Below are 57,671 nucleotides of genomic sequence, written 5' to 3'. Positions count from 1 at the left end.
TTTTTCGGATCGACGGCAATGGCTTTGATTAACATAATTGTGCTCCTTCGCATGAATAGTCCCAGTGTAGCCCCTGAGCAGTAGAGTGATAAGATGGACAATAACTAACTAAGTGTTCGTTTGAGGTGAACAATCATGTTCAAGCAGTTGCAGGATATGGCGTTGTTTGCGCTGGTGGCAGAATGCGGCAGTTTTACGTCGGCAGCCAAACGGGCCGGACTGCCTAAATCCAGCGTAAGCCAGCGTGTCAGCCAGTTGGAACAAAAGCTCGGTCTGCGCTTGCTCAACCGTACCACCCGGCAATTAAATTTGACCTTTGCCGGTGAGCGCTATCTTGAACATTGCCAGGAGATGCTCTCTGCTGCCGAACGGGCCGATCTGGCCTTGCAGCGCTTACGCGATAACCCCAGTGGCCGTCTACGCATCTCCACACCAGCCGGGCTGGGGGCGACGTTGCTTCCGCGTCTGGCGGCAGATTTTCAGCGCCAATATCCGGATGTCTCGTTGGAAGTGTCAGTGTCGGATGCCATGGTGGATATGGTGCAGGAGGGCTTTGATGCGGCATTGCGTACCGGCAGGCCGCAGGATTCCTCGTTGATTGGCCGCCGTCTGGGGCATGCTCCCCGTTATTTGTTGGCTGCACCGGAGTATCTGGCCCAACACCCGCCATTGCTGCATCCGCAGCAGTTGCAGCAGCATCTTTGCATCGCTCACCGCGCCTGGCCCGCCTGGATATTGCGCCGGGGTGAGGAGTACTACCGTTGGCAATTGCCGCTGCGGCATACCACCGATAATCTGTTATATGCGCGCGAATGTGCCATTTTGGGGGCGGGCATTACTCTGTTGCCCGCGTTTCTCAGCCGCGAAGTAGTCGCGCAAAAGCAGTTGGTGGAAGTGTTGCCGCAGTGGCAGGCCGAAGGCAATGAACTGTATCTGGTTTACCCGAGCCGTAAGCTTAATTCCCCGGCGCTAGCCTGTTTTATCGATGTCGTGATCCAGCATCCGGTCTTTGTGGATTATGCGCAGGCGCTGGATTGGGGATAACAAAAAGCCCGCAAAATGCGGGCTTGAGAGCATAGATAGCCAACCGGATGTTACTTGGTGACTTTCTTGTACTTGATACGGCGAGGTTCCAGTGCATCGGCACCCAGAGTACGTTTTTTGTACTCTTCGTATTCGGTAAAGTTGCCTTCGAAGAACTCTACCTTGCCTTCATCCTGATAGTCCAGAATGTGGGTGGCAATACGGTCGAGGAACCAACGGTCGTGCGAGATCACCATCGCACAGCCCGGGAACTCCAGCAGGGCGTTTTCTAGCGCGCGCAGGGTTTCGATATCCAGGTCGTTGGTGGGTTCGTCGAGCAGCAGTACGTTGCCGCCAACCTGCAACAGCTTGGCCAGATGCAGACGGCCACGCTCACCACCGGACAGTTCGCCCACGCGTTTGCCCTGATCGACGCCCTTGAAGTTAAAGCGTCCAACGTAGGCACGGCTTGGCATTTCGGTGTTGCCCACGCGCATAATGTCCTGGCCGCCAGAAACTTCTTCCCATACGGTTTTGGAGTTATCCATGCTGTCGCGGAACTGATCGACCGAGGCCAGCTTGACGGTATCGCCCAGCACGATGCTGCCGGAATCAGGTTGTTCCTGGCCGGACATCATACGGAACAGCGTGGATTTACCCGCGCCGTTCGGGCCGATGATGCCAACGATGGCACCCTTAGGTACCGCGAAGGTGAGATCTTCGATCAGCAGGCGGTCGCCGTAGGATTTACGCAGATTGTTAACTTCAACCACTTTATCGCCCAGGCGGGTGCCAGGTGGGATAAACAGTTCGTTGGTTTCGTTACGTTTCTGGTATTCGGTGCTGTTAAGCTCTTCAAAGCGTGCCAGACGGGCTTTGCCCTTAGACTGACGGCCTTTGGCACCTTGACGCACCCACTCCAGCTCTTTCTCGATCGACTTGCGGCGAGCGGCTTCGGTTGAGGCTTCTTGCGCCAGACGAGCGTCTTTCTGCTCCAGCCAGGAAGAGTAGTTACCTTCCCACGGAATACCTTCGCCACGGTCCAGCTCCAGGATCCAGCCAGCCACGTTATCGAGGAAGTAACGGTCGTGGGTGATCGCCACTACGGTGCCTTCGAAGTCGTGCAGGAAGCGTTCCAGCCAGGCCACGGATTCGGCATCCAGGTGGTTGGTCGGTTCGTCCAGCAGCAGCATGTCTGGCTTTTCCAGCAGCAGGCGGCACAGCGCTACGCGGCGGCGTTCACCACCGGAAAGATTGGCGATTTTTGCGTCCCACTCCGGCAGGCGCAATGCATCAGCGGCGCGCTCCAGCTGGGTGTTGAGGTTGTGACCATCGTGAGCCTGAATGATCTCTTCCAGGCGGCCCTGCTCAGCGGCCAGCTTGTCGAAGTCGGCCCCTTCTTCAGCGTACAGTGCGTACACTTCATCAAGGCGCTTGAGGGCACCGACCACTTCTGCCATCGCTTCTTCAACCGACTCGCGGACGCTGTGCTCCATATTGAGCTGCGGTTCCTGCGGTAGATAGCCGATCTTGATGCCCGGCTGCGGGCGAGCTTCCCCTTCGATATCGGTATCGATGCCGGCCATAATGCGCAGCAGGGTAGACTTACCGGAACCGTTCAGGCCCAGTACGCCAATTTTGGCCCCAGGGAAGAAACTCAGGGAAATGTTTTTCAGAATATGACGCTTCGGCGGAACCACTTTGCCGACGCGGTGCATGGTATAGACGTATTGAGCCACGTTGCTCCGAGCCTCTCTATCAGTTTTTATAGGATGTCTGGCGGCCTGAGTGTAGCCCGTTTCAGCACCGGTTCCCAGATCCCCTATGACGATCGCCAAGTATAACCGCTAATGCTCACCATTAGGTGAACTTTGCTGTTTCTTAAGGGGTGACGACGATCGCCACGCGACGGTTTTCAGCGCGCCCGCTGGAGGTGGCGTTACTGGCTACCGGTTGGCGTTTACCCATCCCGCGGGTTTCTATATTGGCACGCGGAATGCCGATACCGGCCAGCACGTCGGCCACTGCGTTGGCGCGGCGCAGGGAAAGTTGATCGTTGTAGCTGTCTTCACCGTAGTTATCGGTGTGGCCGTCCAGGCGGAATTGCACGATGTCTACGCTCTTCAGCGCCTTGCCCATCTTTTCGACGATCTCGGTACTTTGCGGGCTCAATTTACCGACGTTGTTACCGAACAGCACCTTGTCGGAAAAGCCAAACTCCCAACCGTTATCGGTCAGTTTGAACCCTTGCGCCTGGAGTAAGGCGATCTGTTCCGCCGTCAGCCCCTGTGGTTTGCTCTGGCAGCCTGCCAGCGTGAGCAAGGTGATAAACACTAATGCCAGGAGGGAAAAAGACCGTTTAAAATTTTGCTGTAACATTGATTTTTCTCTTTTTGGTTGTTTGAGACCCGGTGCTGGCGCTATTTGCGCATCGCTAACCGCCAGCCTCCATGGGACAGGTGTTTTGCCCGGTACATTGCGTCATCCGCTTCGTTGAGCAGTTCCTGAGTGGTAGAGGCATGTTCAGGGTAAAATGCGATGCCGATACTCAGTGCGGCGATCACTCTTTCCTTGTTGGGCAACACAATGGGTTGTTGCATACACTCGATGATGATGTCGGCAATCGGCAGCACATCGTTGGTGTCTTTGAGCGGTGCCAGCAGGATGGCGAATTCATCGCCCCCCATCCGGGCAACCAGATCGTGCTTGCGCAACCTGCTACGCAGGCGCTCTGCGATGGTGATCAAGACGGTATCACCGGCAGCATGGCCATGGTTATCGTTCACCTCCTTGAAACGATTGCCGTCGATAAACAGTACCGCCAGCTTTTCATCGGGTTCGAGCTCTGACAGCGCGCGGCCCAACTGAGCTTCAAAGAAGGCCCGGTTTGGCAACCCGGTCAGGCTGTCGTGGGTGGCTTGGTGGGTTAATGCGTCATTTTCTTGTTGCAGGTGCCGTTGCCAGGCTTCGATTTCATCCAGCAGGCCGTTAAAATCACAGCTCAGTTCGTGCAGTTCGGCAATCGGTGCTGAAGGCACCCGCAGTTCGAAAGTCCGATCGCGGCGTACCGTATGGGCAACATTGGTGATATCGTCCAAGGAGGTCACGATCCCTCTGAGCATTCTGCGGGAAAGTATCAGGGCGCACAATGTACTGAGCATCAGGCAGGCAATCATGCCTACCATGCCGCGCAGCAAGAATTTCAGCAGACTGCTGCCGTTGCCGGTCAGCCAGACCAGGCCTATCTGTTTGCCTTCACGGGCGATGGGCAAAACCACCGCTTCCGGCAAGATCCAGCGGGCCACCATCTGTTCCAACCCATGCAATGGGCTATCCGCTGGGTGGCTCCAACTGGCCAAAGCGACACCCTGCATATTCAGGATTTTAGCCTCTGACACTTCTTCGTTGGAAGCGATCAGCATCAACGCTTCGCGAGCGGCGGGGCGGTCTTCAAACACCACGGCGGCTTCAGCGGTATAACTGATCGAGCGGGCAATCAGATGCAGGTTATGGTTGGCATAGGCTCGCAGGGCAAACAGTGCCAGCAATGTCAGGAAGATCCCTGCGGCACCGACGGCGATCAACGCCAGACTCAGGTTCATCCGTTGCAGCACTTGGCCCAGCGTAGGGCGAGACGTGGTCGAACCTTTATGACCTAACAGTTTCATTGCGGCGGCCCCTTTTTACGCGCCAACTGCAGCACGTTAGGGTGAACACGCACGCCACTGCGCGCCAGTGAGTCCAGATTCACTTTAAAACCCGCCTGATCGTTGCTGATTTGCAAACAAAAGGCACTGCCAACAGCACATTCCATATCCTTTTCGCTGATGCTGAGGATCGAGTGACCCGAAATCCGGTGGAAGAAATCTTGTTTCTGGGCGTCATTAACGTCGCCCAAATACACTACATCGCAGCTAGTTGCCAACTGCGGGTTATCTATCTCGATCCGCAGGGTTTTGATTGGCTGCGGTGCTGTCAGCAACACTGGGTCGAACAGACCTTCGGCATACTGGACAGGCGCAGTCACGCACAAGTGGATCGGATCAGGTTTGGCGGGCCAGCGAGCATAGCTGATAATCCCCACCACCACGGTGGTGACGGTATGAATACGTTTTTGGTAGGGATCTTGTGTATCAGCCCCGGCCAAGTTGGGAAACATCAACATAGCCAGCAGCAGGATCGGTAATATGCGACGCGATCGGACCGGGTTGCTACATAAACCCTGTGCCCTGGCAGCCAACCTTCTGGCCTTTATCGACATCTTCATTTGCCATTCCTGCCTACGGCCGGCTTGGAGGCGCGGCAGTCTGATACTAAATAATTGAGCCTAGTCGAAAAGGGTAAAACTTTGCCACGTACAATCAATCGCACTACCCAAAAAGCATAACCTGACCGTCTTGGGGGCGGATTGTATTATAAGAGCAGTTTGTTGTGCGCTTTATGCTCGGTTTTATGAGATTTTTCCTAGGTATTTTTAACGTTATAAAACGCCCGGCAGGGTTTGCCAGGCGTTTTAGTGAAAGTTGCGTTTCCTTTACGCGCTTATAATAGCGTTTTTCGGCTCGCTTTGATGCGGTTAATCACCCATTTTTCTACTTCTACGATAAGAAATAGCCCAATGGCTATCATCAGCGTCACTCCCCAATAGAACAGCGGTAGTGGCGCGGTGCCAAACAGCGAGTTCATAAACGGCAGATAAATGATGGCCATCTGCAGCAGTAACAGCACGCCACTCACCAACCACAGGCCCTTATTGAGGAACAACTGGCGGTTGAGCGGGAAGCGATCTGCGGTGCGGCAGTTGAACATGTAAACCCACTGCGCGGTGACCAGGGTTTGCAGTAACACGGTGCGGATCAGCTCGCTGCTGTAGCCGCGTGGCGCCATCCAGGCTTCCAGTGCGAAGGCGCTGATGGCGATCAGCACCCCGACGAAGCCGATGCGCCAGATAGCGTGCAGATCCAACACGTTGCTGCCCGGCATCCTTGGTTTACGTTGCATCAGTCCTTTTTCGGCGGGCTCATAGGCCAGGCCAAAGGATAGGGTAGTGGAAGTGGCCATGTTCATCCACAGGATCTGGATGGGCGTCAGCGGCAGCATGGCACCAGCCAGAATGGCGATGATGATCAGCAGGCCCTGTGCCAGGTTGGTCGGCAGCACGAACAGGATGGTTTTCTTCAGGTTGTCGTAAACACGGCGGCCTTCTTTTACCGCGCTGGCGATGGTGGCGAAGTTATCGTCGGTCAGCACCATATCGGCGGCTTCTTTAGTGACCTCGGTGCCTTTGATCCCCATGGCGATACCCACGTCGGCCTGTTTCAGTGCTGGTGCATCGTTGACGCCGTCGCCGGTCATCCCTACCACGCCGCCTTTATCCTGCAACGCTTTAACCAGACGTAGCTTATGTTCCGGGCTGGTACGGGCAAAGATATCGTAGCGCACGGCGGCTTCTGCCAGCGCCTGGTCATCCATATGTTCCAGCTCGGAGCCGGTGATAGAATCCTGGCTGTTGCCAATTCCCAGCATGGCACCGATGGCCATGGCCGTTTTTTGGTGGTCACCGGTAATCATCTTCACGCGGATCCCCGCTTGCTGGCATTCGGCGATGGCAGCAACCGCTTCAGGACGCGGTGGATCCATCACGCCAGCGATGCCGATAAATACCATCTGCTGACGGATATCGCCGTGATCCAACTCCACTTCACCGTCTGGCGTGGTTTTACTGGCGGCGGCCACCATACGTAAACCTTGCTCGGCAAAGCGCGACATCTCCGCTTCCCAGTAGCCGCGGCGGAAGGGCTCAATGCCAGAATCGGTCAGTTCGAATTCGCACAGTGAGAACAACACGTCTGGCGCACCGGTAAGGAACACCTGATTTTTGCCTGCGACCTGGCTACGTACCGCCATATATTTGTAACTGGAGTCGAACGGGATTTTAGCCAGTTGGCGAGCTTCACCGATCTCCAATCCGGCCTTCATCGCCAGCACTTTCAGTGCGCCTTCCGTCGGGCTGCCTGTGATCGCCCAGCGGCCGCTGTCATCCTGCTTGACCTGACTGTCGTTACACAGGGTGATCGCGGTAATGAACTGCGCTAACGGTGGGATATCTTGAACTTGCGCTGGTTTGTTACTGTCGGCAAAGAAAATGCCGCCGACCGGTTCATAGCTTTCCCCTTCCACACGGTAGGCATGGTCAGCCATGATGACGTTTTTTGCCGTCATTTCGTTCATGGTCAGCGTGCCGGTCTTATCCGAGCAGATCACCGTCATCGAGCCCAAGGTTTCTACCGTAGGCAGTTTGCGGATAATCGCGCGGTTACGTGCCATCGACTGCACGCCCAGGGACAGGATAATGGAAATGATGGCAGGCAGACCTTCGGGTACCGAGGCCACCGCCAGGCTGATCAGCGCCACCAGCAGCTCACCGAGCGGCATATCACGCATTGTGAAGGCAAACACGAACAGCAACACCATCATCACCAGGATCAGGATGAAGATGTTTTTGCCCAGGCGATCCATCTGTTGCAGTAACGGGGTGCGCTGGGTCTTAACGGTCGAGATCATCTCGCTGATGTGGCCGAGTTCGGTATAGCCGCCAGTTGCGATAACCACGCCCTTGGCATTCCCGGCGCTGATAGTGGTACCGGAGAACAACAGGTTGGTGCGATCGCCAATCATTACTTCATCAGGAATAGCGTCGGTTTGCTTCGAGACCACGGTAGATTCGCCGGTCAAGATGGCCTCTTCAACCTGAAGGTTGTGAGATTCCAGTAACCGCAGGTCGGCGGGAATTTTATCGCCAGGGCGCAATAACACGATATCCCCCGGGACCAAATCTTCCGCATTCACGGTGTGGTTAATTCCGTCACGTACCACAATAGCCTGGCTGGAAAGCATATTCTTAATGCCTTTCAGCGATTTCTCTGCGCTGTTTTCCTGCACAAATCCGATAAGGGCATTGATCACGGCAACGCAAAGAATAACCACCGTATCGATCCAATGCCCCATAATGCCTTTGAGGAAGGCGGCGGCCAGCAGAATATAAATCAGCACATCGTTAAAGTGGGCAATAAAGCGCATAAAGGCGCTTTTGCCTGCCTGCTCCGGCAGGGCGTTGGGGCCAAACTTCTTCAGCCGTTCGGCGGCTTCCTGCTCGCTCAGGCCTTGTTGCTGGCCGTTTAAATGCTGAAGCGTTTGTTCAATATCGTATTGATACCAGGCTTTTTCCGGCTTGGGCGGCTCTTGGTAATCAGTGGGGGAATGTTTTGGCATGGAGTGCCTCTCCTTAAAGTCGTTCGAATCTAAGTCCCCATCTGTGTCGGCAGCCCTTTTGCCGGGTTGATATTCCATTGTTTTCTGTCACACAGACGTGAATGGTAAAAATTTTCAGTTAGTGGATGGCCAATTATCTGCCGCGTGATAGTAAATAATCGAAAACTTGAGTTTTTGATCTGAGATAATAAAAACAAAGTAATAGGAATTGTTTTGATCCGTATGGAAATGTTTCTCTATTAATGTCTCTGTAATGTCATTTTTTGTATAGGAAAACTCGTGTCTGCATAGAAAACTATAGAACACCGGAGTTATTGTGTGATGAAAAAATTGCCCATAATCCCGTGATTTTTCAAAACGTCGTCTTGTTGTTCTGCTTGGCGCAATCACCAGGCAGGGTGGTTTTCATCCCGGCTGATAAACTTGTTATAAAGTAATGAATGGATACGCGTTTTTGCTGTCTATGATTAATACCTGATGCCAGCCCATGGTGGCGGCACGGTTTTGTTCCCGGCGTGGCTTCCCACGGTGGGGCGTGAGACATTCGCAGAGCAGGATCCACTGGCCCGTTGGCTGCTGACGTGGCGCGGCAGCGGGGTGGATCGGTTCTGGCAAGCTAACCCAGCGAGGAAAGAGTAAGTATGGTCAAGGTGGACAAATGGCGGTTGTGGGCTGTAGGCCTGTGCCTGACGGCATTTTCTGGTGCAACATTGGCAGACTCCCTGGACGGCGAACGCCAGCGTTATCTGCAAATCAAGCAGGCCTGGGACAGTAAACAGATGGACGTGGTGGCGCAGTTGATGCCAACGCTGCAGGATTACCCCCTGTATCCTTATCTGGAATATCGCCAGTTGACGCAGGATCTCAGTACCGCCAGTGTGGCTCAGGTCCAGCAGTTTTTGCGGTTGCATCCTACGTTGCCACCCGCAAAATCGCTCTCTGCCCGTTTTGTGAACGAGCTGGCGAGCCGTCAAGATTGGACTACCCTGCTGGCCTTCAGCCCGCAAGAGCCTAAACCTGTTGCGGCGCGCTGTAATTTCTATTACGCCAAGTGGGCCACCGGCGATCAGCAGGCAGCCTGGGCTGGTGCCGATGATATCTGGATGAGTGGTAAAACCTTGCCAGGTTCATGCGATAAGCTGTTCAGCGTCTGGCAGGCTGCCGGTAAGCAAACGCCGTTGAACACGCTGGCACGGATGAAGCTGGCGCTAAAAGAGGGCAACAGCGGCCTGGTGAACTACCTGTACCGCCAACTGCCAAGCGATTATCAAACCATGGGGGATGCGCTGGTACGGTTGCAAAACGACCCCGCCACGCTGGAAGCCTTTGCCCGTAGCGTCGGCCCAACAGATTTTACCCGTTCGGCTACCGCCATCGTATTCGCCCGTCTTGCCCGTCAGGACGTAGAAAATGCTCGAGCCATGATCCCAACGCTGGCCCGCCTGCAGAAAATGAGCGAAAGCGAGAAGTTGGCAATGGAGGAAGAGGTGGCCTGGCGGTTGATGGGCAATGATGCCACCTTTGAGCAGACCCAATGGCGCGATCAGGTGATCCTGCGCAGCCAACAGCCAGCCTTGCTGGAGCGCCGCGTGCGTATGGCGCTGGGCGTGGGCGATCGTCAGGGGCTGAAAACCTGGCTGGCACGCCTGCCTGAAGAATCGCGGAACAAGGATGAATGGCGCTACTGGCGTGCCAGTGTCATGATCGATGAAGGTAAACGCAGCGAAGGGGAAGCGATACTGCGTAGCCTGATGAACGAACGCGGCTTCTACCCGATGGTGGCGGCGCAAAAACTGCAGGTGCCTTATCCGGTGATGGTCGCCGTGGCGGCAAAACCGCGTACCGATTTGGTGAGTGGCCCGGAGATTGCCCGGGTGCGTGAACTGATGTACTGGAATATGGATAACCTGGCGCGCAGCGAGTGGAGCTCATTTGTTGCCAGCCGCAGCCGTCCGGAGCAGGAAGCGCTGGCCCGCTATGCCTTTGAGCAGAAATGGGCCGACCTGAGCGTACAGGCGACCATTGTTGGCAAGCTGTGGGATCATCTTGAAGAACGTTTCCCGATGGCCTGGCCACAGGAATTCCGCCGTGCTACCGAAGATAAAGGCATTACGCCGAGCTATGCCATGGCGATAGCCCGCCAGGAGAGCGCCTGGAACCCGAAAGCGCAGTCGCCGGTCGGGGCAGCAGGTTTGATGCAGGTCATGCCGCGCACCGCGAAACATACGGTGGATCTGTTCGGTATCCCTGGCTACAGCAGCCCGAGCCAGCTGTTTGATCCGCAAACCAATATCACCATTGGCACCAGCTATCTGGAGTCGGTGTACCAGCAATTTGGTCGTAACCGTATTCTTGCGTCTGCGGCTTATAACGCTGGCCCATCACGGGTGAATACCTGGTTAGGCAACAGCGATGGCCGGGTGGATGCCGTGGCGTTTGTGGAAAGCATCCCGTTCTCGGAAACCCGTTCTTACGTGAAGAACGTGCTGGCCTATGACGCGTTTTATCGTCACTTCATGCATCGGCCAGCGAAGGTGCTGACGGATGCCGAGTGGCAAAGACGCTATTGATATCCCCGTCGTCTTTCAAGCTGTAGCGTTGTTACCGGTATTTTGACGCTTACTCGCGGTATGCTATGCTGCTGTACTAGTTAAATAGTATGGTGGCTGGCATGACGCAATTATCGCTAAACGATCCCGCTCTTTCAGAACAAGGCAATGAAGATTGGCTGCGCTTTGTCGCACTGCTGCAGAGTTCGTTCGATCAGGATTTGCACCAACAGTTGATGCAACTGCTACTGACGCCGGATGAGCGAACTGCGCTGGGGACACGGGTGCGTATTATTCAGGAACTGATGCGTGGCGAAATGAGCCAGCGCGAGCTGAAGAATGAGCTCGGGGCAGGTATCGCAACCATCACCAGAGGATCAAACAGCCTGAAGATGGCGACGCCAGAGCTGAAACAGTGGCTGGAACAGCAATTACTGGGGTGAAGCAATCACCCCGGTGGCTTATTGCTGCGGCGTATTATTACTGCTGTGGCTGCGGTAAATCGGATTGTGGAACGGCACCAGTGCCAGCAGCAACGCCTGGTGGTAAACGCTGGTGCGGCTCAACCGACCATCGGTAAAGATGCCGATCGCTCCCCCCTGACGTTTGACTTCGCTATTGCCGGTGATCAAGGTCATTTCATCGCCTAACTCGCGACCGGCTCGAATACCCTGTAAAATTGATTCTGGCAGCATCAGGCTGGCAGAACGCGATTCGCCACGGGTCGTCGGGTTCTCTACCGTCATCCAGGCGAACGTCATATTTTCTTCGATCCCGGCTTCTACTCCGACCCAAAAGTCGGCTTCTGGCCGCACCTGCCGCGCTTCCATCACGCGCTGGCGTGCGCCGGTACGGGTTTCGGTATTGCCAATGGGTTGCAGTGAAACGCCGCTGGCGACGTCAACCGATTCTATGCGGCATTGGTCTGCGCCAAAGGTATCTTCAAAAGCCAGTTGAATAGCCCTGATCTTTGCCGGGTTGGTAGTTGCAGCGATAACATGATACATAACGGCTTTAGCTTCCTTAAAGTGGGGCTGTGTCTTGCCATGATTTTTGATGGCGGCAAGTTATGCTTAGTGCAAGGCACGAGCCACAGATAAACTCAAGTTTCACGCAGTATAACGGAAAAGCATAATGTTACAGGTATACCTCGTTCGCCACGGCGAAACGGAATGGAACGCAGCACGCCGCATTCAGGGCCAATCCGACAGCCCCTTAACCGCCACTGGCGTTCACCAGGCTCATCTGGTTGGCAAACGCGTTAGCCGCGAGGGCGTGACGCACGTGATTTCCAGCGATCTGGGCCGCACCCGTCAGACCGCGCAAATCATTGCGGACGCTTGCGGTTGCGACGTTATGGTAGATGCCCGGCTGCGTGAGCTGCATATGGGCGTTCTGGAAGAACGTTTGATCGACAGCCTGACACCGCAGGAAGAGCTGTGGCGTAAACAGATGGTCGATGGTACTGCTGACGGCCGTATCCCTCAAGGTGAATCTATGACGGAGTTGGCCACGCGGATGCATGCGGCGCTGACCGAGTGCCTGAAACTGCCGCAGGGCAGCAAGCCGTTGATTGTCAGTCACGGCATCGCGCTGGGGTGCCTGATCGGGACGGTATTAGGGTTACCGGCCTATGCCGAGCGCCGTCTGCGTTTGCGCAACTGCTCGTTATCACGCGTCGACTATCAGCAAAGTCCCTGGTTGGCACCGGGCTGGATTGTGGAAAGCGCGGGCGATATCTCGCATCTGGACATGCCCGCGTTGGATGAGCTACAGCGCTAACGGCGGATCGGGATCAGATAGTCGCAACGGATCTCGCTGGGTGGCTGAGGCGGACGCCGGTCACCTTGCGGATAGAAGCGCTCAATATCGTGCCCTTTGCGGCGGGTCAGTTCCAATGCTGGCAGGCAAGTGCCGTACAGTATCAGGATAAAGTCCTGCAGGCCGGAGGCTGGCCCCTGATAGCTGAACATGGCATATTCTCCGCCTTGCAGCGTGATCGGCTGGCCTTCCTGCACCTTGGTCGGCACATGTTGCGCCTCCAGGGCAGTGGTATACAGCACTTCCTGCTCGTCGTCTTTTTCCTGGCTTGGCCGCGAGTGGTGCAGGCCGTAAAGCACCGGTGGCAGGGTGTCTATCTGCCCCAGGTACTGTTGCCAGAATTGGGTACGCAGCTCGGAGCGGAAGCTGGATATTTGCTCCAACGTACAGGAGTAGCTCTGCGTCAGGCCGATCAGGTCCAGCTCGGGTAGCGTGACAAACTCTGGATGTGGCAGCGTAAAGGCGCCCAGACGTATTGGCGGGCACATGCCGAAGGCGTTCCAGTCTTCTGAACGGCGATACAGCGCCGGGGTTTGCGCAAACTGTTTTTTGAATGCGCGAGTGAAGGTCTGCTGTGAGTCGAAACGATACTGCAAAGCAATATCCAGAATAGGCCGACTGGTGAGGCGTAATGCGACGGCGGCTTTGGACAACCTTCTTGCCCGAATATAGGCGCCGATGGCGTTCCCAGTGATATCCTTAAACATCCGTTGCAGATGCCATTTAGAGTAACCCGCTTTTGCCGCCACGTTATCCAGTGACAAAGGTTGGTCCAAATGGCTTTCCAGCCAGCTAAGCAGATCACGAATGATACCGGCTTGATCCATAGATCTTCCTCGTAGAGCTTCAGGTTCGGAACCCGAACTGTTTGATTTGTCATGCTGATACCTGATGCCCACTGACTTATTGATCAATCAGTTGCATTACATACGGCGCTTTTGCGATATGCGTTGCGGGAAGCGGGGGAAAACTGGTGTTAACAGGCATTAAGCGATGACGATGCCGCATAATAGCAACTTTTTTCCTCCACGACTCCCAAAGATTTTTTTCGCTCTCTGTGCTAAAAAGAGCTGACTGGGCCGAGGAAAACCCATTTCTGTGACCTGAAGCATCGGCGTTCTTATTAGCAGCCCTGTGATTTAACACGCTGTTCTATTGGAGTTAAGTGAATGAAAAAAGGATGGATATTTTTGTTCGGTCTGGTTTGCGCAACGGTTAATAGCGCGCAGGCGGAACAGGTAGGATCGGTCGATACGGTATTCAAACTGTTTGGTCCAGATCATAAAATTGTGGTGGAAGCGTTCGACGATCCCGATGTTAAAAATGTAACTTGTTATATCAGCCGGGCTAAAACCGGTGGCATAAAGGGTGGGTTAGGGCTGGCAGAGGATACCTCGGATGCTGCCATTTCTTGCCAGCAGGTTGGTCCGATTGAGCTGAGCGACAAGATTAAGAAGGGCAAGGCTGAAGGAACCGTGGTGTTCCAGAAGCGCACCTCTTTGGTGTTCAAAAAGCTGCAGGTCGTGCGTTTTTATGATGCCAATCGCAATGCGCTGATCTACTTGAGCTATTCCGATCGGGTAGTAGATGGTTCACCGAAAAATGCCCTGAGCGCGGTGCCCATCATCCCTTGGGGTGAAGCCAAATAATCCAGACGGGTGCAGCATGCAGCGCCCCTATGTTGTGAGCTCATTCAGATGGCATTGCGTCTGGTCTCAATAAAAAAGGGTTCAGCAAGCTGAACCCTTTTTAACCTGTGACGTTAAGACAGGCTTATTCTTCCAGATCGCCGCAGAAGCGGTAACCTTCACCATGAATGGTGGCAATGATTTCCGGCGTGTCCGGCGTGGATTCGAAGTGTTTACGAATACGGCGGATGGTCACGTCCACGGTACGGTCATGCGGCTTTAACTCACGGCCAGTCATTTTCTTCAGCAACTCACCACGGGACTGGATCTTGCCCGGGTTTTCACAGAAGTGCAGCATGGCGCGGAATTCGCTACGTGGCAGTTTGTACTGCTCGCCAGCAGGACCGATCAAAGAGCGGCTGTTGATGTCCAGCTCCCAACCGTTGAACTTGTAGCTCTCAACCAGCTTGCGCTCTTCGCCGACGCTACCCAGATTCATGGTGCGTGACAGCAGGTTGCGCGCACGGATGGTCAGTTCGCGTGGGTTGAACGGTTTGGTGATATAGTCATCGGCGCCGATTTCCAGGCCAAGGATTTTATCGACTTCATTATCACGACCGGTCAGGAACATCAGCGCGACGCTGGCTTGTTCGCGTAGTTCACGCGCCAGCAGCAGGCCGTTCTTGCCTGGCAGGTTGATATCCATGATAACCAGGTTGATATCATTTTCGGACAGGATGTTGTGCATTTCTGCACCGTCATTGGCTTCATGAACAATGTAGCCTTCCGCCTCGAAAATGCTCTTCAGGGTGTTACGAGTGACTAACTCGTCTTCGACAATCAGAATGTGCGGGGTCTGCATATTTGCTACCTAAAATTGCCAACAAAATAGAAAATAGGAAGTACAGCAGTCTCGGTTTCTTCCATGGAGGGCAGAGATACCGCTCACGTTCCCTCAATTACCAAACGACTACAGTACGTAAACTCGTTCTTGATGCGCTTTCCATCAATGTCAACAAGATCGCTAGCTGGGTGGGGGGGCTATTTTTTACCACCCCGAATGATGCCAAAACGGCGCATATCCTAACCCTATTAACAGCAATATAACAGTGTGTGCCGAATTCATCACCTAACAAAACTACGCTTTGTTGACATATATCAAATTCAATTGTAGCACGTTAACAGTTTTGTGAAAAACACTTACAGAACTGCCAAGTTAAGTCACAGATCGTCAAATTCTGTGAACGATTCAGCTTTGTTGGGGCTGATGCGTTACAATTGAAAGCTAACTGTTTGGGGTGAAAATATAGTGCTTTGTTTTTAATGAAAATTAAAAGTTAACCTACAGTTATGATTGTTTCGTCCGATTTATAGGTTGAAAGACCTGTTTAATAATATTATAGCAAGCGACCATTTACGATGTTAATCGTTTGTAAATATAATCAGACAAATCCCAACAGTCAAAGAACTATTCTCATTATTTTTCGGGAGTCTTGATGCAGCTTCATATCGTGTTAGTCGCGCCCGCTCGGGCGGAAAATGTTGGCGCAGCGGCGCGGGCGATGAAAACCATGGGCTTCACCTCGTTGCGCATCGTCGACAGCGAGGCCCATCTGCAGCCCGCCGCCCGCTGGGTCGCCCACGGTGCTGGCGATATTCTGGATGCGGTGCAGACGTTTGCTACTTTGGAGCAGGCATTGGCAGACGTGGACTTTACCGTTGCGACCACCGCTCGCAGCCGTGCACGCTTCCATTACTACTGTACCCCTCAGCAACTGACGGAGCAGTTGGCGGAACGTCAGCAATGGGTACATCAGGCTGCACTGGTGTTCGGCCGCGAAGACTCTGGCCTGACCAATGAAGAGCTGGAGTTGGCCGATCTGCTGACCGGCGTCCCGATGGTGGCTGATTATCCTTCGCTGAACCTCGGCCAGGCGGTGATGGTGTATTGCTATCAACTGGCGCAGTTAATGTCAGTCAGCGCGCAGCAGGAACCCCTGGCCGATGCCGGGCAGCTCAACGCGTTGCGGCAACGGGCAGATCGCCTGTTACAGACGCTGGACGTGGCGGGTGACCAAAAATTGCGCGATTGGTTACACCAGCGGCTCGGGGTCTTGCAGCAGCGTGATACCGTCATGCTGCACCGGCTGCTGCATGATATTGAAAAAAAACTGACGAAGTGATGTAGGCGTTTTCTGTTGCTTGGCTGGTGTTATTCACTATTTAATCGGCTTTTTTGTGATTTTTTGTTCTGCAATTCTGTTTTTTTATCGGCTTCATCGCGCAGATCCCACTGTGGCCAGTAAATAGGCAAAACAAAGAAATAATTTGACTTGGCCAGACGATTGCTTTAACCAATAGAGGGGACAGAGATTCTAATGAGACAGACAGACAAAATGCGAAACATCAGCCTGAATACGACAATTATTACCACCACCGATACCACAGGTAACGGGGCGGGCTGACGCGTACAGGAAACAGAAGAAAAAAGCCCGCACCTAACCAGTGCGGGCTTTTTTTTCGGCATAAATTCAGGAGATAACAGAAATGCGAGTGCTTAAATTTGGTGGAACCTCGGTAGCGAATGCGGAACGTTTTCTGCGCGTTGCCGATATCGTGGAGAATAATGCACGCCAGGGACAGGTAGCCACGGTATTGTCCGCACCGGCCAAGATCACCAATCACCTGGTGGCGATGATTGAAAAAACGGTAGCCGGCCAGGATATTCTGCCAACCATGAGCGACGCCGAGCGCATCTTTGCCGACCTGCTCAGCGGTTTGGCCAAGGCGCTGCCAGGCTTTGAGTACGATCGCCTGAAGGCGCTGGTCGAGCAGGAGTTCGCGCAGCTCAAACAGGTACTGCATGGCGTGGCGTTGTTGGGGCAGTGCCCGGATAGCGTCAATGCGGCTATCATCTGTCGGGGTGAAAAGCTTTCTATTGCCATCATGGAAGGCGTCTTCAAAGCCAAAGGTTATCCGGTTACTGTGATTAACCCGGTAGAGAAGCTGCTGGCTCAGGGCCACTATCTGGAATCGACCGTCGATATTGCCGAGTCCACCCTGCGTATCGCTGCTGCGGCCATTCCTTCAGACCATATCATCCTGATGGCGGGCTTTACTGCCGGTAACGACAAAGGCGAACTGGTCGTGCTGGGGCGTAACGGCTCCGATTATTCCGCCGCCGTGCTGGCCGCTTGCCTGCGAGCAGACTGTTGCGAGATCTGGACCGATGTGGACGGGGTTTATACCTGCGATCCGCGTACCGTGCCGGATGCCCGATTATTGAAGTCGATGTCCTACCGGGAGGCGATGGAGCTCTCTTACTTCGGCGCCAAAGTTCTCCACCCGCGTACCATCACCCCGATTGCCCAGTTCCAAATCCCTTGCCTGATTAAAAACACCGCCAACCCGCAAGCTCCCGGCACCTTGATCGGTGGAGAAAGCGTGGCCGATGATACGCCGGTAAAGGGCATCACCAATCTGAACAATATGGCGATGATCAACGTGTCCGGCCCAGGTATGAAAGGCATGGTCGGCATGGCGGCCCGTGTGTTTGCCGTGATGTCACGCGCCGGGATCTCAGTGGTGTTGATCACCCAGTCCTCTTCCGAGTACAGCATCAGCTTCTGTGTGCCGCAGAGTGAGCTGCAACGCGCTCGTCGTGCCCTGGAAGACGAATTCTACCTGGAGTTGAAAGACGGCGTGCTCGAGCCGCTGGATGTGATGGAACGCCTGGCAATCATCTCGGTCGTTGGCGATGGTATGCGCACCCTGCGTGGCATCTCTGCGCGCTTCTTCTCTGCTCTGGCGCGCGCCAACATCAATATCGTGGCGATCGCTCAAGGTTCTTCCGAGCGTTCAATTTCCGTGGTGGTCGATAATGATTCCGCCACCACCGGCGTGCGCGTCAGCCATCAGATGCTGTTCAACACCGATCAGGTGATCGAAGTGTTTGTGATTGGCGTCGGCGGCGTCGGCGGGGCGCTGATCGAGCAGGTTTATCGTCAGCAGCCTTGGCTGAAGCAAAAACACATCGATCTGCGCATCTGTGGCATTGCCAACTCAAGGGCTATGTTGACCAACGTGCACGGCATCTCGCTAGAAAGCTGGCGAGATGAGCTGGCCGAAGCCAAAGAGCCTTTCAATCTGGGCCGCCTGATCCGCCTGGTGAAAGAGTGCCACCTGCTCAATCCGGTGATTGTCGACTGTACCTCCAGCCAGGCGGTGGCCGATCAGTATGCCGATTTCCTGGCCGATGGTTTCCACGTGGTAACGCCAAACAAGAAGGCCAATACCTCGTCGATGAATTATTACCAGCAACTGCGCACCGCAGCAGCCGGTTCTCGCCGCAAATTCCTGTATGACACCAACGTGGGTGCGGGCTTGCCGGTGATCGAAAACCTGCAGAACCTGCTCAATGCGGGCGATGAGTTGGTGCGCTTCACCGGTATCCTGTCGGGGTCACTGTCCTTTATCTTCGGTAAGCTGGATGAGGGGATGTCGCTGTCGGAGGCCACCTTGCAGGCCAAGGCCCTCGGTTACACCGAGCCAGATCCGCGTGACGATCTGTCGGGGATGGATGTCGCTCGCAAGCTGTTGATCCTGGCGCGTGAAGCGGGCTATGCGCTTGAACTGAGTGATATTGAAGTCGAATCGGTGTTACCACCGTCGTTTGATGCCAGCGGCGATGTGGAGGACTTTATTGCCCGCCTGCCGGAGTTGGATGCCGAATTTAACCGCCGTGTGGCCGCTGCTGCCGCGGAAGGTAAGGTGCTGCGCTATGTGGGTGCTATCGAAGAAGGCCGCTGCCTGGTACGTATTGATGCGGTAGATGGCAACGATCCGTTGTATAAAGTGAAGAACGGTGAGAACGCTCTGGCCTTCTACAGCCGCTACTATCAGCCATTGCCGCTGGTGCTGCGCGGTTATGGTGCCGGTAATGATGTGACGGCGGCCGGGGTATTTGCCGATCTGTTGCGCACACTGTCATGGAAGTTGGGAGTCTAATATGGTTAAGGTGTATGCACCGGCCTCAATTGGTAACGTCAGCGTCGGGTTCGATGTGCTGGGAGCTGCGGTTTCCCCTATCGACGGCACGCTGCTGGGGGATTGCGTCAGTGTAGAAGCGGCCAGCCGCTTCAGCCTGGAAAATGGCGGGCGCTTTGTCAGCAAGCTGCCGAGCGATCCTAAAGAGAACATTGTTTACCAGTGTTGGGAGCGTTTCTGCCAGGCGATTGGTCGTGAAGTGCCGGTAGCGATGCGACTGGAGAAGAACATGCCGATCGGTTCCGGGCTGGGCTCCAGCGCTTGCTCGGTGGTGGCCGGTCTGATGGCGATGAACGAATTTTGCGATCGCCCGCTCAACGAGACGCAACTGCTGGCCCTGATGGGCGAACTGGAAGGGCGTATTTCCGGCAGCGTGCATTACGATAACGTTGCGCCGTGCTATCTGGGCGGCTTGCAGTTGATGCTGGAAGAAGAAGGGATCATCAGCCAGGAAGTGCCTGGCTTTAAAGACTGGCTGTGGGTGATGGCCTATCCAGGCATCAAAGTGTCCACCGCCGAGGCGCGCGCCATTCTGCCCGCGCAATACCGCCGCCAAGACTGTATCAGCCATGGCCGTTATCTGGCGGGCTTTATTCACGCTTGCCACACTCAGCAACCGCGTCTGGCGGCCAAGTTGATGCAGGATGTGATTGCCGAGCCTTATCGCACCCGCCTGTTGCCAGGCTTTGCCGAAGCGCGTAAAGCCTCACAGGATATCGGTGCCTTGGCCTGTGGTATTTCCGGCTCCGGCCCAACGCTGTTTGCGGTCTGTGATGACGGCGCAACGGCGCAACGCATGGCCGATTGGCTGACCAACCATTACCTGCAAAACGACGAAGGTTTTGTTCATATTTGCCGCCTGGATACCGCTGGCGCTCGACTATTGGGATAACGCATGAAACTGTACAATCTGAAAGATCATAACGAACAGGTCAGCTTCGCGCAGGCTATCAAACAGGGCCTGGGTAAGCAGCAAGGGCTGTTTTTCCCGCTGGAACTGCCAGAATTCGAACTGACCGAGATTGATAAACTGCTGGAGATGGACTTTGTCACTCGCAGCAGCAAGATCCTGTCCGCTTTTATTGGCGACGAGATTGGCGAAGAAGCGCTGTACAAGCGGGTGAAGGCCGCGTTTGAGTTCCCGGCCCCGGTGGCGCAGGTGGAGAGCGATGTCGCTTGCCTGGAGCTGTTCCACGGCCCGACGCTGGCGTTCAAAGACTTCGGCGGCCGCTTTATGGCGCAGATGCTGGCGGAAGTCGCGGGCGATCAGCCAGTAACCATCTTGACTGCAACCTCAGGTGATACCGGCGCGGCCGTTGCTCATGCCTTCTACGGTCTGAAAAATGTGCGCGTGGTGATCCTTTATCCACAGGGCAAGATCAGTTCGCTGCAGGAAAAGCTGTTCTGCACGTTGGGTGGCAACATCCACACCATCGCTATCGATGGCGACTTTGACGCCTGCCAGGCGTTGGTGAAGCAGGCGTTTGACGATCAGGAACTGAAAGAGGCCGTACACCTGAACTCGGCCAACTCGATCAATATCAGCCGCCTGCTGGCACAAATCTGCTACTACTTTGAAGCGGTGGCGCAACTGCCGCAGGAAGCCCGCAATCAGTTGGTGATTTCCGTGCCAAGCGGCAACTTTGGCGACCTGACCGCCGGGCTGCTGGCGAAATCCCTGGGGCTGCCGGTGAAACGCTTTATTGCCGCCACCAACGCTAACGACACCGTGCCACGCTTCCTGACTAGCGGCCAATGGCAGCCAAACGCCACCGTGGCGACGTTATCCAACGCGATGGACGTCAGCCAGCCTAACAACTGGCCGCGTGTGGAAGAGTTGTTCCGCCGTAAAATCTGGCAGTTGAAGGAGCTGGCTCATGGCGCTGTGAGCGATGAAACCACCAAGGAAACCATGAAAGAGTTGGCTGCCTTGGGCTACCTTTCAGAGCCTCATGCGGCGATTGCCTACCGCGTTCTGCGCGATCAACTGCAAGCAGGGGAGTTTGGCCTGTTCCTGGGCACGGCACATCCGGCCAAGTTCAAGGAAAGCGTCGAAGAGATCCTCGGCCAGGAGTTACCGTTGCCACAGGCCTTGGCCGTGCGCGCACAGTTGCCGCTGTTGTCGCATAATATGGCGGCGGATTTTGCCGCGCTGCGTCAATTCATGATGACGTTGCCAGTCTGACAAAACCCGTTCCCTCTCCTTGTCGGGAGAGGGAACGGATTTCTCACTGCTCCGGGCGTTTGAACACCAGCTCATTACCCGCCGAAGCCGCCTCATCGAAGGCATACCCTTCCAGATTGAAATCAACCAGCTGTTCTCTGCGACTCAAACGATTCTTGATGATAAAGCGGCTCATCAGCCCACGCGCTTTCTTGGCGTAGAAGCTGATGACTTTGTACTTGCCGTTTTTCTCGTCCAGGAATACCGGCTTGATCAGCGCACCGCGCAGTTTGGCCGGTTTTACCGATTTGAAGTATTCATCCGAAGCCAGGTTCACCACCACATCATCGCCTTGCTGCTCCAGGGCCTGATTCAGTTTTTCGGTGATCCGATCGCCCCAGAAGCTGTACAAGTCTTTGCCCTGTGGGTTCTCCAGCTTGATCCCCATCTCCAGCCGGTAAGGCATCATCAGGTCCAGTGGGCGCAGCACCCCGTACAGGCCAGAGAGCATCCGCAGATGCTGCTGTGCGAAGTCGAAATCCTCTTCGCTGAAGTCTTGCGCCTGTAAGCCGGTATAAACGTCGCCTTTAAACGCCAGCAGCGCCTGGCGAGCATTGTCCGGGGTGAAGTCAGGCTGCCATTCGCCAAAGCGTGCGGCATTCAGGCCCGCGAGCTTATCGCTGATGCTCATCAGGCCGGAAATTTGCGCCGGGGTCAGCTTACGGCAGAGTTTGATCAGCTTTTGCGACTGATCCAACAATTCGGGCTGGGTAAAGCGTTCGGTGGCTAACGGGCTTGCATAATCCAGGGTTTTGGCAGGTGAAATAATAATGAGCATGGTCACATCCTGTTTATCAACATGTGGCTACTGTAGCAAAAAGCGCGCAAGACCAGGAGGTATGGCTGTGATAGGGCGCACTTTACGCACGCCCTGGAGGATTAACTCTGCCTGCTCGGCTTCCAGATCCCCGGTTCGAGTTGAGATCCCAGCTCCGGGTAGTGGTTGATGTCAAAGGTGGGCAGCTTGCCGAGTGAACGCTGGTGGTTGTAATCCTTGGCCAGTTTGAAGGCCACGTCGGACAGTAACAAGATAGCGGTCAGATTGGTGATCGCCATCAGCGCCATCGAGATGTCGGCCATTTTCCACACCGTGGATAATTCTGCCATTGAGCCAAACATCACCATACCCAAGGCAAAGCAGCGAAAAATCGTCAGTTTGGTCGGATGGTGGTGCTTGAGGAAGATCAGGTTGTTCTCGGCATAGGCATAATTGGCAATGATAGAGGTAAAGGCAAACAGGAAAACGGCAATCGCGACAAAGGGCGCTCCCCAGGAACCGACGGCGCTGGCCATGGCCCGCTGGGTCAGATCGATGCCGCTGATGTCGGATGGGGGGCTATCCAGTGCACCAGAGGCCAAGATTATCGCCGCCGTTGCGCTACAGATGACGATGGTATCGACAAATGCGCCAAGCATCTGCACATAGCCCTGCGAGGCAGGGTGTGGCGGATAAGGGGTAGCGGAAGCTGCCACGTTGGGGGCCGACCCCATCCCGCCTTCGTTAGAAAATAGCCCGCGTTGTATACCCTGAGTCATGGCCTGCGAGATCCCGTAACCCAGGGTACCGGCAGCGACTTCCTGCAGGCCAAAAGCGCTTTTGAAGATCAACGCCAGGATGGCAGGCATCTGCTCAATATTCAGGCCAATGATCCACAGCGCCAGTAGCAGGTAAGCCAAGGCCATAAACGGTACGATTTTTTCTGCGACGCGCGCGATGGCGCGGATGCCGCCAAAAATCACCATGGCGCTCAGCACCACCAACACTATGCCGACGTACATGGGTTCGATGTTAAAGGCCACCGAGCTGGCCAGGGCGATGGAGTTGGCCTGTACCGCATTGAACACCAGGCCGAAAGCGATCAGCAGGAAAATGGAGAACATTACGCCCATCCAGCGCATACCCAACCCTTTTTCCATATAGTAGGCAGGGCCGCCACGGTAGTGGCCGTTATCGTCTTTGGTTTTGTAGAGCTGCGCCAGGGTGCTCTCAATGAAAGAGGTCGCCATGCCGATAAACGCGATCACCCACATCCAGAAGATGGCACCGGGGCCGCCAGCCGTAAGCGCTATCGCCACGCCGGTAAGGTTGTTGGTGCCGACTCGAGCGGCTAGTGAAGTACATAGCGCCTGGAAAGATGAAATGCCCGCACCGTCGCTTTTGGTGCTGTTCTTCAGTACGGAAAACATATGGCTGAAATGACGAATTTGAATAAAGCGGGTACGTAAGGTGAAGTAGATGCCGGCACCCAACAGCAAATAGATCAGTACTGAACTCCACAGGATGTTATTGATAAAGTTAATCAGATCCGTCACGTGTTTCTCCTTGTTAAGATTACTGCTCCTCAGGGTCTTCGACCTTGGTTCGGAAAACTTGAGTCAGTTCTCGACAAGAACTTGGCTAAAATCATCCCATTGACGGGAATTACAGCCTTCTTTTGGGGTTTTCGGTGAATAAAACAGCTGGCGGGAATTTAACATAATTTCCAGGGGGGATAGCGCGTTAATGCCGTGGCATTGATTCGGTAATTGCGAATTATCGGTGCGTAACCGGTTGCTCGCACAAGGATAAAACAACCGCCGCCAGCGCGTGATTTTCCTGCCTTGCGCCGGGCTACGTGCATGTTATTATCAGGACAAGGCATGGTTGAACGATGCCAAAAGTTCATGCACAAACGATGAGATAATGCCAACATGACCGATAAATTAACGTCCCTACGCCAGCTGACTACGGTAGTTGCGGATACGGGTGATATCGCTGCAATGAAGCTATATCAACCGCAAGATGCCACCACCAACCCTTCGCTGATCCTCAATGCAGCGCAAATTCCTGAATACCGCAAACTGATCGATGAAGCCATTGCCTGGGCACGCGAGCAGAGCAGCGATCGCGATCAACAGGTTGCCGATGCCGCAGACAAGCTGGCCGTCAACATTGGTCTGGAGATCCTGAAACTGGTCCCGGGCCGTATTTCCACCGAAGTGGACGCTCGTCTGTCTTATGATACCGAAGCCAGCGTTGCCAAAGCCAAGCGCTTGATCAAACTGTATAACGAAGCGGGCATCAGCAACGATCGCATCCTGATCAAACTGGCCTCCACCTGGCAGGGCATCCGTGCTGCCGAGCGCCTGGAAAAAGAAGGCATCAACTGTAACCTGACGCTGCTGTTCTCCTTCGCTCAGGCGCGTGCCTGCGCCGAAGCTGGCGTGTACCTGATCTCGCCGTTCGTTGGCCGTATTCTTGACTGGTACAAAGCCAATGGCGACAAGAAAGAGTTCGCCCCGCACGAAGATCCGGGCGTGGTTTCAGTGTCTGAAATTTATCAGTATTACAAGCAGCACGGCTATGAAACCGTGGTGATGGGCGCCAGCTTCCGTAACGTCGGTGAAATCATCGAACTGGCGGGCTGCGATCGTCTGACCATCGCACCTGCACTGCTGAAAGAGCTGGCAGAGAGCGAAGGCGCACTGGAGCGTAAACTGTCTTATACCGGCGAAGTGAAAGCGCGTCCGGCACCGCTGACCGAGCCTGAGTTCTACTGGCAGCACAACCAGGATCCAATGGCGGTTGAGAAACTGACCGACGGTATCCGCAAGTTTGCCGTAGACCAGGGCAAGCTGGAAAAAATGATCGCCGATCTGCTGTAACAGCGGCAATCAATCAGCGCAGAAGGTGGCCTCGGCCACCTTTTTTTATACCTGAATATCCACCTCATTGAGCAAACACCCTATACTCCCGTGATGAATCTCCCTTGGGTAACCGGGGCATAAAACAGAGGTAAAACATGGATACATTACGCATTGGTTTGGTTTCTATTTCGGACCGCGCTTCAGGGGGCGTTTATCAGGATAAAGGGATCCCGGCGCTGGAAGAGTGGCTGGGCAGCGCTTTGGCGACGCCGTTCACCCTGGAAACCCGGCTGATCCCCGACGAGCAGACGCTGATTGAGCATACCCTGTGTGAGCTGGTTGATGAAATGGGCTGCCATCTGGTGTTGACTACCGGCGGCACCGGCCCGTCCCGGCGTGACGTGACTCCCGATGCTACGCTGGCGATTGCCGATCGGGTCATGCCGGGTTTTGGCGAGCAAATGCGCCAAATCAGCCTACACTATGTGCCAACGGCAATTCTTTCACGTCAGGTTGGGGCGATCCGTAAACAGGCGTTGATCATCAACCTGCCGGGGCAACCCAAATCGATTAAAGAAACGCTGGAAGGGGTGAAGGACGAGGCTGGCAAGGTGGTGGTGCACGGTATTTTTGCCAGCGTGCCTTATTGCATCCAACTGCTCGAAGGCCCCTATGTAGAGACCCACGAGGCCGTGGTAGCAGCATTTCGTCCCAAGAATGCGCGGCGCGAGATAAATCTCTAAATTTCAGCAATCTGCGGGATAACCTTCAGCGCATCTGGTGTGAAAGTATTTTGCCGTTATAGTAAGAAACTTTTTACAGTTAGCCATTATGCTTTCTGTGTCTTTCCTGTTTCCTCTAACGGTATCTTATGCATCACGAAAATAATCGCCGGCTCAACCGGCAAGATTATAAAACTCTGACGTTGGCTGCTCTGGGCGGTGCGTTGGAGTTTTATGACTTCATCATTTTTGTTTTCTTTGCTGCGGTAATGGGCGATCTGTTCTTCCCGGCGGATATGCCGGAGTGGCTGCGCCAGGTGCAGACCTTCGGTATCTTTGCTGCGGGCTACCTGGCCCGTCCATTGGGCGGCATTATCATGGCGCACTTTGGCGATCTTGTGGGCCGTAAAAAGATGTTCAGCCTGAGCATCCTGCTGATGGCGTTACCGACGCTGGCGATGGGGATGCTGCCCACCTACGCCAGTATCGGCATCGCCGCACCTTTGCTGCTGCTGTTGATGCGGGTTATGCAAGGCGCGGCGATCGGTGGTGAAGTCCCTGGTGCCTGGGTATTTGTGGCGGAGCATGTGCCGCGCAAACGCGTTGGTTTTGCCTGTGGCACGCTCACTGCTGGCCTGACGGCCGGTATCCTGCTTGGCTCGCTGGTGGCCACCATTATCAATACCACGCTCAGCCAACAGGCCATTCATGACGGTGGCTGGCGTATTCCGTTCTTCCTGGGCGGTATCTTTGGCCTGTTCGCCATGTATCTGCGCCGCTGGTTGCAGGAAACCCCAATCTTTATCGAGATGCAGGCGCGTAAGGCGCTGGCAGAAGAGCTGCCGCTGAAATCGGTGGTGATGAATCACCGCAAAGAGATCGCGGTCTCGATGCTGCTGACCTGGCTGTTGTCGGCAGGCATTGTGGTGGTGATCCTGATGACGCCAACCTACCTGCAAAAACAGTTTGCCATAGCCCCGGCGCTGTCGCTGCAGGCCAACAGCATCGCCATCATCATGCTGTTTGCTGGCTGTATCGTCTCTGGTTCGGCGGCGGACCGCTTTGGCGCCAGCAAAACCTTTATCGTCGGCAGCTTGCTGTTGGCGGGGTGCAGTTGGCTGTTCTATCAGTCGGTGGCAACACATCCAGAAATGCTGTTTGCCACCTACGCGCTGGTTGGCTTCAGCGTGGGGATTGTCGGCGCGGTGCCTTACGTGTTGGTGCGGGCTTTCCCGGCGGAAGTGCGATTTAGCGGGATTTCGTTCTCTTACAACGTGGCATACGCGATTTTTGGTGGTTTAACCCCGGTATTTGTCACGCTGATCATGAAGTTAACCCCGTTAGCGCCCGCTTACTATATGCTGGCGTTATCGACGCTCGGCCTATTACTGGGGATCTACCTGCGTCGCGACCTGAACAGTGAAAAACCGCTCTTGAACTAAGCGATTTTCGCCCAATAAAAAACCCTGCGATTAAACACCGCAGGGTTTTTTTATATCACGTTAGTACGGATTTATGCGGTAACAGCAGCGGGTGTTGCCTGCTGAGCTTCCACCGGACCGATTGGCAGTACGGTGCGGCCCAACTGTTCGTTGATCACCTCAGCCATTGCCAGATAGATCGCGCTGGCACCACAGATAATGCCTTCGTAACCGGCGAACGTCAGGATCGCGTGGTTTCCGGTGATGTTGCCGACGGCCAGCAGTGCGAACAGTACGGTCAGGCTGGCAAACACAAACTGCAACCCACGGTTGGTGCGCAGCGTGCCGAAGAACATGAACAGGGTGAATATGCCCCACAGTGCAAGGTAGATACCGAGGACGTTCGCGTCAGTCGGTTCTGCCAGGCCCATGCGTGGCAGCAGCAGGATGCCTACCAGGCTCAGCCAGAAGCAGCCGTAAGAGGTGAAGGCGGTCAAGCCGAAGGTGTTGCCTTTCTTGAACTCAAGAATACCGGCAAAAATCTGAGCCATGCCACCGAAGAAAATCCCCATACTGATGATGACGGAAGTCAGTGGGAAAAAGCCCGCGTTGTGCAGGTTCAGCAAGACGGTAGTCATCCCGAAGCCCATCAGACCCAGGGGGCCGGGATTTGCCAACTTGTTGGAGTGCATATGTCCTCTGCGATAACAGAATTGTAACGAAAATGGATAGGTAATTTAATAATTGGTCTGAATGGCCGAAAAACCCATAACTTCCATCAGAGCGCGCGGCATCATAATGATCCCCACGCCAGGAAACAATGATCTGGCTGCGGATAAAAACGAAATTTTTTTTGCCCTGCCCCTTGATGCTGGTGTGGATGGCCCCATCTTATTGGCAACCGCAGTTGCTGACCGCGGGTAACACTGAGATGCCGGGCAGTTGAAAAGCAAAAAAACGCCCGCATATAGTTAGCAACCTGACCGATTATGAATTTATTAGTGGAGATGTTTAGATGGGCAAAATTATTGGTATCGACCTGGGTACAACCAACTCTTGTGTAGCAATTATGGATGGTGGCAAGGCGCGCGTGCTGGAGAATGCCGAAGGCGATCGCACCACTCCTTCAATCATCGCATATACCCAGGATGGTGAAATTCTGGTTGGCCAGCCTGCTAAGCGTCAGGCTGTTACTAACCCACAGAACACCCTGTTTGCGATCAAGCGCCTGATTGGCCGTCGCTTCCAGGATGAAGAAGCACAGCGTGACAAGGCTATCATGCCTTACAGCATCGTTGCTGCCGATAACGGTGACGCCTGGCTGGAAGTGAAGGGCCAGAGAATGGCACCACCGCAGATCTCTGCGGAAGTCCTGAAGAAAATGAAGAAAACGGCGGAAGATTACCTGGGTGAGCCGGTAACTGAAGCGGTTATCACCGTTCCTGCCTACTTCAACGATGCTCAGCGTCAGGCGACCAAAGATGCTGGCCGTATCGCAGGTCTGGAAGTGAAACGTATCATCAACGAACCTACTGCTGCGGCCCTGGCTTATGGCCTGGACAAAGAAGTGGGCAACCGTACCATCGCGGTTTATGACCTGGGTGGTGGTACTTTCGATATCTCAATCATTGAGATCGACGACGTTGACGGTGAAAAAACCTTCGAAGTTCTGGCGACCAACGGTGATACCCACCTGGGTGGTGAAGACTTCGACAGCCGCCTGATCAACTATCTGGTGGAAGAGTTCAAGAAAGAGCAGGGCATGGATCTGCGCAACGATCCGTTGGCGATGCAGCGTCTGAAAGAAGCCGCTGAAAAAGCCAAGATCGAGCTGTCCTCCGCTCAGCAGACCGACGTCAACCTGCCGTACATCACTGCAGATGGCAGCGGTCCAAAACACATGAACATCAAAGTGACCCGTGCAAAACTCGAGTCGCTGGTAGAAGATCTGGTTGCCCGCTCTATCGAGCCGCTGAAAGTGGCACTGAAAGATGCAGGTCTGTCGGTTTCTGACATTCAGGACGTGATCCTGGTTGGTGGCCAGACCCGTATGCCTATGGTTCAGAAGAAAGTTGCTGATTTCTTCGGTAAAGAACCACGTAAAGACGTTAACCCGGACGAAGCGGTTGCCGTTGGTGCTGCGGTTCAGGGCGGTGTGTTGGCTGGTGATGTGAAAGACGTATTGCTGCTGGACGTTACCCCACTGTCACTGGGTATCGAAACCATGGGCAGCGTGATGACGCCGCTGATCACCAAAAACACCACTATCCCGACCAAGCACAGCCAGGTGTTCTCTACTGCCGAAGACAACCAGGCAGCGGTGACCATCCATGTGCTGCAGGGTGAGCGTAAACGTGCCAATGACAACAAGTCACTGGGCCAGTTCAACCTGGACGGCATCCAGCCGGCACCACGCGGTATGGCGCAGATCGAAGTCACCTTCGATATCGACGCCGACGGTATTCTGCACGTGTCTGCGAAAGACAAGAACACCGGCCGTGAGCAGAAGATCACCATCAAGGCGTCTTCTGGTCTAAACGAAGAAGAAATCCAGAAAATGGTACGCGATGCCGAAGTGAACGCTGAAGCTGACCGTAAGTTCGAAGAACTGGTGCAAACTCGTAACCAGGCGGATCACCTGATCCACGGTACCCGTAAGCAGTTGGAAGAAGCGGGTGAGCAATTGCCAGCTGAAGACAAAACCGCTATCGAGAGCGCGCTGAAAGATCTGGAAGCTGCGGTGAAAGGCGAAGATAAAGCCGAAATCGAAGCGAAAACCCAGGCTCTGGTGCAGGTTTCCGGCAAGCTGATGGAAATGGCCCAGGCGCAAGCGCAGCAGGCACAGGGTGCTGATGCCGGTGCAGACAACGCGGCGCAGAAAGATGACGACGTGGTTGACGCCGAGTTTGAAGAAGTTAAAGACAAAAAATAATCGCCCTTAAGCGGGCACGGTGCGGCCACAGGCTGTAACCGGAAACCAGCACGGGCGTCGAGGCAACTCTACGCCCGTGCACGCATGTTAAGGGTAAGAGAAATAATGGCGAAGAGAGATTATTACGAGGTGCTCGGCGTTGCCAAGACGGCAGACGAGCGCGAAATCAAAAAGGCGTATAAGCGCCTGGCGATGAAGTATCACCCTGATCGTAATCAGGAAAAAGACGCCGAAAGCCAGTTTAAAGAGGTCAAGGAAGCCTACGAGGTCCTGACCGACGATCAAAAACGTGCTGCCTACGATCAATACGGCCATGCGGCCTTTGAGCAAGGTGGTATGGGCGGTGGTGGTGGCTTTGGTGGCGGCGGTGCCGACTTCAGCGATATCTTTGGCGACGTGTTTGGCGATATCTTTGGCGGCGGACGCCGTCAACGTGCCAGCCGTGGATCCGATTTGCGTTACAACATGGATCTGACGCTCGAAGAAGCCGTGCGTGGCGTGACCAAAGAGATCCGTATTCCAACGCTGGAAGAGTGTGATGTCTGCCATGGCAACGGTGCCAAGCCGGGCAGTTCGCCGGCAACCTGTCCGACCTGTCATGGTCAGGGTCAGGTGCAGATGCGCCAAGGGTTCTTCACCGTGCAGCAGGCTTGTCCGCACTGCCACGGGCGTGGTCAGATCATCAAGGATCCGTGCAACAAATGTCACGGCCATGGTCGCGTAGAGAAATCCAAAACCCTGTCGGTGAAAATCCCGGCGGGCGTAGATACTGGCGACCGCATCCGCCTGGCGGGTGAAGGTGAAGCTGGCGAACACGGCGCGCCAGCAGGCGATCTGTACGTTCAGGTTCAGGTGAGTGCTCACCCGATCTTCGAACGTGAAGGCAATAATCTCTACTGCGAAGTGCCGATCAACTTTGCTATGGCTGCCTTGGGTGGCGAGATTGAAGTGCCAACGTTGGATGGCCGCGTCAAGCTGAAAGTCCCGGCGGAAACTCAGACCGGCAAACTGTTCCGCATGCGTGGCAAAGGGGTGAAATCGGTACGGGGTGGCAGCCAGGGTGACCTGCTGTGCCGCGTGGTGGTAGAAACGCCGGTGAGTCTGAACGAGAAGCAGAAGCAACTGCTCAAAGAGCTGGAAGAGAGCCTGGGTGGCCCTTCTGGGGATAAAAACAGCCCGCGTTCGAAAAGCTTCTTCGACGGCGTGAAAAAGTTTTTTGACGACCTGACTCGTTAATCAACGTTTTCCACGCATCAACTCTCAAACCCCGGTTTAAGCAAACCGGGGTTTTTTTATCTTTGCTGCATGAAAGTCCCTATTAAAAATGTGATATACAGCTCAAATGAATCGGTTTTTACGAGTTGTTTTGCATTTATAAACTGATTTTTTCGAGGTGATTACTCGACTATACTCGTTTCATTGTCTGGAAACCGGGGTGCTTTTGCCTCTTTATCTATGCCCTATGGATTTCGAGTTGCATCTTGAAAGACAACGGGCATTCTGGAGCGACTTACTGTGACTACTATTATTCGTCAATTTCTGCGTCAAGAAGCCGCTGGTGGCATAATTCTGATCGCTGCCGCCGTGGTGGCTTTGATCATGGCTAATACCCCCGTACAGGGGCTGTATCAGGCCTTCCTTAACTTACCCGTGGCGGTCAGCATCGCCTCGCTGGACATTGCCAAACCGCTGCTGCTGTGGATTAACGACGGTTTAATGGCCATCTTCTTCCTGGTGGTGGGGCTTGAAGTCAAACGTGAACTGCTGCAAGGTTCCCTGGCTGGGCGTGAGAAGGCCATCTTCCCGGCGATTGCCGCGTTAGGCGGCATGCTGGCTCCGGCGCTGATCTATCTGCTGTTCAACGGTGCCGATGAAGTAACCCGCCAGGGTTGGGCGATCCCGGCGGCAACGGATATTGCCTTTGCCTTGGGCGTGATGGCCTTACTGGGCAACCGGGTGCCGACCAGCCTGAAAGTATTCCTGCTGGCCTTGGCGATTATCGATGACCTTGGGGTCATCATCATTATCGCGTTGTTCTACACCCATCAGGTCTCGATGGTGGCGCTGGGCGTTGCGGCTGCGGCGATCGTGGTATTGGCGCTAATGAACTGGCGGGGAGTGGGTAAAACCTCGCTGTATATGATGGTCGGATTGGTGCTGTGGGTTGCGATCCTCAAGTCGGGTGTTCACGCTACGCTGGCAGGGGTGATTGTCGGCTTTATGATCCCGCTGAACGCCAAGAGTGAGCCTTCGCCCTCCGAAACCCTGGAGCATGAGCTGCACCCATGGGTCGCCTTCCTGATCCTGCCGCTGTTTGCCTTTGCCAATGCGGGTGTCTCGTTGCAAGGGGTGTCCTTGAGCGGGTTGACTTCACTGTTGCCGCTGGGGATTGCTGCCGGGCTGTTTATCGGCAAGCCGCTGGGGATTTTCGTCTTCTGCTGGCTGGCGGTGAAACTGGGGATTGCCCGTTTGCCGCAGGATATCGGCTTTAAACAAGTGTTTGCCGTGGCCGTGCTCTGTGGTATTGGTTTCACCATGTCGATTTTTATTGCCTCATTGGCCTTCGCCGATGCGGATGTGGCTCTCAGTACCTATGCCAAATTAGGCATACTATTGGGATCGACCAGCGCTGCGGTAGTGGGTTACGGCCTGCTGCGTTTGAGTTTGCCCCGCAGCCGATGACCTTTGTGTTTACCCCTCGTTGCTGAAGGGTTATTACAATAGTAGCGGCAGCGTGGCTTCGTCAGCCGCGCTGCACTTGGGATTAAAGATAACTTTGCGTTGTCCGAAATTAACGATAGGGAGTTTGTCGCTCATCACGGCAGACCGTTTGCCGATGAGAAACCTAAGGAGAGAACGTTTTGAGAATGTCTCACATCAACTTTAACCATCTGTATTACTTCTGGCAGGTCTGCAAGGAGGGGTCCGTCGTGGGAGCGGCGGAAGCCCTGTTCCTCACGCCCCAGACCATCACCGGCCAAATCAAGGCACTGGAAGAACGGCTCAACGGTAAGCTGTTCAAACGCCAGGGGCGTGGGCTAGTCCCCTCCGAGCTAGGCCAACTGGTGTTCCGCTATGCCGACAAGATGTTTATGCTCAGCCAGGAAATGCTGGATATCGTCAACTACCGCAAGGAGTCCAACCTGCTGTTTGACGTGGGCGTCGCGGATGCGCTATCCAAACGTCTGGTCAGCCAGGTATTGGAAACGGCGGTGGTGGTGGACAACGAGCAAATCCACTTGCGCTGTTTTGAATCAACCCATGAGATGCTGCTTGAGCAACTGAGCCAGCATAAGCTGGATATGATCCTGTCGGATTGCCCGGTCGACTCCAGCCAGCAGGAAGGCTTGTTTTCGCTTAAGCTGGGGGAGTGTGGGGTCAGCTTCTTCTGTCGTCAGCCGATACCCGATTTACCGTTTCCGGCCTGTCTGGAACAGCGCCGCTTGTTGATCCCGGGAAGGCGTTCAATGCTGGGGCGCAAGCTGCTTAACTGGTTCAACACGCAAGGTATCAAGGTTGAGATACTGGGGGAGTTTGACGATGCAGCCCTGATGAAGGCTTTCGGCCTGTACCATAATGCGATCTTCGTGGCGCCAACGCTGTATGCGCTGGATACCTATAGCGATGATGACGTGGTGGAGATCGGCCGTGTCGATAGCGTGCAGGAAGAGTATTACATCATTTTTGCCGAGCGAATGATCCAGCATCCGGCGGTACAGCGGGTATGCAACAAGGACTTCTCGGCGCTGTTCGCGCTGTAGGCTTGAACGCCAGGCGTAAAAAAACCGGCCGAAGCCGGTTTTTTTAACAAGCACACAACGTAATGCTTATTGCATTGCGTTGATACGCGCCGTCAGGTTTGACTTATGACGCGCTGCTTTGTTTTTGTGGATCAGGCCTTTAGCTGCCTGGCGATCCACAAGTGGTTGCATTACGAGGAATGCTTTTTGTGCTGCGTCTTTGTCGCCAGCTGCGATAGCTGCGTCAACCTTCTTAATGAAGGTACGCACCATTGAGCGACGGCTAGCGTTATGCTTGCGACGTTTCTCAGACTGTATGGCGCGTTTCTTAGCTGATTTGATATTAGCCAAGGTCCAACTCCCAAATATATATATTGAGGACAATTCAAAGGCCGAGGAATATGCCCTTTTAGCCTTCGTTTGTCAATGGATTTGTGCAAATAAGCGCCGTTTGTACGGGCGGCACTTGCTACGTTGTGATGGCGCAGGATTTTACCAGCTTCAGCCATGGGAATACAGTGTTTCACGAGAAAAATCGCCATGTGATTTGCATCACAGTCTGCAAGCTGTTGGTCCTGGTGGGTTATCCCCCGTCTTTCAAGCGTCGGCCAGAAGCCAAGCTCGCTATCAGCGCGCTAATATAGCACGCATTGGGCCAGATAAACGGTGGTTAAGGCGATTATCCTCCGGTATGGTATGACTATTACATCAAAGGAACCAATCGCGGGTTAACCTTGACCGCTGTACAAGGTATAATCCGCCGATTTCCACTGTGTTGGGCCAGCTATGCAGCTAATTCGCGGCATCCATAATATCCGGGCACGCCACCGTGGCTGTGTGCTCACCATCGGCAACTTTGACGGCGTCCATCGCGGTCACAAGGCGCTGTTGAGGCAGTTGAAGCAGGAAGGGCGGCGCCTGGGGTTACCGGTCATCGTCATGATCTTTGAGCCACAGCCGCTGGAACTGTTTGCCGCGGATAAGGCTCCGGCCCGCCTCACGCGTTTGCGTGACAAAGCCAAATACCTGGCGCAGGCCGGGGTTGATTACCTGTTGTGCGTCAAGTTTGATCCCCGTTTTGCCGCCCATACCGCTCAGGCATTCGTTGCCGAGCTGCTGGTCGAAAAGCTGGGGGTAAAATTCCTGATGGTGGGGGATGATTTCCGCTTTGGTGCTGGTCGCCAGGGGGACTTCCCGCTGTTAGAGCTTGCCGGGCAAGAATTCGGCTTTGAGGTGGTCAGCACGCCAAGCTTCCGTGAAGGCGACCTGCGTATCAGCAGCACCGCCATCCGCAATGCGTTGCGTGATGATGATTTGCCGCTGGCAGAAACCCTGCTGGGGCATCCTTACAGTATTTCCGGGCGCGTTGTGCATGGCGATGAACTGGGGCGAACCATTGGTTTCCCAACCGCCAACCTGCCGCTCAAACGCCTGGTTGCCCCGGTGAAAGGGGTGTATGCCGTCGATGTTTATGGCCTGGGCCCCGAGCCTTTGCCGGGCGTGGCCAATATTGGCACTCGCCCAACGGTGGCAGGCGTACGTCAGCAGTTGGAAGTGCATCTGCTGGACGTAACCATGGATCTTTACGGGCGCCACCTTGATGTGGTGCTGCGCGCAAAATTGCGCAATGAACAGCGTTTTGCTTCGCTCGATGCGCTAAAGCAGCAAATCGCCAATGATGTGGTGACGGCCCGGACGTTCTTCGGGCTACAGACACCGGCTTAATCTACGAACCGAAACGAGATCGAGAATCTAATGAGTGACTACAAGAATACCCTGAACTTGCCGGAAACAGGGTTCCCGATGCGTGGCGATCTCGCCAAGCGTGAACCTGGCATGCTCGCACGTTGGTATGAACAGGATCTGTACGGGATCATTCGTGCCGCCAAAAAGGGCAAGAAATCCTTCATTCTGCATGACGGCCCTCCGTATGCGAATGGCAGCATTCACATTGGTCACTCGGTAAACAAGATCCTCAAAGACATTATTATCAAGTCAAAAGGGATGGCTGGCTTTGATTCGCCTTATGTTCCAGGCTGGGACTGCCACGGTCTGCCTATCGAACTGAAGGTTGAGCAACTGTATGGCAAACCGGGTGAGAAACTGACACCGGCAGAGTTCCGCCAGAAATGCCGTGAATATGCTGCCGAGCAGGTAGAAGGCCAGAAGAAAGACTTTATCCGTCTGGGGGTGCTGGGTGACTGGGATCATCCGTACCTGACCATGAATTTTAAAACCGAAGCCAACATCATCCGTGCGTTGGGCAAGATCATCAGCAATGGTCATCTGCTCAAAGGCGCCAAGCCGGTGCACTGGTGTACGGACTGCGGTTCTTCCCTGGCGGAAGCAGAAGTTGAATATTACGACAAAACCTCGCCATCCATCGACGTCGCGTTCCATGCGGTTGATGCGGCGGCGGCGGCCAGCAAGTTTGGTGTAACCAACGTGAATGGCCCGGTGTCACTGGTGATCTGGACGACCACACCGTGGACGCTGCCTGCCAACCGTGCGATCTCGCTGAATGCAGAGTTCAGCTACCATCTGGTACAGGTTGAAGGTCAATGCCTGATCCTGGCAGCGGACCTGGTAGAAAGCGTGATGAAGCGTGCAGGCATCACCCATTGGGAAGTGCTGGGCAGCTGCAAGGGTAGCGATCTGGAACTGATGCGCTTTACCCATCCGTTTATGGGCTTTGACGTGCCGGCGATCCTGGGCGATCACGTTACGCTGGATGCCGGTACCGGTGCCGTACATACCGCTCCTGGTCACGGCCCGGATGACTTCATCATCGGCCAGAAATACGGCCTGGAAGTTGCCAACCCGGTTGGCCCGAACGGCTGCTACCTGACCGGCACCTATCCAACGCTGGATGGTAAATTCGTGTTCAAGGCCAACGATCTGATCGTTGAGTTGCTGCGTGAGAAAGGTGCTCTGCTGCACGTGGAAAAACTGCAACACAGCTACCCGTGCTGCTGGCGCCACAAAACGCCGATCATTTTCCGTGCCACGCCACAATGGTTTATCAGCATGGATCAAAAGGGTCTGCGCAAGCAGTCACTGGAAGAGATCAAAGGCGTGCAGTGGATCCCGGATTGGGGCCAGGCGCGTATCGAAACCATGGTGGCTAACCGTCCAGACTGGTGTATCTCACGTCAGCGTACCTGGGGCGTTCCAATGTCCCTGTTCGTGCATAAAGACACCGAGCAGCTTCACCCACGCAGCGTAGAGCTGATGGAAGAAGTGGCCAAGCGTGTTGAGCAAGACGGGATCCAGGCCTGGTGGGATCTGGACGCTGCCGATATCCTCGGTGCCGAAGCGGCCGATTATGTGAAAGTGCCCGATACGCTGGACGTTTGGTTTGACTCGGGTTCAACCCATTCTTCCGTGGTTGACGTGCGCCCAGAATTCAACGGCCACTCTGCCGACATGTATCTGGAAGGTTCCGACCAACATCGTGGCTGGTTCATGTCATCGCTGATGATTTCGACCGCCATGAAGGGTAAGGCACCTTACAAAGAAGTGCTGACCCACGGCTTTACCGTCGATGGTCAGGGCCGCAAAATGTCCAAGTCAATCGGCAACACCGTCAGCCCGCAGGACGTGATGAACAAGCTGGGTGGCGACATTCTGCGCCTGTGGGTCGCTTCTACCGACTACACCGGCGAGATTGCGGTTTCCGACGAAATCCTCAAGCGTGCTGCCGATTCTTATCGCCGCATCCGTAATACCGCGCGTTTCCTGCTGGCCAACCTCAACGGGTTTGATCCAAGCACTGACTGCGTGGCACCGGAAGATATGGTGGTACTGGATCGCTGGGCTGTGGGCCGTGCAATGGCCGCACAGCAGGATATCGAGCAGGCCTATGCCAACTACGATTTCCACGAAGTGGTGCAGCGCCTGATGCAGTTCTGCTCGGTAGAAATGGGTTCCTTCTATCTGGATATCATTAAAGACCGTCAGTACACCGCGAAAAGCGACAGCGTTGCCCGCCGCAGCTGCCAGACTGCTCTGTTCCACATTGCAGAAGCGCTGGTACGTTGGATGGCACCGATCATGTCGTTTACCGCCGATGAAATCTGGGCCTTCCTGCCAGGCAAACGCGCGCAGTACGTGTTTACCGAAGAGTGGTATGACGGTCTGTTTGGTCTAGCGGCAGGCGAAGGCATGAACGATGCGTTCTGGGCCGATCTGCTGAAAGTGCGTGGTGAAGTGAACAAGGTGCTGGAACAGGCGCGTGCGGACAAGCACATTGGCGGTTCGTTGGAGGCGGCGGTTACGCTGTACGCCGATAGCGATCTGGCAGCACGCCTGAACAGCCTGCAGGACGAACTGCGCTTTGTGTTGCTGACCTCTTCGGCCAGCGTAGCACCGTTTGCCGATGCTCCTGCCGATGCGCAGCAAAGTGAACTGTTGAAAGGGCTGAAAATTGCGTTCAGCAAAGCGGATGGTGAGAAGTGCCCGCGCTGCTGGCATTACACCACCGATGTCGGCCAGGTAGCGGAGCACGCAGAACTTTGCGGCCGCTGTGTGACTAACGTAGCCGGTGACGGCGAAAAACGTAACTTTGCCTGAGATCAAGCGCCTGATGAGTAGACCGATAAGTTCGACCGGCTTGCGCTGGCTATGGCTGGTAGTGGTGGTGCTGGCGCTGGATTTTTTCAGCAAACAGTGGATCCTGAGTAACTTCGTGCTGGGCCAGACCCAGCCGTTGTTCCCGTCAATCAACCTGTACTATGCGCGTAACTACGGCGCGGCGTTCAGTTTCCTGGCGGATCACGGTGGCTGGCAGCGCTGGTTCTTTGCCGGTATTGCGGTCGCCATCGTGGCGGTGCTGCTGGTGATGATGTATCGCAGCAGTGCCCAGCAGAAGCTGAACAATATCGCCTATGCCTTTATTATCGGCGGTGCGCTCGGCAACCTGTTTGATCGTCTGTGGCATGGCTTTGTGGTCGATTTCATCGACTTTTATATCGGCAACTGGCATTACCCGACCTTCAATCTGGCGGACAGCTTTATCTGCGTCGGTGCCGCCATGATCGTGCTGGAAGGGTTCTTGCCAGCGAAGAAAAGCGTCAACAGCGAAGGTAAGTGATATGACTGCTCAGGTTAACGGCAACAGCGCAGTGCTGGTGCATTTCACGCTGAAACTGGCAGATGGAACGACCGCGGAATCCACCCAGGGCAACGGCAAACCAGCGCTGTTCCGCCTGGGCGATGGCAGCCTGTCTGCTCCGCTGGAACAGCACCTGATCGGTCTGCGGGCAGGGGACAAATGTGCGTTTACCCTGCAACCGGAAGCCGCGTTCGGTGCGGAGAACCCGGATCTGATCCAGTTCTTCTCGCGCCGCGACTTCAACGAAACCGGCGTGCCGGATGTCGGCACCATCATGCTGTTTACCGCCATCGACGGCAGCGAAATGCCTGGTGTGGTGCGCGAAGTGGCGGAAGATTCGATCACCGTTGATTTCAACCATCCGTTGGCGGGGCATCCGGTGACCTTCGATATCGAAGTGCTGGAGATTGACCCGCAGCAGGAGGAAGCGCATGCAAATATTGCTGGCTAACCCGCGTGGCTTCTGCGCCGGAGTTGATCGTGCGATCAGCATCGTAGAACGTGCGCTGGAGATTTATGGCGCGCCGATTTACGTGCGTCACGAAGTGGTGCATAACCGCTACGTGGTCGAAAGCCTGCGCGAGCGCGGGGCGGTCTTTATCGAAGAGATTGCGGAAGTGCCGGACGGCTCGATCCTGATCTTCTCCGCCCACGGTGTGTCACAGGCAGTTCGGGCCGAGGCCAAAGCCCGCGATCTGACCATGCTGTTTGATGCTACCTGTCCGTTGGTGACCAAGGTGCATATGGAAGTGGCTCGGGCCAGCCGTAAGGGCACCGAAGCAATCCTGATTGGCCATGCCGGGCATCCGGAAGTGGAAGGCACCATGGGCCAGTACAGCAACCCTGAGGGGGGCATGTACCTGGTTGAGTCGCCGGAAGATGTCTGGCAATTGCAGGTGAAGAACGAACATAACCTGTGCTTTATGACCCAGACCACGTTATCGGTGGACGATACTTCTGACGTGATCGATGCGTTGCGTAAGCGCTTCCCGGATATTATCGGGCCGCGCAAGGACGATATCTGCTATGCCACCACCAACCGTCAGGAAGCGGTGCGCAGCTTGGCAGGTGATGCCGACGTGGTGCTGGTAGTGGGGTCGAAGAACTCGTCCAACTCCAACCGCCTGGCGGAACTTGCCCAGCGTGTGGGTAAACCAGCCTATCTGATCGACTCGGCGGCGGACATTCAGGAATCCTGGTTGAAAGACGCCAGCAACATTGGCGTCACCGCCGGAGCCTCTGCGCCGGACGTGCTGGTTCAGGACGTCATCAGTCGCTTGAAAGCCTTGGGCGGCAAGGATGTGCATGAGCTTAGCGGCCGTGAAGAGAACATCGTGTTTGAAGTGCCGAAAGAACTGCGCATGGATATCAAGCAGATCGACTGATCGTTGCCAATATCATTAAGTAACGGGAAGCCTTGGCTTCCCGTTTTGCGTTTTAACTAACTGTAATTAATGGCTCCCACTAGTCTCAGGCTTCAGGTGTCGCAGTATTGAGCTCGCCCATTAGCGTGCAGAATGAGCAAAAATCGACTTTATCGCCATTCATCGCAATGCATAAATAGTGCATGATTATGTAGCAACAGAAGGTTGACGCTAATCGGGTAATTGTTAATCAATTGACAGCGTTACTGATAACATACCGGGCATATCATAATTTTCTAATCCGTAAGCAAATCCTCTGGTAGTGATAGGGTAGGGAAGTTACCCTGAATCCATAGCCGAGGAGTGGCTTTTGACCATAAAAGAGAGCGAAGTATGACTGATTCACAAATCCGCATCGCGATTGCGGGTTCCGGTGGCCGTATGGGGCGCCAATTGATACAGGCCGTGCAGCAGGCACAGGGCGTGGTATTGGGTGCAGCACTGGAGCGCCCGGGTTCTAGCCTGGTTGGCACAGATGCCGGCGAACTGGCTGGCGTTGGCACCGTAGGCGTCACCGTCAGCGATAACCTGGAAAAGGTTGTCAGCGATTTCGATATCCTGATCGACTTCACCCGCCCGGAAGGCACCCTGGCCCATCTGGCGTTTTGCGTGGCCCACGGCAAAGCCATGGTGATCGGTACCACCGGTTTTGATGATGCGGGTAAAGCGGCCATTCAGGACGCGGCACAGCAGATTGGTATCGTGTTTGCCGCCAACTTCAGCGTGGGTGTCAACGTGGTGCTCAAGCTGTTGGAAAAAGCGGCCAAGGTAATGGGTGATTATACCGATATCGAAATTGTGGAAGCTCACCACCGCCACAAGGTAGATGCCCCTTCAGGAACGGCGTTAGCCATGGGCGAGGCGATTGCCGGTGCCTTGGGAAGGGATCTGAAAGAGTGCGCGGTTTACGAGCGCGTGGGTTATACCGGCGAGCGCGATCCAAAGAGCATCGGCTTTGCCACCATTCGTGCCGGGGATATTGTGGGTGAACATACCGCCATGTTTGCCGATATTGGCGAGCGGGTAGAGATCACCCATAAAGCCTCAAGCCGGATGACGTTTGCCAATGGCGCGGTGCGCGCCGCATCCTGGATATCAAACCAGCATAATGGGCTGTTTGATATGCGAGATGTGCTCGGTTTAGACCAGTTATAATTTTAATTAACACCATCGTGATGTGGTTGTGTTGATCATAATGATATGATAATCGGACAATAATTTTATTGTCCTTTTTTTTAACATTAAAAATAAAGCTTACGATTGATTTTAATTTTGTAGCCATTGTTTTTATATATTATCCGGTCTAATTCCTGTTTTTACTGCCATCTTTATTGCTCCCCGCATCGATTTTAGCTGTTTTAAGCTATTTTTTCTGTCACTGTGTCTCGCAACCGTTTACTCAGCCTAGTTTGCTGGTGTTTTTGTGCCTGTGGCCCCCTTTAAACCCTGAGGTCAGCAAAAATAATGGAAAAAATGGCGCTTTATCTAGACAAGCGGGACGCTCATCATTAAAATGCGCCCAATTTGCCAAAAATTGGCCTTGAGGGCGGTTTTTGCATTGATTTAGGGCGTGAAATCTGAATTAATATGCAAATATTGTGATTGATTATTCCTCGGAGGGTGTTTTGATTAAGTCAGCGCTATTGGTTCTGGAAGACGGAACCCAATTCCACGGTCGGGCCATCGGGGCAGAAGGTACGGCAGTGGGGGAAGTGGTCTTCAATACCTCGATGACCGGTTATCAAGAAATCCTCACTGATCCTTCCTACTCCCGCCAGATCGTTACTCTTACTTATCCTCATATCGGCAATGTCGGCACCAATGATTCCGACGCAGAATCCTCCGCTGTTCATGCTCAAGGCCTTGTCATCCGCGACCTGCCACTGATTGCCAGCAACTACCGCAACGAAATGGGCCTCGCCGATTACCTCAAGCGTCACAATATCGTGGCGATTGCCGATATCGATACCCGCAAGCTGACCCGCCTGCTGCGTGAGAAAGGCGCACAGAACGGCTGCATCATCGCGGGCGACCTCACTGATGCCGAACTGGCGCTGCAGAAAGCCAAAGCTTTCCCTGGCCTGAAAGGCATGGACCTGGCAAAAGAGGTCACCACCAAAGAGGCTTACGCCTGGCAACAGGGGAGCTGGACGCTGGAAGGCGATTTGCCGGAGGCCAAACCTGCGGGCGAACTGCCTTACCATGTGGTGGCCTACGATTACGGTGCCAAGCGCAACATCCTGCGCATGTTGGTGGATCGCGGCTGCCGCCTCACAGTGGTGCCAGCGCAAACCCCTGCGGAAGTGGTGCTGAAAATGGCTCCGGACGGCATCTTCCTGTCCAACGGCCCTGGTGACCCAGAGCCTTGCGATTACGCCATCACCGCCATCAAACGCTTCCTGGAAACCGATATCCCGGTATTTGGTATCTGCCTGGGCCACCAACTGTTGGCGCTGGCCAGCGGTGCCAAAACCATGAAGATGAAGCTTGGCCACCACGGTGGTAACCACCCGGTGAAGGATCTGGATAACAACACCGTGATGATCACCGCGCAGAACCATGGCTTTGCCGTTGATGAAAATAATCTGCCGAGCACGTTGCGCGTCACGCATAAATCCCTGTTCGACCACACGGTGCAGGGTATCCATCGTACTGATAAAGCCGCGTTCAGCTTCCAGGGCCACCCAGAAGCCAGCCCAGGCCCGCACGATGCCGCGCCGCTGTTCGATCACTTTATCGAACTGATTGAGACTTACCGTACCAACGCCAAATAATCAGGAGCCAGAAAAGCCATGCCAAAACGTACAGATATAAAAAGCATCCTGATCCTCGGCGCTGGCCCGATCGTTATCGGCCAGGCGTGTGAATTTGACTACTCTGGTGCTCAGGCGTGTAAGGCGCTGCGTGAAGAAGGTTACCGCGTCGTACTGGTCAACTCGAACCCGGCCACCATCATGACCGACCCGGAAATGGCCGACGCTACCTACATCGAGCCGATCCACTGGGAAGTGGTGCGTAAAATCATCGAGAAAGAGCGCCCGGATGCGGTGCTGCCAACCATGGGTGGGCAAACTGCGCTGAACTGTGCGTTGGAGCTGGAACGTCAGGGCGTACTGGCCGAGTTCGGCGTTACCATGATCGGCGCTACCGCCGATGCCATCGACAAAGCTGAAGACCGCCGCCGTTTCGATATCGCCATGAAGAAAATTGGCCTGGACACGGCGCGTTCCGGCATCGCCCATAATATGGAAGAAGCGTTGGCGGTGGCCGCCGATGTGGGCTTCCCCTGCATTATCCGCCCGTCATTTACCATGGGCGGCACCGGTGGCGGTATCGCCTATAACCGCGAAGAGTTCGAAGAGATCTGCGAGCGCGGTCTGGATCTGTCCCCGACCAAAGAGCTGCTGATTGACGAATCGCTGATCGGCTGGAAAGAGTACGAGATGGAGGTGGTGCGCGATAAGAATGACAACTGCATCATCGTCTGCTCGATCGAAAACATCGATGCCATGGGGATCCATACCGGTGACTCCATCACGGTGGCTCCAGCGCAAACGCTGACCGACAAAGAATACCAAATCATGCGTAACGCCTCGATGGCGGTACTGCGTGAGATCGGCGTGGAAACCGGCGGCTCCAACGTGCAGTTCTCGGTGAATCCGAAAACCGGCCGCCTGATCGTGATTGAAATGAACCCACGCGTATCCCGTTCATCGGCGCTGGCCTCGAAAGCGACCGGCTTCCCGATTGCCAAGATCGCCGCCAAGCTGGCGGTGGGCTACACCCTCGATGAGCTGATGAATGACATCACCGGTGGCCGTACGCCAGCCTCCTTTGAGCCTTCCATCGACTACGTCGTCACCAAGATCCCGCGCTTCAACTTCGAGAAGTTTGCCGGAGCCAACGATCGCCTGACCACCCAGATGAAGTCGGTCGGCGAGGTGATGGCGATTGGCCGCACTCAGCAGGAGTCATTGCAGAAAGCGCTGCGCGGCCTGGAAGTGGGCGCGACCGGGTTTGATCCGAAAGTGAGCCTGGACGATCCGGAAGCCTTGACCAAGATCCGCCGTGAGCTGAAGGATGCGGGTTCCGATCGTATCTGGTACATCGCCGATGCTTTCCGCGCCGGTCTGTCCGTCGATGGCGTGTTCAACCTGACCAACATCGACCGCTGGTTCCTGGTGCAGATTGAAGAGCTGGTGCGTCTGGAAGAGCAGGTTGCCGAAGCGGGCATCAACGGCCTGAACGCTGATTTCCTGCGCACGCTCAAGCGTAAAGGCTTTGCCGATGCGCGCCTGGCCAAGCTGGCTGGCGTGGCGGAAAGCGAAATCCGCAAGTTGCGCCATAGCTTCAACATGCACCCTGTCTACAAGCGTGTGGACACCTGTGCGGCAGAATTTGCGACCGACACCGCCTACATGTATTCCACCTATGAAGACGAGTGTGAATCCAACCCGACCAACGATCGCCCGAAAATCATGATCCTGGGCGGTGGCCCGAACCGTATCGGCCAGGGCATCGAGTTCGACTATTGCTGCGTACACGCCTCGTTGGCGCTGCGCGAAGACGGTTACGAGACCATCATGGTCAACTGTAACCCGGAAACTGTCTCTACCGACTACGACACCTCGGATCGCCTGTACTTCGAACCGGTGACGTTGGAAGACGTGCTGGAAATCGTGCGCATCGAGAAGCCAAAAGGCGTGATCGTGCAGTACGGCGGGCAAACCCCGTTGAAACTGGCGCGTGAGCTGGAAGCTGCAGGCGTGCCGATTATCGGCACCAGCCCGGATGCAATTGACCGTGCCGAAGACCGCGAACGCTTCCAGCAGGCGGTTAACCGCTTGGGCCTGAAGCAGCCAGCCAACGCCACCGTGGCAACCATCGAGCAGGCAGTTGAGAAAGCGGCCGGTATCGGTTATCCGCTGGTGGTGCGCCCCTCCTACGTACTGGGTGGCCGTGCGATGGAAATCGTTTACGACGACATCGACCTGCGTCGCTATTTCCAGAACGCGGTTAGCGTGTCCAACGATGCGCCAGTGCTGCTGGACCGCTTCCTGGATGATGCGGTAGAAGTGGATGTGGATGCTATCTGTGACGGCGAGCGCGTGCTGATCGGTGGCATCATGGAGCATATCGAACAGGCTGGCGTCCACTCCGGTGACTCCGCTTGTTCACTGCCAGCCTACACGCTGAGCAAAGAGATCCAGGACGTGATGCGCCAGCAGGTAGAAAAACTGGCGTTTGAACTGCAGGTCCGTGGTCTGATGAACGTGCAGTTTGCGGTGAAGAACAACGAAGTCTACCTGATCGAAGTGAACCCACGCGCCGCACGTACCGTGCCGTTCGTTTCCAAGGCGACCGGCGTAGCGCTGGCGAAAGTGGCGGCGCGCGTGATGGCCGGTAAATCGCTGGCCGAACAGGGCGTGACCGAAGAGGTTATCCCGCCGTACTACTCGGTCAAGGAAGTGGTGCTGCCGTTCAACAAGTTCCCAGGCGTTGACCCGATCCTCGGGCCAGAAATGCGCTCGACCGGTGAAGTGATGGGCGTTGGCCGCACCTTCGCCGAAGCCTTCTCCAAAGCGATGTTGGGCAGTAACTCCGGCATGAAGAAAGGCCGTGCGCTGCTGTCGGTGCGCAGTGGGGACAAGGCTCGCGTAGTGGATTTGGCTGCCAGCCTGCTCAAGCAGGGCTTTGAACTGGATGCCACCCACGGCACCGCAGTGGTGCTGGGCGAAGCGGGGATTAACCCACGCTTGGTCAACAAGGTGCATGAAGGGCGTCCGCACATTCAGGATCGCATCAAGAACGGCGAGTACACCTACATCGTGAATACCACGGCGGGGCGTCAGGCGATTGAAGACTCCAAGCTGATCCGCCGCAGTGCACTTCAGTATAAAGTGCACTACGACACCACGATGAACGGCGGCTTTGCCACCTCGATGGCGATGAAGGCCGATCCAACCGAGCAGGTGACTTCGGTGCAGGAACTGCACGCACGTATCACCAAGTAAGTTAATAACTTGGTTGCCACTGAGGCGCTGCTTTTGCAGCGCCTTTTTTTGTTGCCGCAGCTCCCCAACGGTTGCGGTTTGCGGCTTGTGCTGATTTTGTGGGGGTGCGTCATATTTTTGGGATGACAAATTTGATATCCCATTATCTTTATCTATTTTTAATGGTGATTACTGTTATTTTCTGTTGTGAAACAGGCCTGTTCAATAAGGTGTCATCATGCTCAACAAACACGAGAATATCCTGCAGATCACCCATCTTAGCCAGGAAGGGATTGCTCAACTGGCTCCTTCATTCAACACGCTTCCCCACACCCAGCATGCGGATGGCAAGTACCGCCTGCGGCGTTATTCCGTCCTGCGTTTTCAGCAAGGCTTGGTGGTAGAGACGGGCAAACATGAGTTTGTACAGTCTGAGGATATCAACCATTTTCAGGGCAATATCGTCCGCCAATTCGAACCGCTCTTGACCACGACCTGGCAAAATGAGGGGATGCGCGAAATGTGCGAGGTCTTTGTTAATAGCAATGACCTACCGGACAACCAGGAGATAGAGATCCACCAAATCCGCATTACCACCACCTATGTTGAAACTCAGGTGGCACCGGAAGGTATCCATCGCGATGGTTTTGATCACATCGCGATAGTCGGTATCGACAGGCATAACATTGTCGGCGGGGATATCCTGCTCTATAACAGCAATCGCGAAGAGCCATTTTTCCGTAAGGTGTTGGAAAATGGCGAAGTTGCCATGATTGCAGACAGTAAGCTGTGGCATAACGCCTGCCCAATCCGTGCCGTCGAGACAGATAAAGAAGGGCATATGGATGTTTTTGTTCTGACAGCGAGGGTGGCATGAAATTTACGCCTGAACAAAGCCGGACGCAATTTAGCGCTCTGGGTCAGCTGTATCAAGGAAAAAGCGTGGTGTTCTTTGATGGCCCCGGTGGCTCACAGGTCCCGCGCACGGTGTTAGACAAGATGGTCGATTATTTGGGCCACCATAATGCCAACCTGGGGGGACACTATTTTTCCAGTAAAGCCACTGAGCGAGTGATGTTACAAGCCAGAGAGTCTGTTCGGGCGTTGTTGAATGCCAGCTCGGCCGACAATATTGTCTTTGGCGCCAACATGACCTCACTGACTTTTCAACTGAGCCGCGCTATCAGCCGGGATTGGCAAGCCGGGGACGAGGTGATCGTCACCGCTCTGGATCACTATGCGAACGTTTCGAGCTGGCAACAGGCCGCTGCCGATAAACAGGTCGTTGTTCATCAGGCCCCGGTTAATGAGCAGGATTGTACGTTAGACGTCGATAAACTTTGTGCGCTTATTAACGCCAAAACCCGATTGGTGGCTGTTACCTATGCGTCAAATACCACAGGTTCGATCGTGGATTTAAAGCGTATCGTCGAAGCGGCACACGAGGTTGGCGCTTTGGTGTATGTAGATGCAGTGCACTATGCCCCACACCGTCTGATTGATGTTCAAGCGCTGGGTTGCGACATACTCCTGTGTTCCGCGTATAAATTTTTTGGCCCACACGTCGGGATCGCCTATCTGGCTGCGCCGTGGCTGCAAACGTTACGTCCTTACAAGGTCGAGCCGGCCACCGATCTTGGCCCTGGGCGTTTCGAGACGGGAACTCAGAGTTTTGAAGGGCTTGCGGGAGTGACTGCTGCGATCGAATACCTGGCTCAGTGGGGAGAACCCGGTGCGCCGTTGCGCCAGCGCTTGCAAGACAGCTTTAGCCAACTCAGCCAGCATGAAGAAGCGCTCAGCGCTTATTTCCTGGAAAAACTACGGCAAGTGAAGGGGGCGCGCTTGTACGGTATCGATCGGCCCGATGCCAACCGCCGGACCCCGACTTTTGCCGTGACGTTTGCGCACGGGCTGCCTGAAGAGGTTGCCAAGGCGCTGGGAGAACACAATATTTGTGTCGGCAACGGGCATTTTTATGCGCTGGGGCTGGTCCGCCAACTGGGTCTGGAGCAACGTGGTGGTGTCGTGCGGATCGGATTGATGCACTACAACACCCGCCAGGAAATTGACCGTTTGTTTCAGATTATCAACACGTTGAACCAATCATTGCCGTAAGCCGGTGATGCCATATCGCCCCCATATCCTGACGATCAGGGGATGGGGGCATCGTGGGCCAGCAAGTTTTCATGTCGGTAATGGCGACACGATGACTGGTATATACTCGTTGTATGAAACGCAACAACGAGAAGCGCATGATCCTGATTATTTACGCCCATCCCTATCCCCGGCATTCCCATGCCAACCAACGGTTGCTACAGGCGGTAAAAGACATTCCCGGCGTGGAAGTTCGTGCGCTGTATGAACTGTATCCGGATTTTAATATCGATATCGATGCCGAGCAGCGGGCGCTGGAACGGGCCGATATGGTGGTTTTACAGCATCCGATGCAGTGGTACAGCTTGCCGCCGCTGCTGAAACTGTGGATCGACAAAGTGCTGGAGCATGGCTGGGCCTATGGCCATGAGGGCAACGCCCTGGTAGGGAAAGACTGCCTGTGGGCGGTCACCAGTGGCGGAGATGAGCAGCATTTCGCGTTGGGTGATTACCCCAACTTTGCCGCGCTGGGCCAGCCGCTACAGGCCACGGCGATCTACTGTGGTATGAAGTGGCAACCGTTTTTTGCCGTGCACAATACCTTTACCTGTAACGAACCGGCCTTGATCGCCGCTGGAGAAGCCTATCGCCAGCGGCTGGTGCAGTATCTGATGGAACACAGCGAGCCAGCAGCAGAGCAGGAGCCCGTGCATGGATAACCACTCGATGATGATTGAAGGGCTGATTTATCTGGGATCGGCCGGGCTGTTGGTGCCGATTGCCGTACGCCTGGGATTGGGATCGGTACTTGGCTACCTGATTGCGGGCTGTGTCATTGGCCCTTGGGGGTTGAAACTGGTTTCCGATCCCGAGTCGATACTGACCTTTGCCGAAATTGGCGTGGTATTGATGCTGTTTATTATCGGGCTGGAGCTGGATCCCCGGCGGTTGTGGACGCTGCGAGCAGCGGTCTTTGGCGGTGGGAGCATCCAGATGGTGGGATGCGGTCTGGTGCTGAGCGCCTTCTGCTACTTCCTCGGCCTGAATTGGCAGGTCGCCTTGCTGATTGGCTTGACGTTGGCACTCTCCTCAACGGCGATCGCCATGCAGGCGATGAGTGAGCGTAACCTGACGCCTTCGCCGATTGGTCGCAGCTCGTTTGCGGTGCTGTTGTTCCAGGATATTGCAGCCATTCCCTTGGTGGCGATGATCCCACTGCTAGCCAGCAGCGGCGCGGCTACCACGCTGGGCGCCTTTGTATTTTCTGCCGCCAAGGTGGTGGGGGCGCTGGCGGTCGTGGTGTTACTGGGGCGCTATGTGACCCGGCCCTTGCTGCACTTTGTGGCGCGTTCCGGCATGCGTGAAGTCTTTAGCGCCGTGGCGCTGTTCCTGGTGTTTGGCTTTGGCATTCTGCTGGAGATGGCTGGGCTATCGATGGCGATGGGAGCCTTTCTGGCTGGCGTGTTGCTGGCCAGTTCCGAATACCGCCATGCGCTGGAAAGCGATATTCAGCCATTTAAAGGCCTGCTGCTTGGGCTGTTCTTTATCGGCGTGGGGATGTCGATCGACTTTGGCACGCTGTTCCATCATCCGTTGCTGATCGCCTCGCTGTTGCTGGGCTTTATGCTGCTGAAGGCGGCACTGCTGTGGCTGGTTGCGCCGATGCTTGGGGTACCCAAGCGTCAGCGCGGGCTGTTCGCCATTTTGCTGGGGCAGGGCAGTGAGTTTGCCTTTGTGATCTTTGCTGCGGCGCAGATGGCCGGTGTATTACCGCTCGAATGGGCTAAATCGCTGACGTTGGCCGTTGCACTTTCGATGGCCGCTACGCCATTGCTGCTGGTGGTTGCCGCTCGCCTGGCCAAGAATGCCCCACAGGACGAACGCCCGGCAGACGTGATCGACGAAGAGAATGCCAGCGTGATCATCGCCGGTTTTGGCCGTTTTGGCCAGATCGCCGGCCGTATGCTGCTGGCTAACGGCGTGCATACCGTGGTGTTAGATCACGATCCGGACCATATCGAAACGCTGCGCAAATTTGGTACCAAGGTGTTCTATGGCGATGCGACGCGAGCCGATCTGTTGGAAGCCGCGGGGGCAGAACATGCCAAAATCCTGATTAACGCCATCGACGATGTGGAAGCCAACCTGCAACTGACGGCGTTGGTCAAACGCCATTTCCCGCACCTGAAAGTGGTGGCGCGTGCCCGCGATGTGGATCACTGGTATCAATTGCGGCAGTTGGGGGTGGAGAAACCTGCACGGGAAACCTTTGAAAGCTCGTTGCTGATCGGCAGAGAAACTCTCGAGCTGCTGGGGCTGGACGCCTACGAAGCCCGTGAAAAGGCGGATACCTTCCGGCGTTATAACCTGAAGATGCTGGAGGATACGCTAGAGAACTACGAAGATACCGAGTTCCGTGTCGCCAGCCTGCAACGGGCTAAAGAAATGCTGTCGTCGGCCATCGAGCAAGATCAGAAGCGCCTATCTCACGTGCAGCAAAACGGCTGGCGCGGCAGTATTGATGGCAAAGCACCGGAGGAAGAGGTCGTAGAGGCGAAAGGGTAATAGCTTGGCGAGGGTTTTACCCTCGCCGGTTTTTCAGCTCAGCGCGACTTTGATACCCAAGGCGATTAACATCCCGCCCAACAGCTTATCGACCACCTTCTGTGTTTTCTCCAGCCCACGGCGCACCGGCCCGCTTTGGATCAAAAACACCAGCACCGGCCACCAAACGGCGGAAAGGCCGAAAATAATTCCGGCGTACCACAGCTTTTCACCCAGGCCGGAGTTGATTTGCAGTACCTGGGTAAACACCGCCAGGAAGAACAGCGTGGCTTTCGGGTTGAGCAGATTACACAGGTAACCTTGTACAAAGGCGCTTTTCAGGCTGACCTGTTGTTGAGGCAGGCTGCTGACGTTCATCTTGCTACCCCCGCGTGATAACAGGGCTTGAATGCCGACCCAAATCAGGTACACCGCACCAGCGTATTTCAGCACGTTGAACAACCACGGCGTGGTGGTGATGACTACCGCCAGGCCCGCGACACAGTAAGACATATGAGTTGCCACGCCGCAGATCACGCCAAACGCGGTCATCATTGCTGCCAGGCGCGGATAGCGCGCCGCATTTTTAATCACCAGAAAAAAGTCTGGCCCGGGGGAAAGCATGCCGAGTGTGGCAATACCGGCGACAAACAATGAGGTTTCAAGCATGAGCGAGTCTCTGAAAAGGCCTAATTCTGCTGATAATAACGCCACTCCTCCTGACGTGCATCAACCTATTACACTAATCTCTGGTTATATGATGGGGCTTCATTAAGAGGAAGTGATTGAGCGATATGAAAAAGGAATTAACCGCAGAGCTACCCGGTGTAAACCAGCAACAGCGTGAAATCACCCGTCTGTGTATTCAGTGTGCGTTGCTGCTGCTACAGCACGGGGCGGAAAGTATGGTGGTGGAACAACTCTCGACTCGTTTGGGCCTGGCGCTTGGCATGGATAGCGTAGAAAGCTCCATCTCGGCTAACGCCGTGGTGCTGACCACCATCAGCAATGATGCCTGCCTGACCACCACACGGAAGAACGTCGATCGCGGGATCAACATGCAAATGGTGACTGAGGTACAGCACATTGTGATCCTGGCGGAACACCATTTGGCCGACGTCCATGACGTAGCTCGGCGCTTTGAAAAGATCCGCCCGTTGCGCTATCCGCGTTGGCTGGTGGTGCTGATGGTGGGGTTGTCCTGTGGCTGTTTCAGCATGCTCAACGGCGGCGGGCCAGATGCTTTTGCGGTTACCTTTATGGCCAGCGGCCTGGCGATGTTTGTGCGCCAGATGCTGACCGCTCGCCATATGAATCCACTGATCAACTTTTGCCTGACGGCCTTTGTGGCCACCTCGGTCTCCGGCCTGCTGTTACGCGTACCGCTTTTCCACCAAACCTCCAGCGTGGCGATGGCGGCCAGCGTGCTGTTGCTGGTTCCCGGTTTCCCGCTGATCAACGCGGTAGCCGATATGTTTAAAGGCCACGTGAATACCGGCCTGGCACGCTGGGCGATGGCCAGTCTGCTGACGCTGGCAACCTGCATCGGCGTGGTGATGGCGATGTCGCTGTGGGATTTGCGGGGGTGGTCATGAGCCTGCTGTGGGCGCTGTTACAGGACATGCTGCTGGCGGCGGTACCCGCGCTCGGCTTTGCCATGGTGTTCAACGTACCGCTGCGAGCGCTGCGCTATTGTGCCTTGCTCGGGGCGTTGGGGCACGGATCGCGGATGCTGCTGATGCATTTCGGCATGAATATCGAGTGGGGCTCGTTCCTGGCCGCCATTCTGATCGGTATCATCGGCATTTACTGGTCACGCTGGCTGCTGGCGCATCCCAAGGTGTTTACCGTTGCGGCGGTGATCCCGATGTTCCCCGGTATTTCAGCCTATACCGCGATGATCAGCGTGGTGGAGATTTCGCATTTGGGCTACAGCGAAGCCCTGATGTCGGTGATGATCTCCAACTTCCTCAAAGCCTGTTTTATCGTGGGAGCCTTGTCGATCGGCCTGTCGGTACCAGGTCTGTGGCTGTATCGTAAACGTCCCGGCGTTTAGGGATTTTTCTAAGGATATGGGATTATTGGAGTTTATCTTCAGAGCCGTCCGATATATGACTATCGCTCGATTCGTCTATCGACGGTTGCCGGGGCTTTACGTATAGTGTGAACAATTTTGCTGCCTATACAGGGTTAAACAATGATTATCAGCCTGATTGCTGCTTTGGCGGCGGATCGCGTTATTGGTATGGAAAATGCCATGCCGTGGCACCTGCCGGAGGATTTGGCGTGGTTTAAACGTAACACGTTAAATAAACCGGTGATTATGGGCCGTAAGACCTTTGAGTCGATTGGCCGCCCCTTGCCAGGCCGCCATAATATCGTGTTAAGCAGCCAGCCGGGTAAAGAACCTGGCGTGACCTGGGTAACTTCGCTGGAGGAGGCCTTGGCTGCAGCTGGCGAGGTGGAAGAAGTGATGGTGATGGGCGGTGGCAGCATTTATAGCCAGTTCCTGCCACGGGCTTCCCGAATGTATCTGACGCATATCGATGCCGAAGTAGGCGGAGATACCTACTTCCCGGATTACGAACCAGATGAATGGGAAACCTCATTCAGCGCCTTCCACGATGCGGACGCACTGAACTCGCACGGCTACTGTTTTGAGATTCTGGAACGCCGCTAAGGCGGGTTAGCTATCAAATGGGCACCCTTGGGTGCCCATTGTCGTTTTAAGAAGCTGCCAGCGCATCCGCGCCGTCTATCGCATCACGGCGATTGCTTGGCTGGGTAAAGTAGCGCTTGTCTTCCCAACGTAGTAGGGTCAAATCCCCACCCCAACAGCAGCCGGTATCCAGACCGATGATGCCTTCCGGCGTGCCTCTGCCCTCTAGTGAAGCCCAGTGACCGAAGATGATACTGTACTCGGGATCGACCAGACGCGGCAGATCAAACCAGGGTTTCAGCGGAGCGGGAGCGCTGCCCGGCGCATCTTTGCAGATCATGTCCAACTGGCCGTTAGGGAAGCAATAGCGCATGCGGGTCAACGCATTGGTGCTAAAGCGTAGGCGTGCAAGCCCACTCAGCTCTGGGCTCCAGTTGTTGGGCATATCGCCGTACATCGCATCCAGGAACAAGGGATAGCTGTCGCTGCTGAGTACGGCTTCCACTTCACGGGCACACATCTGTGCGGTCTCGATATCCCACTGTGGGGTAATGCCGGCGTGGCCCATGATCAGTTTGCGTTCATCATCCACCTGTAGAACCGGTTGGCGACGCAGCCAGTTGATCAACTCGTCAGCATCAGGTGCTTCGAGCAGGGGGGTAATGCGGTCTTTGGGTTTGTTACGGCTAATACCGGCGTACACCGCCAGCAGGTGCAGGTCGTGGTTACCCAAAACCATGCGCAATGCCGGGCCGAGAGAACGAAGGTAGCGCAGCACTTCGAGCGAGCCGGGGCCACGGGCGACCAGGTCGCCAGTCAGCCACAGTTGGTCTTGCAGGGGATCGAAATCAACCTGAGCTAATAGCGACTGCAGTTCATCGAAACAGCCATGAACGTCGCCGATAAGATATGTCGACATATTAGTGGATCAGCGTAGGGATGGCTAAACGGAACACCGGAATAGCGGTACGGAATGGCTGACCCTGTTGATCAACCATTTCATAGTGGCCCTCCATGGTGCCCAGTGGCGTTTCGAGTATCGCACCACTGGTATATTGGAACTCGCTGCCGGGCCGGATAATGGGCTGTTCACCGATCACTCCCTCGCCCTGAACCTCGGTTTGGCGACCGTTGCTGTTGGTGATCAGCCAGTAACGGCCCAGCAGTTGCACGTCAAAGCGCCCCAGATTACGGATGGTAACGGTATACGCGAAGACGTAACGTTCTTCCTCAGGTATCGATTGTGATTCCACATACACACTCTGTACCTGCACACATACACGGGGCGAATCAATCATGACAACTGCTCCTTTATTGCTGCTGCGCCTGCTGTTGTGAAAGCCAGTTAGCCAGCTTACAGTACTGCGCTACAGAAATATTCTCTGCTCTGAGCGTCGGATCGACGCCGAGTTCCGTCAACTGTTCCGGAGTGAAAAGATCGCCCAGGCTGTTGCGGATGGTTTTTCTGCGTTGGTTAAACGCCTGGGTGGTCACGCGGCTGAGCATGCGCACATCGCCGACAATATTTGGCATCACCAGATGCGGTACCAGACGAACCACGGCAGAATCGACTTTAGGCGGTGGCGCGAACGCAGTCGGCGGCACTTCCAACACCGGAATAACGTTGCAGTAATACTGCGCCATCACGGTCAAGCGCCCGTATGCCTTGCTGTTTGGGCCGGCAACCAGACGGTTGACCACCTCTTTTTGCAGCATAAAGTGCATGTCGCGGATAGCTGAAGTATAGCTGAAAAGGTGGAACATCAGCGGCGTTGAGATGTTATACGGCAGGTTGCCAAACACGCGCAACGATTGGCCTTCCACGGCGGCCAGCTCGGCGAAGTTCACCGTCATGGCATCTTGCTGATGAATGGTCAGCTTGTCTTTCAGCTGTGGGTGATTGGCCAGGCGGGCCGCCAGATCGCGGTCAAGTTCAATCACCGTCATGCGATCCATACGCGCGCCAACTGGCTCGGTCAAGGCTCCCAGGCCTGGGCCGATTTCGACCACCGCTTCGCCCGGCTGTGGGTGAATGGCTGAGACAATGCTATCGATGACAAACTGATCGGTTAAAAAGTTCTGTCCAAAACGTTTGCGGGCAAAGTGCCCTTGGTGGACTCTATTATTCATTGCTGTTAATTATCATTTTAATGGCGAGAGCCAAGGCCGTTTTGAAGCTGCCTGCATCGGCAGTGCCGCTGCCAGCCAGTTCCAACGCGGTACCATGGTCGACCGAGGTACGGATAAAAGGCAAACCGAGGGTGATATTCACCGCTCGACCAAACCCCTGGTATTTTAGTACAGGCAAGCCCTGATCGTGATACATCGCCAGCACCGCATCTGCATATTGCAGATATTTGGGTTGGAACAACGTATCCGCTGGGAGCGGGCCAATCAGCTGGATGCCGCGGCTACGCAGCACGTCCAAAGCAGGAATAATCACATCCAGCTCTTCACGGCCCATATGGCCGCCTTCCCCCGCGTGCGGGTTTAGCCCACAGACGTAAATCAGAGGCTGCGGGATGCCAAATTGGTTTTTCAGATCCCGATCGAGAATGGTGATCACCTCGAACAGGCTCTGTTGGGTGATGGCGCCCGGGACTGCCAGTAACGGCAGATGGGTCGTTGCCAGTGCGACGCGAAGCTCCTCGGTTGCCAGCATCATCACCACGCGTTCACAATGGCTGCGATCGGCAAAGAACTCGGTGTGGCCGGTAAAGGCGACGCCAGCGTCGTTGATGATGCTTTTATTAACCGGGCCAGTGACCAGTGCGGCGAACTCACCGTTCAGACAACCGTCACAGGCACGTGCCAGAGTCTCTACCACATAGGCACTGTTAGCGACGTTAAGTTCGCCAGCAACCACGGCCGCCGGGGCTGCAACGGGCAATACCGTTAATGTCCCGGCACGCTGTGGCTGTGCAGGCTGGCCTGGCTGGTAGTCGCGCAGCGTGAGCGGTAACGCCAACTGGCGGGCGCGCTCAAGCAACAAGGCCGGATCGGCGCACACCACCAGCTCAACAGGCCAATCCTGTTGTGCCAGTACGGTGACCAAATCCGGCCCAACCCCGGCAGGCTCGCCGGGGGTAATGACGATACGGTTATTGCGGTGCATTGCTTCCATCGAGGATCTTCACGTAAGCAGCGGCACGTTGTTCCTGCATCCAGGTTTGCGCTTCTTCGGCAAACTTGCGGTTAAACAGCATGCGGTAGGCACGATCTTTCTGCGCCGCATCGGTTTTATCCACTTGGCGGGTATCCATCAACTGGATCAGATGCCAGCCAAAGGAAGAGTGTACCGGTTCGCTGAGCTGGCCTTTTTGCAGCTTCAGCAGCGCATCGCGGAAGGCAGGATCGTACATGTCTGGCGAAGCCCAACCCAGATCGCCGCCCTGCAGGGCAGAGCCTGGATCTTGTGACAGCTGTTTGGCTTCGTCTTCAAACTTCGCTTTGCCGCTCTTGATGGCCGCAGCCACTTCTTGCAGCTTGGCGCGTGCCTGATCGTCGGTCATCACTACTGAAGGTTTCAGCAGGATATGACGGGCATGCACTTCGGTCACGGAAATCGACTGGCTACCGCCACGGATATCGTTGACCTTCAGGATATGGAAGCCGACGCCGGAGCGGATTGGGCCAACCACGTCGCCTTTTTTGGCGCTGGACAGACGTTCTGCGAACAGCGTTGGCATTTCCTGCAGTTTACCCCAACCCATCTGGCCGCCTTTCAGCGCCTGTGAGTCGGCAGAGTAGGTGATCGCCAGCTTGCCGAAATCGGCACCGCCGGTCGCTTCACCCGCCAGGCGTTTCGCCAGCGCTTCGGCTTCATCAACCTGCTTCTG

Annotated in this window: 52 protein-coding genes, 1 pseudogene and 1 other annotated feature (2 of these 54 only partly in view); of the genes and pseudogenes, 34 read left to right on the top strand and 19 right to left on the bottom strand. The window is 55.1% G+C overall.

The window, feature by feature from the left end; all coding sequences use genetic code 11:
* A protein-coding gene (locus AC6HVW_RS18110) for a zinc-binding alcohol dehydrogenase family protein (RefSeq protein ID WP_071682133.1) crosses the window boundary here: on the bottom strand, positions 1 to 35 show its start. It extends 967 nt beyond the left edge of the window; 35 of the gene's 1,002 nt are visible here — the first part of the coding sequence; the start codon lies at positions 33 to 35; its stop codon lies beyond the left edge, outside the window.
* Between the two features lie 100 nt (positions 36 to 135).
* On the opposite strand from AC6HVW_RS18110, the gene AC6HVW_RS18105 reads away from it, so the two are divergent.
* A complete protein-coding gene (locus tag AC6HVW_RS18105; protein ID WP_071682134.1) occupies positions 136 to 1,044 on the top strand; it encodes a LysR family transcriptional regulator in 909 nt (302 codons plus the stop codon).
* Between the two features lie 50 nt (positions 1,045 to 1,094).
* Here the strand turns inward: AC6HVW_RS18105 and ettA are convergent, their stop codons facing one another.
* From ettA to AC6HVW_RS18080, 5 genes are all read right to left on the bottom strand, one after another.
* On the bottom strand, positions 1,095 to 2,762 hold the full coding sequence (gene ettA, locus AC6HVW_RS18100; protein ID WP_021179229.1) for an energy-dependent translational throttle protein EttA: 1,668 nt from the start codon (positions 2,760 to 2,762) through the stop codon (positions 1,095 to 1,097).
* 142 nt (positions 2,763 to 2,904) lie between these two features.
* Positions 2,905 to 3,402 (bottom strand): outer membrane lipoprotein YfiB, encoded by a 498-nt coding sequence (yfiB, locus tag AC6HVW_RS18095; RefSeq protein WP_071682135.1) that lies wholly within the window; start codon positions 3,400 to 3,402, stop codon positions 2,905 to 2,907.
* Between the two features lie 41 nt (positions 3,403 to 3,443).
* Positions 3,444 to 4,691 (bottom strand): diguanylate cyclase DgcN/YfiN, encoded by a 1,248-nt coding sequence (dgcN, locus tag AC6HVW_RS18090; RefSeq protein ID WP_071682136.1) that lies wholly within the window; start codon positions 4,689 to 4,691, stop codon positions 3,444 to 3,446.
* Entirely contained in the window at positions 4,688 to 5,290 is a 603-nt protein-coding gene (gene yfiR, locus AC6HVW_RS18085) for a regulatory sequestration protein YfiR (RefSeq protein ID WP_071682137.1), read from the bottom strand. The genes dgcN and yfiR overlap by 4 nt, the downstream gene beginning before the upstream one ends.
* Before the next feature lie 275 nt (positions 5,291 to 5,565).
* Entirely contained in the window at positions 5,566 to 8,295 is a 2,730-nt protein-coding gene (locus tag AC6HVW_RS18080) for a cation-transporting P-type ATPase (RefSeq protein WP_071682138.1), read from the bottom strand.
* A 650-nt stretch (positions 8,296 to 8,945) separates the two neighbouring features.
* Here AC6HVW_RS18080 and sltY point away from each other — a divergent pair.
* Both sltY and trpR read left to right on the top strand, forming a co-directional pair.
* Complete coding sequence (sltY, locus tag AC6HVW_RS18075) at positions 8,946 to 10,865, top strand: murein transglycosylase (protein ID WP_137751234.1); 1,920 nt, start codon at positions 8,946 to 8,948, stop codon at positions 10,863 to 10,865.
* Between the two features lie 101 nt (positions 10,866 to 10,966).
* Complete coding sequence (gene trpR / locus AC6HVW_RS18070) at positions 10,967 to 11,287, top strand: trp operon repressor (protein ID WP_021179237.1); 321 nt, start codon at positions 10,967 to 10,969, stop codon at positions 11,285 to 11,287.
* Between the two features lie 18 nt (positions 11,288 to 11,305).
* On the opposite strand, the gene yjjX is transcribed toward trpR, so the two are convergent.
* Complete coding sequence (gene yjjX, locus AC6HVW_RS18065; RefSeq protein ID WP_021179238.1) at positions 11,306 to 11,851, bottom strand: inosine/xanthosine triphosphatase; 546 nt, start codon at positions 11,849 to 11,851, stop codon at positions 11,306 to 11,308.
* A gap of 127 nt (positions 11,852 to 11,978) precedes the next feature.
* On the opposite strand from yjjX, the gene gpmB reads away from it, so the two are divergent.
* Positions 11,979 to 12,626, top strand: a complete 648-nt coding sequence (gene gpmB, locus AC6HVW_RS18060; protein ID WP_021179239.1) for a 2,3-diphosphoglycerate-dependent phosphoglycerate mutase GpmB — start codon at positions 11,979 to 11,981, stop codon at positions 12,624 to 12,626.
* Here the strand turns inward: gpmB and robA are convergent.
* Positions 12,623 to 13,492: an MDR efflux pump AcrAB transcriptional activator RobA gene (gene robA / locus AC6HVW_RS18055; RefSeq protein ID WP_021179240.1), complete on the bottom strand. Its 870-nt coding sequence runs from the start codon at positions 13,490 to 13,492 to the stop codon at positions 12,623 to 12,625. The two genes, gpmB and robA, sit on opposite strands and share 4 nt — an antisense overlap.
* Positions 13,493 to 13,834: 342 nt before the next feature.
* Between robA and creA the strand changes: the two genes are divergently transcribed.
* On the top strand, positions 13,835 to 14,314 hold the full coding sequence (gene creA, locus AC6HVW_RS18050) for a protein CreA (RefSeq protein WP_021179241.1): 480 nt from the start codon (positions 13,835 to 13,837) through the stop codon (positions 14,312 to 14,314).
* 124 nt (positions 14,315 to 14,438) lie between these two features.
* Here the strand turns inward: creA and arcA are convergent, their stop codons facing one another.
* Positions 14,439 to 15,155: a two-component system response regulator ArcA gene (arcA, locus tag AC6HVW_RS18045; protein ID WP_024483588.1), complete on the bottom strand. Its 717-nt coding sequence runs from the start codon at positions 15,153 to 15,155 to the stop codon at positions 14,439 to 14,441.
* Positions 15,156 to 15,262: 107 nt separating this feature from the next.
* Between arcA and yjjY the strand changes: the two are divergent.
* The 6 genes and pseudogenes from yjjY to thrC form a co-directional block, all read left to right on the top strand.
* Positions 15,263 to 15,400 (top strand): annotated as a pseudogene (gene yjjY, locus AC6HVW_RS18040) (YjjY family protein); the annotation flags it as partial.
* Between the two features lie 389 nt (positions 15,401 to 15,789).
* On the top strand, positions 15,790 to 16,476 hold the full coding sequence (locus AC6HVW_RS18035; protein ID WP_071682142.1) for a tRNA/rRNA methyltransferase: 687 nt from the start codon (positions 15,790 to 15,792) through the stop codon (positions 16,474 to 16,476).
* A gap of 195 nt (positions 16,477 to 16,671) precedes the next feature.
* Positions 16,672 to 16,758: a thr operon leader peptide gene (gene thrL / locus AC6HVW_RS18030; RefSeq protein ID WP_071592991.1), complete on the top strand. Its 87-nt coding sequence runs from the start codon at positions 16,672 to 16,674 to the stop codon at positions 16,756 to 16,758.
* Positions 16,697 to 16,815, top strand: a sequence feature (Thr leader region). (Overlaps the previous gene by 62 nt.)
* A gap of 25 nt (positions 16,816 to 16,840) precedes the next feature.
* Positions 16,841 to 19,300 carry a bifunctional aspartate kinase/homoserine dehydrogenase I gene (thrA, locus tag AC6HVW_RS18025; RefSeq protein WP_186486115.1) on the top strand — a complete coding sequence of 820 codons (2,460 nt, stop codon included), beginning with the start codon at positions 16,841 to 16,843 and terminating at the stop codon, positions 19,298 to 19,300.
* 1 nt (position 19,301) lies between these two features.
* Entirely contained in the window at positions 19,302 to 20,231 is a 930-nt protein-coding gene (gene thrB, locus AC6HVW_RS18020) for a homoserine kinase (protein ID WP_021179245.1), read from the top strand.
* Between the two features lie 3 nt (positions 20,232 to 20,234).
* Positions 20,235 to 21,524, top strand: coding sequence for a threonine synthase (thrC, locus tag AC6HVW_RS18015; RefSeq protein ID WP_071682144.1), 1,290 nt, complete (start codon positions 20,235 to 20,237; stop codon positions 21,522 to 21,524).
* Positions 21,525 to 21,567: 43 nt separating this feature from the next.
* On the opposite strand, the gene yaaA is transcribed toward thrC, so the two are convergent.
* Together yaaA and AC6HVW_RS18005 are read right to left on the bottom strand one after the other, a co-directional pair.
* Positions 21,568 to 22,341, bottom strand: coding sequence for a peroxide stress protein YaaA (gene yaaA, locus AC6HVW_RS18010; RefSeq protein WP_071682145.1), 774 nt, complete (start codon positions 22,339 to 22,341; stop codon positions 21,568 to 21,570).
* Between the two features lie 101 nt (positions 22,342 to 22,442).
* Positions 22,443 to 23,876 (bottom strand): alanine/glycine:cation symporter family protein, encoded by a 1,434-nt coding sequence (locus AC6HVW_RS18005; RefSeq protein ID WP_071682146.1) that lies wholly within the window; start codon positions 23,874 to 23,876, stop codon positions 22,443 to 22,445.
* Between the two features lie 378 nt (positions 23,877 to 24,254).
* Here AC6HVW_RS18005 and tal point away from each other — a divergent pair, with 378 nt between their 5' ends.
* The 3 genes from tal (at position 24,255) to AC6HVW_RS17990 (ending at position 27,354) form a co-directional block, all read left to right on the top strand.
* On the top strand, positions 24,255 to 25,208 hold the full coding sequence (gene tal / locus AC6HVW_RS18000; RefSeq protein ID WP_024483582.1) for a transaldolase: 954 nt from the start codon (positions 24,255 to 24,257) through the stop codon (positions 25,206 to 25,208).
* A 137-nt stretch (positions 25,209 to 25,345) separates the two neighbouring features.
* Entirely contained in the window at positions 25,346 to 25,933 is a 588-nt protein-coding gene (gene mog, locus AC6HVW_RS17995) for a molybdopterin adenylyltransferase (protein WP_024483581.1), read from the top strand.
* A 128-nt stretch (positions 25,934 to 26,061) separates the two neighbouring features.
* Positions 26,062 to 27,354, top strand: coding sequence for an MFS transporter (locus AC6HVW_RS17990; RefSeq protein ID WP_071682147.1), 1,293 nt, complete (start codon positions 26,062 to 26,064; stop codon positions 27,352 to 27,354).
* Positions 27,355 to 27,425: 71 nt separating this feature from the next.
* Here the strand turns inward: AC6HVW_RS17990 and satP are convergent, their stop codons facing one another.
* A complete protein-coding gene (satP, locus tag AC6HVW_RS17985) occupies positions 27,426 to 28,025 on the bottom strand; it encodes an acetate uptake transporter (protein ID WP_071682148.1) in 600 nt (199 codons plus the stop codon).
* A gap of 61 nt (positions 28,026 to 28,086) precedes the next feature.
* On the opposite strand from satP, the gene AC6HVW_RS17980 reads away from it, so the two are divergent.
* The 5 genes from AC6HVW_RS17980 (at position 28,087) to nhaR (ending at position 34,026) form a co-directional block, all read left to right on the top strand.
* The gene (locus AC6HVW_RS17980) at positions 28,087 to 28,257 is read left to right on the top strand and encodes a hypothetical protein (RefSeq protein ID WP_166734064.1); all 171 of its coding nucleotides are present in this window, start codon (positions 28,087 to 28,089) and stop codon (positions 28,255 to 28,257) included.
* A 91-nt stretch (positions 28,258 to 28,348) separates the two neighbouring features.
* Positions 28,349 to 30,265: a molecular chaperone DnaK gene (dnaK, locus tag AC6HVW_RS17975; RefSeq protein WP_021179252.1), complete on the top strand. Its 1,917-nt coding sequence runs from the start codon at positions 28,349 to 28,351 to the stop codon at positions 30,263 to 30,265.
* A 105-nt stretch (positions 30,266 to 30,370) separates the two neighbouring features.
* The gene (gene dnaJ, locus AC6HVW_RS17970) at positions 30,371 to 31,501 is read left to right on the top strand and encodes a molecular chaperone DnaJ (protein WP_021179253.1); all 1,131 of its coding nucleotides are present in this window, start codon (positions 30,371 to 30,373) and stop codon (positions 31,499 to 31,501) included.
* A 279-nt stretch (positions 31,502 to 31,780) separates the two neighbouring features.
* Entirely contained in the window at positions 31,781 to 32,947 is a 1,167-nt protein-coding gene (nhaA, locus tag AC6HVW_RS17965) for a Na+/H+ antiporter NhaA (protein ID WP_021179254.1), read from the top strand.
* A gap of 179 nt (positions 32,948 to 33,126) precedes the next feature.
* A complete protein-coding gene (gene nhaR, locus AC6HVW_RS17960) occupies positions 33,127 to 34,026 on the top strand; it encodes a transcriptional activator NhaR (protein ID WP_021179255.1) in 900 nt (299 codons plus the stop codon).
* 66 nt (positions 34,027 to 34,092) lie between these two features.
* Here the strand turns inward: nhaR and rpsT are convergent, their stop codons facing one another.
* Entirely contained in the window at positions 34,093 to 34,356 is a 264-nt protein-coding gene (gene rpsT, locus AC6HVW_RS17955) for a 30S ribosomal protein S20 (protein ID WP_024527210.1), read from the bottom strand.
* 435 nt (positions 34,357 to 34,791) lie between these two features.
* Between rpsT and ribF the strand changes: the two genes are divergently transcribed.
* The 12 genes from ribF (at position 34,792) to kefC (ending at position 51,194) form a co-directional block, all read left to right on the top strand.
* Positions 34,792 to 35,730: a bifunctional riboflavin kinase/FAD synthetase gene (ribF, locus tag AC6HVW_RS17950; protein ID WP_071682149.1), complete on the top strand. Its 939-nt coding sequence runs from the start codon at positions 34,792 to 34,794 to the stop codon at positions 35,728 to 35,730.
* Positions 35,731 to 35,760: 30 nt separating this feature from the next.
* On the top strand, positions 35,761 to 38,577 hold the full coding sequence (gene ileS / locus AC6HVW_RS17945; RefSeq protein ID WP_071682150.1) for an isoleucine--tRNA ligase: 2,817 nt from the start codon (positions 35,761 to 35,763) through the stop codon (positions 38,575 to 38,577).
* A gap of 13 nt (positions 38,578 to 38,590) precedes the next feature.
* Positions 38,591 to 39,097, top strand: coding sequence for a signal peptidase II (lspA, locus tag AC6HVW_RS17940; protein WP_059201948.1), 507 nt, complete (start codon positions 38,591 to 38,593; stop codon positions 39,095 to 39,097).
* 1 nt (position 39,098) lies between these two features.
* A complete protein-coding gene (gene fkpB / locus AC6HVW_RS17935; protein ID WP_059199712.1) occupies positions 39,099 to 39,569 on the top strand; it encodes an FKBP-type peptidyl-prolyl cis-trans isomerase in 471 nt (156 codons plus the stop codon).
* Complete coding sequence (ispH, locus tag AC6HVW_RS17930) at positions 39,550 to 40,503, top strand: 4-hydroxy-3-methylbut-2-enyl diphosphate reductase (protein ID WP_021179261.1); 954 nt, start codon at positions 39,550 to 39,552, stop codon at positions 40,501 to 40,503. Before fkpB ends, ispH begins: the two co-directional genes overlap by 20 nt.
* Before the next feature lie 372 nt (positions 40,504 to 40,875).
* On the top strand, positions 40,876 to 41,697 hold the full coding sequence (gene dapB, locus AC6HVW_RS17925; RefSeq protein ID WP_071682151.1) for a 4-hydroxy-tetrahydrodipicolinate reductase: 822 nt from the start codon (positions 40,876 to 40,878) through the stop codon (positions 41,695 to 41,697).
* Between the two features lie 470 nt (positions 41,698 to 42,167).
* On the top strand, positions 42,168 to 43,316 hold the full coding sequence (gene carA / locus AC6HVW_RS17920; RefSeq protein ID WP_071682152.1) for a glutamine-hydrolyzing carbamoyl-phosphate synthase small subunit: 1,149 nt from the start codon (positions 42,168 to 42,170) through the stop codon (positions 43,314 to 43,316).
* An 18-nt stretch (positions 43,317 to 43,334) separates the two neighbouring features.
* Positions 43,335 to 46,556, top strand: a complete 3,222-nt coding sequence (gene carB, locus AC6HVW_RS17915; protein WP_024527203.1) for a carbamoyl-phosphate synthase large subunit — start codon at positions 43,335 to 43,337, stop codon at positions 46,554 to 46,556.
* A gap of 217 nt (positions 46,557 to 46,773) precedes the next feature.
* Complete coding sequence (locus AC6HVW_RS17910) at positions 46,774 to 47,412, top strand: 2OG-Fe dioxygenase family protein (protein ID WP_071682153.1); 639 nt, start codon at positions 46,774 to 46,776, stop codon at positions 47,410 to 47,412.
* Positions 47,409 to 48,650 carry a cysteine desulfurase-like protein gene (locus AC6HVW_RS17905; RefSeq protein WP_071682154.1) on the top strand — a complete coding sequence of 414 codons (1,242 nt, stop codon included), beginning with the start codon at positions 47,409 to 47,411 and terminating at the stop codon, positions 48,648 to 48,650. Before AC6HVW_RS17910 ends, AC6HVW_RS17905 begins: the two co-directional genes overlap by 4 nt.
* 137 nt (positions 48,651 to 48,787) lie before the next feature.
* Positions 48,788 to 49,348, top strand: coding sequence for a glutathione-regulated potassium-efflux system oxidoreductase KefF (gene kefF / locus AC6HVW_RS17900; protein ID WP_071682255.1), 561 nt, complete (start codon positions 48,788 to 48,790; stop codon positions 49,346 to 49,348).
* Positions 49,341 to 51,194 carry a glutathione-regulated potassium-efflux system protein KefC gene (kefC, locus tag AC6HVW_RS17895; RefSeq protein WP_021179268.1) on the top strand — a complete coding sequence of 618 codons (1,854 nt, stop codon included), beginning with the start codon at positions 49,341 to 49,343 and terminating at the stop codon, positions 51,192 to 51,194. Before kefF ends, kefC begins: the two co-directional genes overlap by 8 nt.
* A gap of 33 nt (positions 51,195 to 51,227) precedes the next feature.
* Here the strand turns inward: kefC and AC6HVW_RS17890 are convergent, their stop codons facing one another.
* The gene (locus AC6HVW_RS17890) at positions 51,228 to 51,842 is read right to left on the bottom strand and encodes a LysE family translocator (RefSeq protein ID WP_021179269.1); all 615 of its coding nucleotides are present in this window, start codon (positions 51,840 to 51,842) and stop codon (positions 51,228 to 51,230) included.
* Between the two features lie 125 nt (positions 51,843 to 51,967).
* Here AC6HVW_RS17890 and AC6HVW_RS17885 point away from each other — a divergent pair, with 125 nt between their 5' ends.
* The 3 genes from AC6HVW_RS17885 to folA all read left to right on the top strand — a co-directional run bounded on the left by AC6HVW_RS17885 (position 51,968) and on the right by folA (position 53,853).
* Positions 51,968 to 52,768 carry a threonine/serine exporter family protein gene (locus AC6HVW_RS17885; protein WP_071682156.1) on the top strand — a complete coding sequence of 267 codons (801 nt, stop codon included), beginning with the start codon at positions 51,968 to 51,970 and terminating at the stop codon, positions 52,766 to 52,768.
* Positions 52,765 to 53,229 (top strand): threonine/serine exporter, encoded by a 465-nt coding sequence (locus AC6HVW_RS17880; protein ID WP_071682157.1) that lies wholly within the window; start codon positions 52,765 to 52,767, stop codon positions 53,227 to 53,229. The genes AC6HVW_RS17885 and AC6HVW_RS17880 overlap by 4 nt, the downstream gene beginning before the upstream one ends.
* A 141-nt stretch (positions 53,230 to 53,370) precedes the next feature.
* Positions 53,371 to 53,853: a type 3 dihydrofolate reductase gene (gene folA / locus AC6HVW_RS17875; RefSeq protein WP_024483559.1), complete on the top strand. Its 483-nt coding sequence runs from the start codon at positions 53,371 to 53,373 to the stop codon at positions 53,851 to 53,853.
* A gap of 46 nt (positions 53,854 to 53,899) precedes the next feature.
* On the opposite strand, the gene apaH is transcribed toward folA, so the two are convergent.
* The 5 genes in view from apaH to surA are tightly spaced (at most 13 nt apart) and all read right to left on the bottom strand, a layout consistent with a single transcriptional unit that may run on beyond the window.
* Entirely contained in the window at positions 53,900 to 54,751 is an 852-nt protein-coding gene (apaH, locus tag AC6HVW_RS17870; RefSeq protein WP_071682158.1) for a bis(5'-nucleosyl)-tetraphosphatase (symmetrical) ApaH, read from the bottom strand.
* 1 nt (position 54,752) lies between these two features.
* The gene (gene apaG, locus AC6HVW_RS17865) at positions 54,753 to 55,130 is read right to left on the bottom strand and encodes a Co2+/Mg2+ efflux facilitator ApaG/CorD (RefSeq protein WP_039995481.1); all 378 of its coding nucleotides are present in this window, start codon (positions 55,128 to 55,130) and stop codon (positions 54,753 to 54,755) included.
* Positions 55,131 to 55,143: 13 nt separating this feature from the next.
* On the bottom strand, positions 55,144 to 55,962 hold the full coding sequence (gene rsmA, locus AC6HVW_RS17860) for a 16S rRNA (adenine(1518)-N(6)/adenine(1519)-N(6))-dimethyltransferase RsmA (RefSeq protein WP_021179275.1): 819 nt from the start codon (positions 55,960 to 55,962) through the stop codon (positions 55,144 to 55,146).
* Complete coding sequence (pdxA, locus tag AC6HVW_RS17855; protein ID WP_081367045.1) at positions 55,955 to 56,947, bottom strand: 4-hydroxythreonine-4-phosphate dehydrogenase PdxA; 993 nt, start codon at positions 56,945 to 56,947, stop codon at positions 55,955 to 55,957. The genes rsmA and pdxA overlap by 8 nt, the downstream gene beginning before the upstream one ends.
* Positions 56,934 to 57,671 carry the 3' portion of a peptidylprolyl isomerase SurA gene (surA, locus tag AC6HVW_RS17850; protein ID WP_071682160.1) on the bottom strand. 564 nt of this gene lie beyond the right edge of the window, so the window shows 738 of its 1,302 coding nt (coding positions 565–1,302); its start codon lies off the right edge, out of view — the gene reads right to left on this strand; its stop codon occupies positions 56,934 to 56,936. The genes pdxA and surA overlap by 14 nt, the downstream gene beginning before the upstream one ends.

The sequence above is a fragment of the Serratia sp. NCCP-200 genome (genome assembly GCF_059697885.1).
This window is presented reverse-complemented; position numbering and strand designations above follow the sequence as displayed.

Excerpts from the sequence above, each read along its gene's own strand:
- arcA (WP_024483588.1), bottom strand. The coding sequence starts at position 15,155 with ATGCAGACCCCGCACATTCTGATTGTCGAAGACGAGTTAGTCACTCGT.
- folA (WP_024483559.1), top strand. The coding sequence starts at position 53,371 with ATGATTATCAGCCTGATTGCTGCTTTGGCGGCGGATCGCGTTATTGGT.
- dgcN (WP_071682136.1), bottom strand. The coding sequence starts at position 4,691 with ATGAAACTGTTAGGTCATAAAGGTTCGACCACGTCTCGCCCTACGCTG.
- yfiB (WP_071682135.1), bottom strand. The coding sequence starts at position 3,402 with ATGTTACAGCAAAATTTTAAACGGTCTTTTTCCCTCCTGGCATTAGTG.
- ileS (WP_071682150.1), top strand. The coding sequence starts at position 35,761 with ATGAGTGACTACAAGAATACCCTGAACTTGCCGGAAACAGGGTTCCCG.
- tal (WP_024483582.1), top strand. The coding sequence starts at position 24,255 with ATGACCGATAAATTAACGTCCCTACGCCAGCTGACTACGGTAGTTGCG.
- robA (WP_021179240.1), bottom strand. The coding sequence starts at position 13,492 with ATGGATCAAGCCGGTATCATTCGTGATCTGCTTAGCTGGCTGGAAAGC.
- ispH (WP_021179261.1), top strand. The coding sequence starts at position 39,550 with ATGCAAATATTGCTGGCTAACCCGCGTGGCTTCTGCGCCGGAGTTGAT.
- thrC (WP_071682144.1), top strand. The coding sequence starts at position 20,235 with ATGAAACTGTACAATCTGAAAGATCATAACGAACAGGTCAGCTTCGCG.
- creA (WP_021179241.1), top strand. The coding sequence starts at position 13,835 with ATGAAAAAAGGATGGATATTTTTGTTCGGTCTGGTTTGCGCAACGGTT.
- yaaA (WP_071682145.1), bottom strand. The coding sequence starts at position 22,341 with ATGCTCATTATTATTTCACCTGCCAAAACCCTGGATTATGCAAGCCCG.
- thrB (WP_021179245.1), top strand. The coding sequence starts at position 19,302 with ATGGTTAAGGTGTATGCACCGGCCTCAATTGGTAACGTCAGCGTCGGG.
- AC6HVW_RS18035 (WP_071682142.1), top strand. The coding sequence starts at position 15,790 with ATGCAGCTTCATATCGTGTTAGTCGCGCCCGCTCGGGCGGAAAATGTT.
- rsmA (WP_021179275.1), bottom strand. The coding sequence starts at position 55,962 with ATGAATAATAGAGTCCACCAAGGGCACTTTGCCCGCAAACGTTTTGGA.
- kefC (WP_021179268.1), top strand. The coding sequence starts at position 49,341 with ATGGATAACCACTCGATGATGATTGAAGGGCTGATTTATCTGGGATCG.
- AC6HVW_RS17905 (WP_071682154.1), top strand. The coding sequence starts at position 47,409 with ATGAAATTTACGCCTGAACAAAGCCGGACGCAATTTAGCGCTCTGGGT.
- gpmB (WP_021179239.1), top strand. The coding sequence starts at position 11,979 with ATGTTACAGGTATACCTCGTTCGCCACGGCGAAACGGAATGGAACGCA.
- lspA (WP_059201948.1), top strand. The coding sequence starts at position 38,591 with ATGAGTAGACCGATAAGTTCGACCGGCTTGCGCTGGCTATGGCTGGTA.
- thrL (WP_071592991.1), top strand. The coding sequence starts at position 16,672 with ATGAGACAGACAGACAAAATGCGAAACATCAGCCTGAATACGACAATT.
- dnaJ (WP_021179253.1), top strand. The coding sequence starts at position 30,371 with ATGGCGAAGAGAGATTATTACGAGGTGCTCGGCGTTGCCAAGACGGCA.
- trpR (WP_021179237.1), top strand. The coding sequence starts at position 10,967 with ATGACGCAATTATCGCTAAACGATCCCGCTCTTTCAGAACAAGGCAAT.
- AC6HVW_RS17880 (WP_071682157.1), top strand. The coding sequence starts at position 52,765 with ATGAGCCTGCTGTGGGCGCTGTTACAGGACATGCTGCTGGCGGCGGTA.
- kefF (WP_071682255.1), top strand. The coding sequence starts at position 48,788 with ATGATCCTGATTATTTACGCCCATCCCTATCCCCGGCATTCCCATGCC.
- pdxA (WP_081367045.1), bottom strand. The coding sequence starts at position 56,947 with ATGCACCGCAATAACCGTATCGTCATTACCCCCGGCGAGCCTGCCGGG.
- AC6HVW_RS17980 (WP_166734064.1), top strand. The coding sequence starts at position 28,087 with ATGGCCGAAAAACCCATAACTTCCATCAGAGCGCGCGGCATCATAATG.
- satP (WP_071682148.1), bottom strand. The coding sequence starts at position 28,025 with ATGCACTCCAACAAGTTGGCAAATCCCGGCCCCCTGGGTCTGATGGGC.
- AC6HVW_RS17910 (WP_071682153.1), top strand. The coding sequence starts at position 46,774 with ATGCTCAACAAACACGAGAATATCCTGCAGATCACCCATCTTAGCCAG.
- apaH (WP_071682158.1), bottom strand. The coding sequence starts at position 54,751 with ATGTCGACATATCTTATCGGCGACGTTCATGGCTGTTTCGATGAACTG.
- dnaK (WP_021179252.1), top strand. The coding sequence starts at position 28,349 with ATGGGCAAAATTATTGGTATCGACCTGGGTACAACCAACTCTTGTGTA.
- AC6HVW_RS17990 (WP_071682147.1), top strand. The coding sequence starts at position 26,062 with ATGCATCACGAAAATAATCGCCGGCTCAACCGGCAAGATTATAAAACT.
- thrA (WP_186486115.1), top strand. The coding sequence starts at position 16,841 with ATGCGAGTGCTTAAATTTGGTGGAACCTCGGTAGCGAATGCGGAACGT.
- fkpB (WP_059199712.1), top strand. The coding sequence starts at position 39,099 with ATGACTGCTCAGGTTAACGGCAACAGCGCAGTGCTGGTGCATTTCACG.
- mog (WP_024483581.1), top strand. The coding sequence starts at position 25,346 with ATGGATACATTACGCATTGGTTTGGTTTCTATTTCGGACCGCGCTTCA.
- AC6HVW_RS17885 (WP_071682156.1), top strand. The coding sequence starts at position 51,968 with ATGAAAAAGGAATTAACCGCAGAGCTACCCGGTGTAAACCAGCAACAG.
- apaG (WP_039995481.1), bottom strand. The coding sequence starts at position 55,130 with ATGATTGATTCGCCCCGTGTATGTGTGCAGGTACAGAGTGTGTATGTG.
- AC6HVW_RS17890 (WP_021179269.1), bottom strand. The coding sequence starts at position 51,842 with ATGCTTGAAACCTCATTGTTTGTCGCCGGTATTGCCACACTCGGCATG.
- carB (WP_024527203.1), top strand. The coding sequence starts at position 43,335 with ATGCCAAAACGTACAGATATAAAAAGCATCCTGATCCTCGGCGCTGGC.
- AC6HVW_RS18105 (WP_071682134.1), top strand. The coding sequence starts at position 136 with ATGTTCAAGCAGTTGCAGGATATGGCGTTGTTTGCGCTGGTGGCAGAA.
- dapB (WP_071682151.1), top strand. The coding sequence starts at position 40,876 with ATGACTGATTCACAAATCCGCATCGCGATTGCGGGTTCCGGTGGCCGT.
- AC6HVW_RS18080 (WP_071682138.1), bottom strand. The coding sequence starts at position 8,295 with ATGCCAAAACATTCCCCCACTGATTACCAAGAGCCGCCCAAGCCGGAA.
- yjjX (WP_021179238.1), bottom strand. The coding sequence starts at position 11,851 with ATGTATCATGTTATCGCTGCAACTACCAACCCGGCAAAGATCAGGGCT.
- ribF (WP_071682149.1), top strand. The coding sequence starts at position 34,792 with ATGCAGCTAATTCGCGGCATCCATAATATCCGGGCACGCCACCGTGGC.
- yfiR (WP_071682137.1), bottom strand. The coding sequence starts at position 5,290 with ATGAAGATGTCGATAAAGGCCAGAAGGTTGGCTGCCAGGGCACAGGGT.